General features: G+C 71.9%; 52 protein-coding genes and 1 riboswitch (1 of these 53 only partly in view). Of the genes, 16 read left to right on the top strand and 36 right to left on the bottom strand.

Annotated features, from left to right (window positions below; genetic code table 11):
• Nucleotides 1-118: 118 nt before the first annotated feature.
• The 6 genes from ACFXGI_RS15890 to ACFXGI_RS15915 all read right to left on the bottom strand — a co-directional run bounded on the left by ACFXGI_RS15890 (nt 119) and on the right by ACFXGI_RS15915 (nt 5,051).
• A complete protein-coding gene (locus tag ACFXGI_RS15890) occupies nt 119-880 on the bottom strand; it encodes an endonuclease/exonuclease/phosphatase family protein (RefSeq protein WP_384706340.1) in 762 nt (253 codons plus the stop codon).
• 59 nt (nt 881-939) lie between these two features.
• Complete coding sequence (locus ACFXGI_RS15895) at nt 940-1,881, bottom strand: ROK family glucokinase (RefSeq protein ID WP_384706342.1); 942 nt, start codon at nt 1,879-1,881, stop codon at nt 940-942.
• 61 nt (nt 1,882-1,942) lie between these two features.
• Entirely contained in the window at nt 1,943-2,425 is a 483-nt protein-coding gene (locus ACFXGI_RS15900; RefSeq protein WP_384706344.1) for a DUF5304 domain-containing protein, read from the bottom strand.
• 75 nt (nt 2,426-2,500) lie between these two features.
• Entirely contained in the window at nt 2,501-3,724 is a 1,224-nt protein-coding gene (locus tag ACFXGI_RS15905; RefSeq protein WP_384706346.1) for an ArsA family ATPase, read from the bottom strand.
• Between the two features lie 3 nt (nt 3,725-3,727).
• Nucleotides 3,728-4,168, bottom strand: a complete 441-nt coding sequence (locus ACFXGI_RS15910) for an SRPBCC family protein (protein WP_030863550.1) — start codon at nt 4,166-4,168, stop codon at nt 3,728-3,730.
• 100 nt (nt 4,169-4,268) lie between these two features.
• Complete coding sequence (locus tag ACFXGI_RS15915; RefSeq protein WP_384706348.1) at nt 4,269-5,051, bottom strand: metallophosphoesterase; 783 nt, start codon at nt 5,049-5,051, stop codon at nt 4,269-4,271.
• Nucleotides 5,052-5,281: 230 nt separating this feature from the next.
• Here ACFXGI_RS15915 and ACFXGI_RS15920 point away from each other — a divergent pair, with 230 nt between their 5' ends.
• Nucleotides 5,282-7,078 carry an AMP-dependent synthetase/ligase gene (locus tag ACFXGI_RS15920; protein WP_384706350.1) on the top strand — a complete coding sequence of 599 codons (1,797 nt, stop codon included), beginning with the start codon at nt 5,282-5,284 and terminating at the stop codon, nt 7,076-7,078.
• A 10-nt stretch (nt 7,079-7,088) separates the two neighbouring features.
• Here the strand turns inward: ACFXGI_RS15920 and ACFXGI_RS15925 are convergent, their stop codons facing one another.
• The 7 genes from ACFXGI_RS15925 to ACFXGI_RS15955 form a co-directional block, all read right to left on the bottom strand.
• Nucleotides 7,089-8,705 carry a GMC oxidoreductase gene (locus tag ACFXGI_RS15925; protein WP_384706352.1) on the bottom strand — a complete coding sequence of 539 codons (1,617 nt, stop codon included), beginning with the start codon at nt 8,703-8,705 and terminating at the stop codon, nt 7,089-7,091.
• A gap of 112 nt (nt 8,706-8,817) precedes the next feature.
• Nucleotides 8,818-9,960 (bottom strand): glycosyltransferase family 4 protein, encoded by a 1,143-nt coding sequence (locus ACFXGI_RS15930; RefSeq protein WP_229340368.1) that lies wholly within the window; start codon nt 9,958-9,960, stop codon nt 8,818-8,820.
• Nucleotides 9,961-10,019: 59 nt separating this feature from the next.
• Nucleotides 10,020-11,153: a hypothetical protein gene (locus tag ACFXGI_RS15935; RefSeq protein WP_384706354.1), complete on the bottom strand. Its 1,134-nt coding sequence runs from the start codon at nt 11,151-11,153 to the stop codon at nt 10,020-10,022.
• 36 nt (nt 11,154-11,189) lie between these two features.
• Nucleotides 11,190-12,248 (bottom strand): NlpC/P60 family protein, encoded by a 1,059-nt coding sequence (locus ACFXGI_RS15940; protein WP_384706356.1) that lies wholly within the window; start codon nt 12,246-12,248, stop codon nt 11,190-11,192.
• Nucleotides 12,249-12,499: 251 nt separating this feature from the next.
• Nucleotides 12,500-13,534 carry an NlpC/P60 family protein gene (locus tag ACFXGI_RS15945; RefSeq protein WP_384706358.1) on the bottom strand — a complete coding sequence of 345 codons (1,035 nt, stop codon included), beginning with the start codon at nt 13,532-13,534 and terminating at the stop codon, nt 12,500-12,502.
• A 259-nt stretch (nt 13,535-13,793) separates the two neighbouring features.
• The gene (locus ACFXGI_RS15950; protein ID WP_384706513.1) at nt 13,794-15,158 is read right to left on the bottom strand and encodes an NYN domain-containing protein; all 1,365 of its coding nucleotides are present in this window, start codon (nt 15,156-15,158) and stop codon (nt 13,794-13,796) included.
• A 40-nt stretch (nt 15,159-15,198) separates the two neighbouring features.
• Nucleotides 15,199-15,438 (bottom strand): hypothetical protein, encoded by a 240-nt coding sequence (locus ACFXGI_RS15955; RefSeq protein WP_008738811.1) that lies wholly within the window; start codon nt 15,436-15,438, stop codon nt 15,199-15,201.
• 127 nt (nt 15,439-15,565) lie between these two features.
• On the opposite strand from ACFXGI_RS15955, the gene ACFXGI_RS15960 reads away from it, so the two are divergent.
• A complete protein-coding gene (locus ACFXGI_RS15960) occupies nt 15,566-16,288 on the top strand; it encodes a rhomboid family intramembrane serine protease (protein ID WP_384706361.1) in 723 nt (240 codons plus the stop codon).
• On the top strand, nt 16,285-16,566 hold the full coding sequence (locus ACFXGI_RS15965) for an Lrp/AsnC family transcriptional regulator (RefSeq protein ID WP_030013053.1): 282 nt from the start codon (nt 16,285-16,287) through the stop codon (nt 16,564-16,566). The genes ACFXGI_RS15960 and ACFXGI_RS15965 overlap by 4 nt, the downstream gene beginning before the upstream one ends.
• A gap of 7 nt (nt 16,567-16,573) precedes the next feature.
• On the opposite strand, the gene ACFXGI_RS15970 is transcribed toward ACFXGI_RS15965, so the two are convergent.
• From ACFXGI_RS15970 to ACFXGI_RS16000, 7 genes are all read right to left on the bottom strand, one after another.
• A complete protein-coding gene (locus ACFXGI_RS15970) occupies nt 16,574-17,155 on the bottom strand; it encodes a ferredoxin (protein WP_384706363.1) in 582 nt (193 codons plus the stop codon).
• A 13-nt stretch (nt 17,156-17,168) separates the two neighbouring features.
• Complete coding sequence (locus ACFXGI_RS15975; protein ID WP_384706365.1) at nt 17,169-18,560, bottom strand: aminotransferase class V-fold PLP-dependent enzyme; 1,392 nt, start codon at nt 18,558-18,560, stop codon at nt 17,169-17,171.
• Between the two features lie 238 nt (nt 18,561-18,798).
• A riboswitch (SAM riboswitch) is annotated at nt 18,799-18,915 on the bottom strand.
• Between the two features lie 88 nt (nt 18,916-19,003).
• Nucleotides 19,004-20,068, bottom strand: a complete 1,065-nt coding sequence (gene trpD / locus ACFXGI_RS15980) for an anthranilate phosphoribosyltransferase (protein ID WP_384706367.1) — start codon at nt 20,066-20,068, stop codon at nt 19,004-19,006.
• A 166-nt stretch (nt 20,069-20,234) separates the two neighbouring features.
• The gene (locus ACFXGI_RS15985; protein ID WP_351778867.1) at nt 20,235-21,863 is read right to left on the bottom strand and encodes a cytochrome bc complex cytochrome b subunit; all 1,629 of its coding nucleotides are present in this window, start codon (nt 21,861-21,863) and stop codon (nt 20,235-20,237) included.
• Nucleotides 21,860-22,918, bottom strand: a complete 1,059-nt coding sequence (locus tag ACFXGI_RS15990; protein ID WP_384706369.1) for a Rieske 2Fe-2S domain-containing protein — start codon at nt 22,916-22,918, stop codon at nt 21,860-21,862. The genes ACFXGI_RS15985 and ACFXGI_RS15990 overlap by 4 nt, the downstream gene beginning before the upstream one ends.
• Entirely contained in the window at nt 22,915-23,724 is an 810-nt protein-coding gene (locus tag ACFXGI_RS15995; protein ID WP_384706371.1) for a c-type cytochrome, read from the bottom strand. The genes ACFXGI_RS15990 and ACFXGI_RS15995 overlap by 4 nt, the downstream gene beginning before the upstream one ends.
• Nucleotides 23,725-23,800: 76 nt before the next feature.
• Nucleotides 23,801-24,421 (bottom strand): heme-copper oxidase subunit III, encoded by a 621-nt coding sequence (locus tag ACFXGI_RS16000; RefSeq protein ID WP_048476286.1) that lies wholly within the window; start codon nt 24,419-24,421, stop codon nt 23,801-23,803.
• Between the two features lie 199 nt (nt 24,422-24,620).
• On the opposite strand from ACFXGI_RS16000, the gene ACFXGI_RS16005 reads away from it, so the two are divergent.
• The gene (locus tag ACFXGI_RS16005; RefSeq protein ID WP_030863504.1) at nt 24,621-25,022 is read left to right on the top strand and encodes a hypothetical protein; all 402 of its coding nucleotides are present in this window, start codon (nt 24,621-24,623) and stop codon (nt 25,020-25,022) included.
• Nucleotides 25,023-25,130: 108 nt separating this feature from the next.
• Here ACFXGI_RS16005 and ACFXGI_RS16010 read toward each other — a convergent pair whose 3' ends face one another.
• From ACFXGI_RS16010 to coxB, 4 genes are all read right to left on the bottom strand, one after another.
• Nucleotides 25,131-26,378 carry an Ig-like domain-containing protein gene (locus ACFXGI_RS16010; RefSeq protein WP_384706374.1) on the bottom strand — a complete coding sequence of 416 codons (1,248 nt, stop codon included), beginning with the start codon at nt 26,376-26,378 and terminating at the stop codon, nt 25,131-25,133.
• A gap of 116 nt (nt 26,379-26,494) precedes the next feature.
• The gene (locus tag ACFXGI_RS16015) at nt 26,495-26,893 is read right to left on the bottom strand and encodes a cytochrome c oxidase subunit 4 (RefSeq protein ID WP_030863499.1); all 399 of its coding nucleotides are present in this window, start codon (nt 26,891-26,893) and stop codon (nt 26,495-26,497) included.
• Nucleotides 26,890-28,620 (bottom strand): cytochrome c oxidase subunit I, encoded by a 1,731-nt coding sequence (gene ctaD, locus ACFXGI_RS16020; protein ID WP_384706376.1) that lies wholly within the window; start codon nt 28,618-28,620, stop codon nt 26,890-26,892. Before ctaD ends, ACFXGI_RS16015 begins: the two co-directional genes overlap by 4 nt.
• Nucleotides 28,617-29,591: a cytochrome c oxidase subunit II gene (gene coxB / locus ACFXGI_RS16025; protein ID WP_229340342.1), complete on the bottom strand. Its 975-nt coding sequence runs from the start codon at nt 29,589-29,591 to the stop codon at nt 28,617-28,619. Before coxB ends, ctaD begins: the two co-directional genes overlap by 4 nt.
• 283 nt (nt 29,592-29,874) lie before the next feature.
• Between coxB and ACFXGI_RS16030 the strand changes: the two genes are divergently transcribed.
• The gene (locus tag ACFXGI_RS16030; RefSeq protein WP_384706378.1) at nt 29,875-31,254 is read left to right on the top strand and encodes a cysteine desulfurase/sulfurtransferase TusA family protein; all 1,380 of its coding nucleotides are present in this window, start codon (nt 29,875-29,877) and stop codon (nt 31,252-31,254) included.
• Nucleotides 31,255-31,291: 37 nt separating this feature from the next.
• Here ACFXGI_RS16030 and ACFXGI_RS16035 read toward each other — a convergent pair whose 3' ends face one another.
• The gene (locus ACFXGI_RS16035; protein ID WP_384706380.1) at nt 31,292-32,269 is read right to left on the bottom strand and encodes a carbohydrate kinase family protein; all 978 of its coding nucleotides are present in this window, start codon (nt 32,267-32,269) and stop codon (nt 31,292-31,294) included.
• Nucleotides 32,270-32,402: 133 nt separating this feature from the next.
• Here ACFXGI_RS16035 and ACFXGI_RS16040 point away from each other — a divergent pair, with 133 nt between their 5' ends.
• Together ACFXGI_RS16040 and ACFXGI_RS16045 are read left to right on the top strand one after the other, a co-directional pair.
• Nucleotides 32,403-32,642 carry a hypothetical protein gene (locus ACFXGI_RS16040; protein ID WP_384706382.1) on the top strand — a complete coding sequence of 80 codons (240 nt, stop codon included), beginning with the start codon at nt 32,403-32,405 and terminating at the stop codon, nt 32,640-32,642.
• Between the two features lie 76 nt (nt 32,643-32,718).
• Complete coding sequence (locus ACFXGI_RS16045) at nt 32,719-34,188, top strand: hypothetical protein (protein ID WP_384706384.1); 1,470 nt, start codon at nt 32,719-32,721, stop codon at nt 34,186-34,188.
• Between the two features lie 74 nt (nt 34,189-34,262).
• Here ACFXGI_RS16045 and erpA read toward each other — a convergent pair whose 3' ends face one another.
• Entirely contained in the window at nt 34,263-34,619 is a 357-nt protein-coding gene (gene erpA / locus ACFXGI_RS16050) for an iron-sulfur cluster insertion protein ErpA (RefSeq protein ID WP_030010511.1), read from the bottom strand.
• Nucleotides 34,620-34,936: 317 nt separating this feature from the next.
• Between erpA and nadA the strand changes: the two genes are divergently transcribed.
• The gene (nadA, locus tag ACFXGI_RS16055; protein ID WP_132755832.1) at nt 34,937-36,124 is read left to right on the top strand and encodes a quinolinate synthase NadA; all 1,188 of its coding nucleotides are present in this window, start codon (nt 34,937-34,939) and stop codon (nt 36,122-36,124) included.
• Nucleotides 36,125-36,201: 77 nt separating this feature from the next.
• On the opposite strand, the gene ACFXGI_RS16060 is transcribed toward nadA, so the two are convergent.
• From ACFXGI_RS16060 to ACFXGI_RS16070, 3 genes are all read right to left on the bottom strand, one after another.
• Entirely contained in the window at nt 36,202-39,345 is a 3,144-nt protein-coding gene (locus ACFXGI_RS16060; protein ID WP_384706386.1) for an efflux RND transporter permease subunit, read from the bottom strand.
• Between the two features lie 177 nt (nt 39,346-39,522).
• Nucleotides 39,523-40,221 (bottom strand): response regulator transcription factor, encoded by a 699-nt coding sequence (locus tag ACFXGI_RS16065; RefSeq protein ID WP_030863474.1) that lies wholly within the window; start codon nt 40,219-40,221, stop codon nt 39,523-39,525.
• 39 nt (nt 40,222-40,260) lie between these two features.
• Nucleotides 40,261-41,094, bottom strand: a complete 834-nt coding sequence (locus ACFXGI_RS16070; RefSeq protein ID WP_384706389.1) for an adenosylcobinamide-GDP ribazoletransferase — start codon at nt 41,092-41,094, stop codon at nt 40,261-40,263.
• 88 nt (nt 41,095-41,182) lie between these two features.
• On the opposite strand from ACFXGI_RS16070, the gene ACFXGI_RS16075 reads away from it, so the two are divergent.
• Nucleotides 41,183-41,953, top strand: coding sequence for a hypothetical protein (locus ACFXGI_RS16075; protein WP_384706391.1), 771 nt, complete (start codon nt 41,183-41,185; stop codon nt 41,951-41,953).
• A 58-nt stretch (nt 41,954-42,011) separates the two neighbouring features.
• Here ACFXGI_RS16075 and ACFXGI_RS16080 read toward each other — a convergent pair whose 3' ends face one another.
• Together ACFXGI_RS16080 and ACFXGI_RS16085 are read right to left on the bottom strand one after the other, a co-directional pair.
• Nucleotides 42,012-42,290, bottom strand: coding sequence for a hypothetical protein (locus ACFXGI_RS16080; RefSeq protein ID WP_384706393.1), 279 nt, complete (start codon nt 42,288-42,290; stop codon nt 42,012-42,014).
• A 13-nt stretch (nt 42,291-42,303) separates the two neighbouring features.
• Nucleotides 42,304-43,101 (bottom strand): PspA/IM30 family protein, encoded by a 798-nt coding sequence (locus ACFXGI_RS16085; RefSeq protein WP_229340323.1) that lies wholly within the window; start codon nt 43,099-43,101, stop codon nt 42,304-42,306.
• Nucleotides 43,102-43,361: 260 nt separating this feature from the next.
• Between ACFXGI_RS16085 and ACFXGI_RS16090 the strand changes: the two genes are divergently transcribed.
• Together ACFXGI_RS16090 and ACFXGI_RS16095 are read left to right on the top strand one after the other, a co-directional pair.
• Complete coding sequence (locus ACFXGI_RS16090; protein WP_384706395.1) at nt 43,362-43,970, top strand: DUF3043 domain-containing protein; 609 nt, start codon at nt 43,362-43,364, stop codon at nt 43,968-43,970.
• 50 nt (nt 43,971-44,020) lie between these two features.
• A complete protein-coding gene (locus ACFXGI_RS16095; protein ID WP_384706515.1) occupies nt 44,021-44,779 on the top strand; it encodes a class I SAM-dependent methyltransferase in 759 nt (252 codons plus the stop codon).
• Between the two features lie 77 nt (nt 44,780-44,856).
• Here the strand turns inward: ACFXGI_RS16095 and ACFXGI_RS16100 are convergent, their stop codons facing one another.
• On the bottom strand, nt 44,857-45,069 hold the full coding sequence (locus ACFXGI_RS16100) for a hypothetical protein (protein WP_030863459.1): 213 nt from the start codon (nt 45,067-45,069) through the stop codon (nt 44,857-44,859).
• Between the two features lie 115 nt (nt 45,070-45,184).
• Here ACFXGI_RS16100 and ACFXGI_RS16105 point away from each other — a divergent pair, with 115 nt between their 5' ends.
• The 5 genes from ACFXGI_RS16105 (at nt 45,185) to ACFXGI_RS16125 (ending at nt 51,468) form a co-directional block, all read left to right on the top strand.
• Complete coding sequence (locus ACFXGI_RS16105; RefSeq protein WP_384706397.1) at nt 45,185-46,390, top strand: bifunctional adenosylcobinamide kinase/adenosylcobinamide-phosphate guanylyltransferase; 1,206 nt, start codon at nt 45,185-45,187, stop codon at nt 46,388-46,390.
• Between the two features lie 71 nt (nt 46,391-46,461).
• Nucleotides 46,462-47,544 (top strand): nicotinate-nucleotide--dimethylbenzimidazole phosphoribosyltransferase, encoded by a 1,083-nt coding sequence (gene cobT / locus ACFXGI_RS16110; protein WP_384706399.1) that lies wholly within the window; start codon nt 46,462-46,464, stop codon nt 47,542-47,544.
• Nucleotides 47,545-47,580: 36 nt separating this feature from the next.
• Nucleotides 47,581-49,482 carry a phosphatidylglycerol lysyltransferase domain-containing protein gene (locus ACFXGI_RS16115; RefSeq protein WP_384706401.1) on the top strand — a complete coding sequence of 634 codons (1,902 nt, stop codon included), beginning with the start codon at nt 47,581-47,583 and terminating at the stop codon, nt 49,480-49,482.
• Nucleotides 49,479-50,213, top strand: a complete 735-nt coding sequence (locus ACFXGI_RS16120; RefSeq protein WP_384706403.1) for a hypothetical protein — start codon at nt 49,479-49,481, stop codon at nt 50,211-50,213. The genes ACFXGI_RS16115 and ACFXGI_RS16120 overlap by 4 nt, the downstream gene beginning before the upstream one ends.
• Nucleotides 50,214-50,256: 43 nt before the next feature.
• Nucleotides 50,257-51,468, top strand: a complete 1,212-nt coding sequence (locus tag ACFXGI_RS16125; RefSeq protein WP_384706405.1) for a sensor histidine kinase — start codon at nt 50,257-50,259, stop codon at nt 51,466-51,468.
• Nucleotides 51,469-51,514: 46 nt separating this feature from the next.
• On the opposite strand, the gene ACFXGI_RS16130 is transcribed toward ACFXGI_RS16125, so the two are convergent.
• The 4 genes in view from ACFXGI_RS16130 to pelF are tightly spaced (at most 51 nt apart) and all read right to left on the bottom strand, a layout consistent with a single transcriptional unit that may run on beyond the window.
• Complete coding sequence (locus ACFXGI_RS16130; RefSeq protein WP_384706407.1) at nt 51,515-52,357, bottom strand: endo alpha-1,4 polygalactosaminidase; 843 nt, start codon at nt 52,355-52,357, stop codon at nt 51,515-51,517.
• A complete protein-coding gene (locus tag ACFXGI_RS16135; RefSeq protein ID WP_030863437.1) occupies nt 52,354-53,001 on the bottom strand; it encodes a spherulation-specific family 4 protein in 648 nt (215 codons plus the stop codon). The genes ACFXGI_RS16130 and ACFXGI_RS16135 overlap by 4 nt, the downstream gene beginning before the upstream one ends.
• Nucleotides 53,002-53,052: 51 nt before the next feature.
• The gene (locus tag ACFXGI_RS16140) at nt 53,053-54,591 is read right to left on the bottom strand and encodes a hypothetical protein (protein ID WP_384706409.1); all 1,539 of its coding nucleotides are present in this window, start codon (nt 54,589-54,591) and stop codon (nt 53,053-53,055) included.
• On the bottom strand, nt 54,588-55,593 hold the 3' portion of the coding sequence (gene pelF / locus ACFXGI_RS16145) for a GT4 family glycosyltransferase PelF (RefSeq protein ID WP_384706411.1). The gene runs 509 nt beyond the window's last position; 1,006 of the gene's 1,515 nt are visible here — the last part of the coding sequence; its start codon lies off the right edge, out of view — the gene reads right to left on this strand; the stop codon is at nt 54,588-54,590. The genes ACFXGI_RS16140 and pelF overlap by 4 nt, the downstream gene beginning before the upstream one ends.

Consider the following 55,593-nt stretch of genomic DNA (forward strand, 5'->3'; position numbering starts at 1 on the left):
GCGGGTTGGCCCCGGGGTCCCGCCTCGGCCGCCGAGCCGGGGGGCGGCGGGGTGGTGTGGGCGGGGGCCCGCGGGGGGGCGGGGGGGGCGGGGGGGGCCCCCCCCCGGACCCCGCGTCTCACGCGCCGGCGCCGGCCGGGAGGCGGAAGGTGGCCAGGACCGGGAGGTGGTCGGTCGCCTTGTCCAGGTCTGATTCCGTGATGCCCGGCAGGGAAGTCGGGACGCCGCAGGTGAGGACCTCCACTCCCCGCGTTGCGAAGATCGCGTCGATGCGGCGGGGCGGGGTCGAGCGGACGAAGGTGTGCTCGCCGCCCCAGGGGGCGACCGTCCAGCAGTCCTGGAGCTCCGCGGACAGCCGGCGGAACGCCGGGCCCGACGGGGGCTCGTTGATGTCGCCCGCCGCGATGGCGTACGGGGCGTCCGCGGACCCCAGGCGGTCCAGCAAGAGGTCTGCCTGGGCCCGGCGTTCCGCCCCGTCCAGCGACAGGTGCGCGCTCAGCAACGCCACCCGCGCCGCCCCGAAGCGGACCACCGCCGTGGCGAAGCCCCGCCGGTGCAGCCCGGGCGTGAGGGGAAGCAGGACGTCTTCCGTCCGTTCCACGAAGGCCCTCAGGGAGCAGAGCAGGAGCGGGCCCGCGGCCGTGGCGCCTCCGCCCAGCACCACCAGGTCCGTCTTCGAGGCCAGCCGCGCCGCGTGCTTGCGCCAGCGGAAGAACCGCGGGGCCTCCTGGATGAACACCAGGTCGGGAGCGCATGCGCGGATCACCCGGGCCAGTGCCTCCTCGTCGTCCCGCATCGAGCGGATGTTGTAGCTGAGGGCTCGGATCACCGCGGAACCGTCGGGTTCCGTCACAGAGTTCGGGAGCATGGACGGCAACATAGCCAGACTGCCCGCCGTCCCACAGAGGGCGCGGCGGGCAGTTCGGACAACAGCCGGTGTCAGCCCTGGCGGGCCAGGTCCGCCGCGCCCACGAGCCCGGCCCTGCCGCCGAGCTGCGCGGCCAGCACCTGGGCGTGCGGGCGCCACGCGCCGCCGACCAGCCAGCGCTTGAAGGACTTGCGGATCGGGTCGAGGACGAGGTCGCCCTCGTCGGAGACTCCGCCGCCGACGATGAACGCCGACGGGTCGAAGAGCGAGGCCAGGTCGGCCAGGCCCGCGCCCGCCCAGCGGGCCAGCTCGCGGAAGGCGTCGACGGCCACCAGGTCACCGGCGCGCGCGGCCTCGCTGATGTGCTTGCCCTCGATGCCGTCGGGGGTGCCGTCGCCGAGCGCGAGCAGGGCCACCGCGTTCTCGGGGGTGGCGTTGGCGCGCTGCTTCGCGTACCGGACGAGCGCGCGGCCGGAGGCGTACTGCTCCCAGCAGCCCTGGCTCCCGCACCCGCACAGCAGGCCGTCCGGGACCACCCGGATGTGCCCGAACTCGGCGGCCACGCCGAAGCGTCCGCGGCGCAGCTTGTTGCCGATGATGATGCCGCCGCCCAGGCCCGTGCCGAGCGTGATGCAGATGACGTCCTCGTGGCCCTGCCCGGCGCCGAAGCGGTACTCGCCCCAGGCCGCGCAGTTCGCGTCGTTCTCGACGACGACCGGCAGGCCGATGCGCTGCTCGACCTTGTCCTTGAGCGGCTCGTGGCGCCAGTTGATGTTCGGCGCGAAGAGCACGGTCGCGCGCTTGTCGTCCACGTATCCGGCGGCGCCGATGCCGACGGCCTCGATGGTGTGGTTGCTGCTGACTTCGGACACTGCGGCGCAGATCGCGTCCGTCACTCCGTCCGCGGTCGGCGGGGTGGGCACCTTGTACGTCTCAAGGATGGTGCCCTCTTCGTCGACCACGCCGGCCGCGATCTTCGTGCCGCCGATGTCGACGCCGATGGTGAGTCCCATTAGTCCCTCGGTTTCCGGTCAAACCCCGCCACGGCCAACCGTACCCGAGGGCGGCGCCGTCTCAGTCGAGATCGATCCGCTGCGTCGGACCGCTCCCACCCTCGTCACGCGGGTCGGAGCGGTCACCGGAGGGACGGTCCGCGGGAGCGCCGGGGGCGGGCTCGTCGCGGGTCCAGCGGCGCTCGTGGCCCTCGACGGCCGAGCGGTACGCGGCGAGCAGCTCGGAGCCGGCGGCCGCGAGGTGGTCGAAGACCTCGGGGTTGCGCTCGACGACGGGCTTGGCGGCGGCCTTCGCCTGGTTGACGAACTGGCGTACGGCGCCCTGGGCGGCGGCGCCGAGCAGCGGGTTGTTGAGTCCGGACACCTTGTCGGCGACGGCCTCGAACAGCTTGAACAGCTCCTCGGCGGCAGTCCCGGTGCCGCCCGCGCCGCCCGCGCCGGCGCCCTCGCGGGACCGGCGGCGCTCCTGCTCGGCGGCGAGGTCCTCGGCGCAGGCCTTGGCCCAGGCGTCGTCGTCGGTGGGACGGTCGGTGGCCTCGCTCATGGCGGACTCTCCTGCGGCAGCTGCTGGGCGTGCGGACGTACTACCTCCGACGGTACCCGAACGGGGGTACGCGGTTCAGGGCCTGCGGGGCCAGAGCCCCGGGTCCGGCGTGAAGCGGATGCGGAGCACCCCGTCGGCGAGGGCGGCGCCGGACACCGTGCAGCGGCGCAGCGCGGAGGGCAGCGGAACGATCCTGCGGTACGGGCCCGCGGCGAGCAGCAGCTCGTCGCCGCGCCGGACCAGGTCGAGGTCCCGCTTGTGCGCGCCGGGCAGCGGCACCACCCAGACGAGTACCCCGTCGTCGGCGAGCCGGTCCTCGACCGCCCAGGCCCGGCGGGCGCGGGAGTCCCCCGAAGCCTGCGGAACGAGCCCCTGCGCCCCGGTGAGCCGGAGCAGGTCGTCCGGCCCCTGCGGGTCCCGCCCGAGGTGGCCGAGCGGCAGTACGGGCACGTCCTCGGCCGACCCGGCCCCGGCCCACTGGGCGGCGTACTTCTCCTGCTGGGCGGCGAGCCCGGCCAGCCAGGGGTCGGGCGAGCCCTGCGGCACCATCCGGTTGGCGACGATCCCGGCGACCGGGAGCTGTTCGAGGGCGAGGCCGAGCAGCCCGGTGCGCAGCGCGGCGTCGGCGCCCGGTCCCGGCTCGGCGACCACGCGCAGCGAGGTGGTGCCGGCCTCCACGACGGCCTGGACGGCGGCCAGCTCCTCGTCCCAGCGCGCGGCGGCCTCGTACAGCCACTGCGCGGGCATGGGTACGCCGGCCAGCTGGGCCAGTACGGGCCGCAGGGCGCGGGCCGCCTGCCGCTCGGCCGGGAGCAGCCGGGCCAGGTAGCGGCGCAGCTGGGCGGGGAGGGCGAGGGCGGCCACGGCCTGGTGCAGCGGCGGCAGGTCGACCACGACGAGGTCGGTCTCCGGGGCGGCGGCGGCCCGGCGCAGGGCGCGCAGCAGGGCGAACTGCTCGGCGCCGGGCAGCTCGGTGAGCTCCTCGGCCCCGAGCGGCCGGGCCCCGACCATGCCGAGGAGGGCCGATCCGCGTTCCTGGAGGGCGACGAGCTCCTCGCGGAACTCCTCGCCGGAGTCCACGCGGGCCACGAGCACCCCGCCGGCCGGTACGGCGGCCAGCCCGGGCGCGGCTTCGACGGGCTCCCCCGTCGGCTCCCCGACCAGTGCGGCCAGGGGATCCCCGGCGTCCCCGGAGAGCAGCAGCACCCGCGCACCGTTCCCGGCGGCGGCGAGGGCAGTGGCGGCGGCCACGGTGGTCCGCCCGGCCCCGCCGGGACCGGTGATCAGCAGGATGCGCATGGATCAGGCCGACTCGACGCGCTTCTTCAGGCCCGCCAGGGCGCGGTCGATGATGACCTTCTCGGCCTTGCGCTTGATCATCCCGAGCATCGGGATCTTGACGTCGACGGTCAGCTGGTAGGTGACCTCGGTGCGCTTGCCGCCGTCCAGCGGGGCGAGCCGGTACGAGCCGTCGAGCTGGCGCAGCATCTGCGACTTGTCCAGGGTCCAGCTGACCTCGTCCGCGCCCTTCCAGGAGTAGGCGAGGGTGTGGTCGTCCTTGATCGCGCCCGCGTCGAGCAGCAGCCGGACCTTCTCGGCGCGGCCCTCGGCGTCGGTGGCCAGCACCTCGGCCTCCTTCACCTCGCCGGTCCACTCGGGGTAGCGGGCGAAGTCGGCGATCACGGCCATCACGTCGGCCGGCGCCGCCTCGATCGTGATGCTCGAGCTGGTGTGTTCGGCCATGGCGGTCGCCCCTCCAGGGATTGTTCGAGGAAGTGTGCGGCCTACGGCCGCCGCGTGCAGGCTACCGTGCGTGCGGAGGTCGCCACTCCAGGGCCCGGGCTCACCACTCCAGGGCCCACGGCCTGCCGGTGGCGGCGAAGTGGCCGACGTTCACGCATTCCGTGCCGCCGATCCGCATCCGCCGGGCCAGCGGCTGGTGCACGTGTCCGAACAGCGCGTACCGCGGCCTGGTCCGCCGGATCGCCGCGAGCAGTGCCTCGCTGCCCCGTTCGAACCGGCGCGCGACCGTGTCGTAGCAGAGCTCCGGCACCTCCGGCGGGATGTGCGAGCACAGCACGTCCACCTCGCCGAGCGCCTCGACCTTGGCGGCGTACTCCTCCTCGTCCACCTCGTACGGGGTGCGCATCGGGGAGGGCAGTCCGCCTCCGACGAACCCGAAGACGCGGCCGCCGATCTCCACCCGCTGCCCGTCGAGGACGGTGGTGCCGGGGCCGGCGTACTCGGACCACAGACCCGGGACGTCGACATTGCCGTAGGTGGCGTACGTGGGCTGTGGGAACGCGGCGAACATCTCGGCGTACTGGCGGCGCACCGCGCCCTCGATCAGCAGTTCCCGGTCCAGCCCGGCCCACAGCCGGCGCCCGAGGTCGCGGGCCTCGTCGAAGCGGCGCTCGGTGCGCAGCTCCACGATCCGGTCGGCGTTCTCGACCCCGAACAGGTCGGGGAAGATGCCGCGCGAGTGGTCGGCGTAGTCGAGGAAGAGCACGAGGTCACCGAGGCAGATCAGCGCGTCGGCGCCGTCGCCGGCCCGGGCGAGCGCCTCGGCGTTGCCGTGGACGTCGCTGACGACGTGAACGCGCGTGCTGCTTTTCCTGCCACCCATGCGCCCCACCCTAGGGGCGCCCGGGAGCCGCGGGTAGATGGGGCCCGCACAGGCGGCCTACCTGCGGTTACTTCCGAGTCGCAAACGGGGTCGACTACTGTCGGCATGGCAGAGCCGTGCCATGTGACGCACGGAACATCTGGCCGGTTCCCTCTATCCGGAACCCACTACCGGTGGGTAACGTCCGGTCGGTCCACATGGTGGCGATGGCGCCCAGAGGAGCAGCAGTCTTGCGCGAGTTCAGCCTTCCGGCCCTGTACGAGGTCCCGTCGGACGGGAACCTGACGGATCTCATCCGCCGCAACGCCGCTCAGCATCCCGACACCGCAGTCATGGGCCGCAAGGTCGACGGCGGCTGGCAGGACGTGACGGCGACCGAGTTCCTCGCCGAGGTGCGGGCCGCAGCGAAGGGCCTGATCGCGGCCGGCATCCGGCCGGGCGACCGCGTCGCGCTCATCTCGCGCACCCGCTACGAGTGGGTGCTGCTCGACTTCGCGATCTGGAGCGCGGGCGGCGTCACCGTCCCCGTGTACGAGACCAGCTCGCCCGAGCAGATCCAGTGGATCCTCGGCGACTCCGGCGCCGTCGCCGTGATCGTCGAGAGCCCGGACCACAGCGCGGCCGTGGCCTCGCTGCGCGACCGGCTGCCGGAGCTGCGCGAGGTCTGGGAGATCGAGCAGGGCGCGCTCGCGGCGCTGAACGCCGCGGGCGGCGAGGTCACCGACGCCGAGGTCGACGAGCGCAGCTCGCTCGCGAACGCCGACGACCCGGCCACCATCGTCTACACCTCGGGCACCACCGGCCGCCCCAAGGGCTGCGTGCTGACCCACCGCAACTTCTTCGCCGAGTGCGGCAACGTGGTGGAGCGCCTGAGCCCGCTGTTCCGCACCGGCGAGTGCTCCGTGCTGCTCTTCCTGCCCGCCGCGCACGTCTTCGGACGCCTGGTGGAGGTGGCCGCCGTACTGGCGCCGATCCGCCTGGGCTGCGTACCGGACATCAAGAACCTCACCGACGAGCTGCAGTCCTTCCGCCCCACGCTGATCCTCGGCGTGCCGCGCGTCTTCGAGAAGGTCTACAACTCGGCCCGCGCCAAGGCCCAGGCCGACGGCAAGGGCAAGATCTTCGACGCGGCGGCCGAGACGGCCATCGCGTACAGCCGGGCGCTGGACGCCCCGGGCGGCCCGTCCTTCGGCCTGAAGCTGAAGCACAAGCTGTTCTCGAAGCTCGTCTACAGCAAGCTGCACACGGTCCTCGGCGGGCGCGGCGAGTACGCGATCTCCGGCGGCGCCCCGCTGGGCGAGCGGCTCGGCCACTTCTTCCGCGGCATCGGCTTCACGGTTCTGGAGGGCTACGGCCTGACGGAGTCCTGCGCGGCCACCGCCTTCAACCCGTGGGACCGTACGAAGATCGGTACGGTCGGCCAGCCGCTGCCGGGCTCCGTGGTGCGCATCGCCGACGACGGCGAGGTGCTGCTGCACGGCGAGCAGATCTTCAAGGAGTACTGGAAGAACGAGACGGCGACCGCCGAGGCGCTGACCGACGGCTGGTTCCACACCGGCGACGTCGGCACCCTCGACGAGGACGGCTACCTCTCGATCACCGGGCGCAAGAAGGAGCTCATCGTCACGGCGGGCGGCAAGAACGTGGCCCCCGCGGTGATCGAGGACCGGATCCGGGCGCACGCGCTGGTCGCGGAGTGCATGGTGGTCGGCGACGCGAGGCCGTTCGTGGCCGCGCTGGTCACGATCGACGAGGAGTTCCTGGGCCGCTGGGCCGCGGAGCACGGCAAGCCGGCCGGGGTCACGGCCGCGGAGCTGCGCGAGGACGCGGACCTCATCGCCGCCGTCCAGCAGGCCGTGGACGACGGCAACGCGGCGGTTTCCAAGGCGGAATCGGTGCGGAAATTCCGCATTCTGCCCTCCCAGTTCACGGAGGAGTCGGGTCACATCACGCCTTCGCTGAAGCTGAAGCGGAATGTGGTGGCGAAGGACTTCGCGGACGAGATCGACGCCCTGTACCGGGGCTGAGGCCCGACGGCTAGCGCGGGTCCTCCGCGAGGATCCGCGCGATGTTCCGTTCCGCGAGCGCGGTGATGGTGACGAACGGGTTCACCCCGAGCGAGCCCGGGATCAGGGAGCCGTCGACGACGTACAGCCCCTGGTGGCCCTTGGCGCGGCCGTAGTTGTCGGTCGCGTCGCCGAGGACGCAGCCGCCGAGCGGGTGGTACGTGAAGTTGTCGGCGAAGTTCCTGTTGTCGCCGAACAGGTCGTACCGGTAGATCGTGAAATTGGCCCGGTTGATCCGGTCGAAGAGGTTCTTGGCCGCCTGGACCGACGGGGTGTTCTGGTCGCGGCGCCAGTTGAGCCGCGCCGAGTCGGTGGCCGCGTCGTACGTGAAGTGGCCGCGCTCCGGGTTCTTGGTGATGGCCAGGTACATCGAGATCCAGTGCTCGAAGCCCATCGGCAGCGGGGCGATCTCGGCGAACACCGGGTTGGCGGCGTTGTCCCAGTCGTCGATGCCCAGGGCGGGCATGGTGGCCTGGTTGCAGCCGACGGTGTCCCACAGGTGGTTGGCCCGGGCGGTCATGATGTTGCCGTTGTGGCCCCAGCCGAGCCCGACCTTCTCGCTGAGCCCGGGCAGGGTGCCCCGCTCACGGGCGCGCAGCAGGATCTCGGTGGTGCCGAGGCTGCCGGCGCCGAGGAAGAGCTGTTTGCAGCCGAGTTCCCTGACCTGGGTGACCCGTCCCGTCAGATCGCTGGTCTGCACGGTGAGCACGTAGCCGCCGGCCGGGTCCTGGCGGACGCCGACGACGCGCTGCATGGTCTCGATGGTGACGTTGCCCGTGCCGATCGCGGACGCGAGGTAGGTCTTGTCGACGCTCTTCTTGCCGAAGTTGTTGCCGTAGATGACCTCTCCGGCGAGTGCCGAGCGGGTGGCGGTGCCGGCGGCCTCGCGCTTCATGTAGTCGAAGTCGTAGACGTTCGGCACGAAGGTGGTCTTCAGGCCGGTGTTCTGGGCGTGTTTGCGGGAGATCCGGGCGAACCGGTACCACTCCGTGGACTCGAACCAGCCCGGGTCGATGTCGTTGACGCCCAGCATGGCGCGGGCGCGCGGGTAGTACGTGCCGTACATCTCGTCGGCGTCGACCTGGGGCAGCACCTCGGAGAAGTACGAGCGCCGGGGCGTCGGGGCCATGCCGCCGTTGACGAGGGATCCGCCGCCGACACCGCGGCCGACGTAGACGGACATGTCGCCGTAGTTCACGCGGTCGAGGACGCCGGGGTAGGGGCTGATGTTCCGGTTGACGACGTCGAGCCAGAGGAACTGGGCGAGCGGGGCCTCGGTGCGGGTGCGGAACCACATGGAGCGCTGGTCGGGCGCGGAGGTGGAGGGGAAGACCTTGCCGTCCGGGCCGGGGGTGTTCCAGAGCCTGCCCATCTCCAGGACGACGGTCCGTACTCCGGCCTGCCCGAGCCGGAGGGCGGCCACGGCCGAGCCGTAGCCGGAGCCCACGACGATGGCGGGGGCGTACTGCGCGGCGGGGGGTTCGGCGGCGGCGGCCGATGGGAGCCCGATGCGGGTGAAGCCGAGGGCTGCGGCGGTCTGGAGGGCGCCGATACCCAGGAAGTGACGGCGCGTCAGCTGAGGTGTCATGGCCGCATCATGGGCGGAATCAGGCCGTCCACCCAGAGGCGGTGTTGACAGACATCTGAGGAACAGTCAGGTGTGGCGGAGGATCACGGTCCGGGGTCCCCGCCCGGGACGGTCAGAGCAGTTCACGCAGCCGGTCGGCCAGCAGGTCCCAGCGCCACTTCTCCTCGACCCAGGCGCGGCCCCGCTCGCCCATGCGCCGGCGCAGCTCCGGGTCGCGGAGCAGGGCGATCACGCGCTCCGCCGCGTCCTCGGGGACCCCGCCCCGCACCACCCAGCCCGTCTCGCCCTCCAGCACCGCGTCCGGCGCTCCGCCGGAGTCGCCCGCGACCACCGGCAGTCCGGTCGCCGAGGCCTCCAGGTAGACGATGCCCAGGCCCTCCACGTCCAGCCCGCCCCGCCGGGTCCGGCAGGGCATCGCGAAGACGTCCCCGGCGCCGTAGTGGGCGGGCAGTTCGGCCCACGGGACGGCGCCCGTGAAGACCACCGAGTCCGCGACCCCGGTGGAGACGGCCAGCGCCCGCAGGTCCGCCTCGTACGGGCCCCCGCCGACCACCAGCAGTACGGCGTCCGGCACCGCGGCCAGGATCCGCGGCATCGCCTCGATCAGGGTGTCCTGCCCCTTGCGCGGGACCAGCCGCGAGACGCAGACCACCACCGGCCGGTCCGACAGCCCCAGCCGGGCCCGGATCTCCGCGCCGCCCGACCCGGGGTGGAAGGTCTTCTCGTCCACCCCCGGCGGGAGTTGCACCATCCGCGCGGCCGCCCGGTCCGTCAGCGCCGAGGCGATCCGCGAGCGCGTGTACTCGCCCAGGTACGTCAGCGTGTCCGTGCCCTCGCCGATCCGGCGCAGCAGCTGCCGCGCGGCCGGCAGCTGCGCCCAGCCCGCCTCGTGCCCGTGGGTGGTGGCCACGATCCGCTTCGCCCCGGCCCTGCGCAGCGCCGGGCCCATCAGGCCCAGCGGGGCTGCCGCCCCGAACCACACCGACTCGCAGCCGTGCTCGCGCAGCAGCCCGACGGCCCGCCGGGTCACCCGCGGGGTCGGCAGCAGCATCGTCGTACGGTCGCGCACGACCTGGAACGGCTGCTCCGCGTCGAAGGCGGCGGTGGCCTCGCGGCCCTCCGCGCCGTGCTTCCAGGTGGAGGCGTAGACGACGATCCGGTCGGGATCCAGCCGCAGTGCCATGTTGTGCAGGAAGGCCTGGATGCCGCCCGGTCGCGGCGGGAAGTCGTTGGTCACGATCAGCGTCTTGTGCATCGCCTGCCGACAGTACCGGACGCCCCGGCGCGGCCCCTCCCCCAGCCACCGGCCCGGCCCTACGGCGCGCCCAGCTCCTGGCGGAGGCTCGCCTGCCAGGCCAGGGTGAGGCCGGGCAGATCGCCGCCGACGGTCTCCTCCAGGGCCGTGGCCAGGGGCTCGCGGCCCGCCCGTTCGTAGAGGCGGACCAGCGTGGCTTCGCCCCACTTGGCCGCGATCAGCCGGCAGGCCAGCCAGGCGCCCTCGTACGCGCGGGCCAGCGCCTCGGGGTCGCCGCCGAAGGCGAACGCCCCGTCGGCGGGGAGCGCGGCCGGCAGCTCCCCGGCGCGGACCGCCCGGCCCAGCGCGGGCGCGCCCTGCTGCGCGGTGGTGGCCCCGCCGCGGTACGCCGCCCAGTCGGCGAAGCCCTCGGACAGCCACAGCGGGGTCCGGGCGGTGGTGGCGGCCCGGGTGGCCACGTGCGTGACCTCGTGGGTCAGGACCACGCCCCGGCCCGCAGCGCTGAGCTCCGCCCAGCCCTCCGGGTTGACGACGACGCGGTCGGCGGGGGCCGCAGCCGCGCCCACCCGGCCCGTCGTGACGGCCCCCATGCCCCGGTACTCGGCGGCCGGCCGGCCCAGCAGCTGCGCCATCCGCTCCAGCGAGCCCGGCACCAGCACCACCACCCGGCCCGCCCACGCCTTCGGCCAGGCGGCGCTCGCCGCGGGCACCGCCCGCTCGGCCTCCGCCGCGACCTCGGACAGGGTCTGCGGGGTCCGGCCGACGCCGAGCACCAGCGCGTGGGCACCCTTGACCACCTGCACCGGGCCCTGGTCCCACAGCTGCGGCGGCGCGCCCGGCGCGGCCCGGTCCCCGGTGACCCGCCACGCCCCGCCGTCCGCGCCGTCCCGGCTCAGCAGCACCTCGCGGGCCGACCCGGCCGGGGCCGTGTCGTAGCCGGTGAGCCGGTAGTGCAGCTCCGCCCGGGCGGTGGCCCGCTCGCCGTCGCGCCGGACCGCGGAGACCTCGTACGCCCACCCCTCCAGCGGGATCCCGGCGAGCTGCGCGGGCGGCGTCCGCGACCAGGCGGCGACGGCCTCCCGGATGTCCCCCTCGGCGGCGTCGCGCGGTGCGGGCGCCCCGCATCCGGCGAGCAGCACGCCCAGCAGGAGCGGCAGTACGCGTACGAGGAGGGGCCGACGGACCGGGGACATCCGACGATCGTACGCACGCCCCGGGCCGGGGGCGGCTCAGGGACGGGTCACGGAGGACACCGGCATCATCCCGACCGGGTCGTACCGCACCCGCGCACCCGGGTACGGGGCGTGCACCACCTGGCCGTTGCCGACGTACATGCCGACGTGGCTGGCGTCGGAGCGGTAGGTGACCAGGTCGCCCGGCTGCGCCTGCGAGAGCGGGACCCGGCGGCCCGCGTACCGCTGCGCCTGCGAGGTGCGCGGCAGGGAGACCCCCGCCTGCCGGTACGACCACACCATCAGCCCGGAGCAGTCGAACCCGGAGGGCCCGGTGGAGCCCCAGACGTACGGGCGGCCGACGGCGGCCCGGGCGGCCATCACGGCGGTCGCGGCGCGGCCCGAGGAGGGGCCGAGGGAGTTCAGCTCGGGCAGGCCCTCGGGGCGCCCGTCCGAGCGCGAGGCCCGCTCGAACTCGGCCCGCTCCTGGGTGGGCATGGCGTTGAGGAGCCGGCGGGCCGCGGCCAGCTTGGCGGTGACGGCGCGCTTCTGGCGGGCCACGTCGGCCCGTACCGTGTCGAGTTCGGCCAGCTTCTGCGAGGCCTCGTGGCGCTGCTGGGCCAGCCGGCGCTGCTCCTTGCGCAGTTCGTAGAGCTGCCGGGCCTGGCGGTCCGTCAGCCGGTTCAGCTGGGAGGCCTTGTCGAGGTACTCGTCGGGGTTCTCGGAGAGCATCAGCTCGACGACGGGGTCGATGCCGCCGGAGCGGTACTGGGCTCCGGCGAAGGCGCCGAGGAGGCCGCGCATGGTGTTGATGCGGTCCTGGCCGCGGGCCAGTGCGTCCTGGGCCCGGTCGATCTCGGTGCGGAGCCGGCCGGCCCGCTCGCCCGCCTGGTTGTAGCGCTCGGTGGCCTGTTCGGCCTCCTCGAAGAGCCGGTCGACCTGGGCGCGGGCGCCGGCCGCGGGCTCCCGCGGGAGGGCCGGGGCCGCGCTCGCCGTCGCGCCCGCCATGGCTGCCACGGCGGTGGCCGCGGCAGCGGTGGCCGCGGCGGCGGTCAGGAAGGTGACCTTGGTGTTCCTGTCGAGGCTGCCGAGCCCGGGCCGACGATGGGACGCCACTGGAGCCGCTCCCTTCCGCTTTGCGGGACCGGGTCCGCCCCCCGTGGGCGGCCGTGTGCCGGGTTCCGCGCTGGCAGACAGTAACCGCGCCGTCACACCCCGGCCAACGACCTCCGCAGGACGCATACGCCGACGCCCCGCCGGAGACGCAGGTCACCGGCGGGGCGTGTGGTCACAGCAGGGGCGCGGAATTCGCCCGGATGGGCGGTGCACGGCGCGTCCCGGGGCGGGCGCGTGGCCCTCGGGGCGTGTCAGCCGACGCGGACGCCGAACTGGAACGGCATGTTCTTCATGGCCTCGTAACGGACGCCGCCGGTCGGGTTGGAGGCGTGGAAGACCTGGCCGTTGCCCGCGTAGAGGCCCACGTGGTGCAGGTCGTCGTAGAAGAGGACCAGGTCTCCGGGCTGGAGGTCGCTCTGGTTGTAGATGCGCGTGCCGTCGTTGGCCTGCGTGGTGGTGACGCGGCTGATCTTGACGCCTGCCTGGGCGTAGGCCCACTGGGTCAGGCCCGAGCAGTCCCACGAGTCGGGGCCGGTGTCGCCCATGTGGTAGCGGTCGCCCTTCTGGGTGATCGCGGCGGCGAGGGCCGCCCCGGCCCGGCCCGAGCCCTTCACCGCACCCTTGGAGCCGGCGACGTCCGCGGCCGCCTGGCCGTCCTTGGCCGCATCGCTCTTCAACTGGCCCCGCTCCTCGGTGGTCAGCGTGTTGAGGAGGGCCTGGGCGTCGGCGAGCTTGCTCTGGGCGGCCGCCTTCTTCTCGGCGAGTTCCTTGCGGACGGCTTCGAGGTCGGCGAGCTTGCCGGTGGCTTCCTGACGCTGCTGCGCGAGGCTGCGCTGCTTGGCCTGGATCTTCGTTATCGCCTCGACCTGCTTGCCGCTCACCTGCTGGAGCGTGGAGGCCTTGTCGAGGAAGGCATCCGGGTCGGAGGACAGCAGGAGCAGCATGGACGGGTCGAGACCGCCACCGCGGTACTGGGCCGTCGCCATCGAACCGAGCGTGTTGCGCAGGCCGTTGAGCTCGTCCTGGCCGCGCGCGACCTGGTCCTGGAGCTGCGAGATCTCCTTCTCCAGCTTCTCCTGGCGCTCTTTGGCCCCGTTGAACTTCTCGGTGGCCTGCTCGGACTCCTCGTAGAGGGCGTCAACCTTGCTCTTGACCTCGTCCTTGCTCGGCTTGGCCGGGGCGGCCATGGCCGACTGGGAGGAGAGGGCGACGGCCGCGGTGGCGAGGGCGGTGAGCACGCTCACGCGGGTGCGGGTCGGCGGCTTGGGTCGACGGTGGGACGCCACGAACGCGAGCTCCTTATTCCTGGAGCCGCCGAATACGGTCGCAAGGCTCGGCAGCGCACCTCCGCCGTCACTCCGAATGAGTGAACTACCGCACGAAGGTTTGAGCCGACCCTAGTGACCTCGCTGTGATCAGTTCAAATCCTGTCGGCAAAAAACTTGGCTGCCGACCAGGTTCTTTACCTACAGCCCACGCTCTGTGCAGGGCACTTGACGGTACGTTCCCTGCCCACCCCACTAAATCGGGCATTACAGCTAGGAGTTACGAAACGCGCGAAAGCCGCTTCAGCAACAAAGCGGACGTCACGGGCCGGGCTCCGGCCTTCGCCACGCCGTCGGCCACCTCGCGGTCGGTGGAGACCACGACCACCGGCCGGCCGGGCGGTTCCGCACGCACCAGCTGGCGGATCAGCTCGTCCGCCGTCACACCGGGCTTGGAGAACAGCACCCGCACCCCGCGCGGCGGTGCGAGCAGCACCGGGGCCGCCAGTTCCGCGCCGTCGAAGACGCAGGTCATCTCCGCGCCCGTCTGTGCGGCCAGCATCGACAGCCCGCCCAGCAGCCGCAGCCGCTGCTTCTCCAGCGGCATCGTCGGATAGCCGGTCTTCGTCACGTTGTACCCGTCGACCACCAGATGGGCCTGGGGCAGTGCCAACAGCTGGTCCAGCAGCGCCGGATCGGTCTCCGACAGGGCGCGTGCCGCGATGTCCTTCGGGGTCATCCGGCCCGGCTCCACCGCGTCCACGGTGTCGGCCGGCCGCGTCGAGACCGGCGGCAGCGCCAGCTCGCGGCGCAGCCCCTGAGCCGCGTCCAGCACGGTGTCCAGCAGCAGCCGCAGCCGCATGTCCTCGACGCTGCGGCCCTCGCGGGTGGCCCGGCGGGAGGTCTCCAGCGCCGTCTCGACCTCCGCGAGGCGGGACTTGAGCCGCCGGGTCTCGCTCTCGGCGGCGGTCACCTGCGCGGCGGCCTCGCCCCGGATCCCGTCGATCACGGCGGTGACCTTGCGCAGGGCCGCCTCGCCGCGCTTCACGTCGCTCTGGGCGCTGCGCAGTTTGCGCTGAAGCGATTCCACTTCCCTGCGCGCCGCGTCCAGGTCGGCCCGCACCTGCTCGCCGCCCAGACGCTGCGCGTCCCGTGCGTGGGCCAGTTCCTCGCGCAGCCGGTCCAGTTCGCGCCGGGTCTCCTCGCCGACCCGCTCGGCGTCGGCGCGCTGCGCTTCCTCGCCCGCGGCGGCGACCAGCTTCACCCAGCCGGCCGGGCGCAGCACGTACGCGGCGGCCGCCACGTCCAGCGGGTCCGCGGCGGCCGGCGGGGCGCCGGACTCCAGGGCGCCGGCCAGCTCGGCCTGTGCCTCGCGCAGCTTCTCGGCGACGCGGCCCCGGAAGACGGCGTCCGCCTCCACCGCCGCGGCCATCGCGTTGCCGGCGAACTTGGCGCGCCGGGTCGGGGTGAACCGGGCGTACTGGCGCAGCTGCGCCGGGAGGTCCGCGACCGTCAGTCCGCCGAAGGCGTCCGAGACGAGCGCGACGACCCGGCGCCGCACGCCTTCCGGCAGCGGGCGGTCGAGCACCTCGGCGGCGTCGCCGGCCGCGTCGGCCGGCTCAGCGCCGCTTGCTGGCTCCACAATCCGTCACCCCTACCGTCATTCACCTGTGGGCGGGGCTCCGTCAGGAGTCCGCGCCCGGCCTGTCCACGAGCTCGATCTGGTCCACCGCGTTGCACCAGCGGCAGCGGACCGACTCGATGGTCTCATTGACCACCTCGCGCTCCTCGACCTTGGGCTCCCCGGCAAGATCCAGGTGGACGTACTCCACGACCTTCGACGAACGAGTGACGTCGAAACGCGTGAGGTTGCCGCACAGCGTGCAGCGCCACCGGGTGGTGTCGGTCGGCAGGGGAACCGTCATCAGGCCGCTCTCTCCTTCGTAGCTGATTCAATTAAAGCCGCCGTCCGCGTCAATCGGCGGACCGCAGCTCGTAACCCTACGGCCTGCCGGTGCTCCGGGCGGGTCCGCTTGGGTCATGCTCGATCGCATGATCGTAAAGTGGCAGGCCCTCCGGGAGGCCGCCCGGGGCCCGGTGGTCGTCCACGCGCTGATCGCCGGCTGCTGCGCGGTGTTCCTGTTCGGCCCGTCCTCGGGGCTGAATCCCGCGTACGGGACGGGCGAGCGGTTACTGGAGACGGGGACCGCGTACTTCCGGCGCTGGGGCGTGGTCCCGGACGAGCTCTTCACCGGCTCGGCGCGGGCCCTGCTGACGCCGCTCACCGCCCTGTTCGTGCACGGCAGCTGGCTGCACCTGCTCGGCAACATGCTGTTCCTGTACGTCTTCGGCGTGATGACGCAGGAGCGGATGGGGCGACCGGAGTTCCTGTCGTTCTACATCTGCACGGGATACCTGGCGCTGGCGGCGTACGCGGCGGCCAACGCCTCGTCGGACCAGACCCTGGTCGGCGCCTCGGGCGCGATCTCCGCGGTGCTCGGCGCCTTCCTCTGCCTGTTCCCTCGCGCCCGTGTGACGAGCCTGTTCCCCTTCCTCCTGTTCCTTCCGCTGCGCTTCCCGGCGTGGCTGGTCCTGCTGTTCTGGTTCGCCCTCCAGTGGGTGGCGGCGCACCGTGCGGGCAGCGGCCCCGGGGTGGCGTACCTCGCCCACCTGGTGGGCTTCTCGCTCGGCTTCGTCTACGCATGGGTGCGCTATCGGCGTACGACTAGAGTGAGGCGACCAGCGACGGCCACCGAGGGAGACAGCCAGCCGTGATCACCGCGATCGTGCTCATCAAGACCAGCGTGGACCGCATCCCCGAGATCGCCGAGTCCATCGCCGCGCTGGAAAATGTCAGCGAGGTCTACTCCGTCACGGGGACGTACGACCTGATCGCCCTGGTCCGCGTGGCCCGCCACGAGAACCTGGCGGACATCATCCCGGGCCGCATCAGCAAGATCCCGGGCGTCGAGGCGACGGACACGCACGTGGCGTTCCGCACGTACTCGCAGCACGACCTGGAAGCGGCCTTCGCCATCGGCCTCGACGCGTAGCGAGCCCTCACAGCCCGGGCAGACCCTCCCCCGGCCGGGCCGGGCGGGCCTCCTGGAGCCAGAACAGGTACCCGCGCAGGCGGTCACCGAGGTCGCCGTCGATGTGGGCCACGTAGGCGCGGGCTCCCCCGGCGGCCTCGCGCTCCTCCGCCCGCTCCGACACCGACCACTCGCGGTCCAGGCCCACGGCCCACTCCCGCACCCGGCCCCGGTCGCGCCACCACTCGCGCACCAGCTCCGGGGTCCAGTGCTCATCCCCGTCGCGCTGGAATCCGGCCATCAGGTCCTGCCAGGCGGCGGCCATGACCCGGTACGTCTCCTCGGGCGTGCGCGGCTGGCGGTATACGAACTCCTGGCCGTACTCGTCGTCGTACAGGACGTGGCCCGGCGCGACGCCCCGCCCCACCCGGCAGGTGTCGGTCGCCGCCCCGTAGAACGGCCCCGGCACATTGCGCCAGTTGCGCTCCCCCCACACGTCGTGCGAGGTGTCCCACGACACGTCGTAGGCGCGCACCCACTCCGCGAGGCCGGGGAGCGGTTCGCCCTCCACGCAAGCGTTGACGGTCGGTATCGGGTCCCAGTAGGCCATGGTCGTCGGCGTGTCACACGGCCGGGACGCAGCGGCCTTCCTCGGTGCGGTACTGCCACTTCGCCCCGTCGGCCACGAGTTCCCTGACCGCGCCGACGAAGCGGTCGACGTGCTCGTCCGGGGTGCCGGCGCCGAAGCTGACGCGGATCGCGTTCAGCGAGCGCTCGCCGGGGGCCGCCTCGGGGGCTCCGCATTCGCCCTGGGCCTGCGGCTCGCTGCCCAGCAGGGTGCGGACCAGCGGGTGGGCGCAGAAGAGGCCGTCGCGGACGCCGATCCCGTACTCCGCCGACAGCGCCGCCGCGAAGTGCGAGCTGTTCCAGCCGTCGACCACGAAGGAGATGACCCCGACCCGCGGGGCGTCGTCGCCGAAGAGGGACAGGATCCGGACGGCCGGGACCTCCGCCAGGCCCTCGCGGACCTTGGCGATCAGGTGCCGCTCGCGGGCGACGAGGTCCTCGAAGCCCGCCTCGGTCAGGGCCTTGCAGGCGGAGGCGATCGAGTACACGCCGATCACGTTCGGGGAGCCGGCCTCGTGGCGGGCCGCCGTCGTGTGCCACTCGACGTCGACGCCGCCGTCCGCGCGGCGGGCGACCTTCCGGGAGGCGCCGCCGCCGGCCAGGTACGGCTCCGCCTGCTGCAGCCAGTCCGCCCGGCCGGCCAGCACGCCCGAGCCGAACGGCGCGTACAGCTTGTGCCCGGAGAAGGCCACCCAGTCCACGTCCAGCTCCTGCACGGAGACGGGGTGGTGCGGGGCCAGCTGGGCGGCGTCCAGGACGATCCGCGCGCCGTGGGCGTGCGCCGCGGCGGCGAGCTCCTTAACCGGCCACAGCTCACCGGTGACGTTGGACGCGCCGGTGACGCAGACCAGCGCCGGACCCCAGGGCTCGCGCTCGGCGAGCGCCCGCTCCAGGGTCTCCACGGCCTGGGCCGGGGTCCGCGGCGCGTTGAGGTACGTGACCTGCGCGTCCCCCCACGGCAGCAGCGAGGCGTGGTGCTCGGTCTCGAAGACGAACACCTGGCAGTCGGCCGGCAGCACGGCGGCGAGCAGGTTCAGCGAGTCGGTGGTGGACCGGGTGAAGATCACTTGATCGGACGGACGGCAGTCGAGGAACCCGGCGACCGTCGCCCGGCTCTGCTCGAAGAGGTCCGTGGACAGCTGGGAGAGGTAGCCGGCGCCGCGGTGCACGCTGCCGTAGTACGGGGCGTACGCGGCGACGTCGTCCCAGACCCGCTGGAGCGCGGGGGCGCTGGCCGCGTAGTCGAGGGCCGCGTAGGTGACCTCGCCGCCGGTGACGAGCGGGACGGTGACGTCCCGGCCGAGCACCGGCAGCGGCTCGGCACAGGCGGGGTCGGCGGCGGCGGCGGTCACGATGTCGGTGGCGGCGGTGTTCGGGTACGTGGACATGGCGGTATCTCCCGGCGGGACAGGCTGAATGGCTTCGGACGGCCCGTACGCGGGTGCACGCGGGTGCACGCATCCCGGAAACGGGTGCGCGGATGCACAGGTGCAGTGGTACGGGAGTTGCCTCGACGCGCGGACGGCTCAGGACCGCACGGAGGGTGAAGAAGGGGCGGAGTCGCCCTATCGCATTCGCTTGCTCACGGAAAAGCTCCTCGAGAGACCAGGACCCCTGGTGTCGAGGGATCCGCGCTTGCCGCAGGCCTTTCTGCCTGCGGCCTGGTCATCACCCGGGGCACCCCGCCACGGAAGGAGGGTTGCCGGACAGCGAGCCGGGGCCAAAACGCTGTCACTCGTGACCTGGTCAGCATCCTGCCACAAGATCCCCCACGCACAAGACCCCGGTCCGCATGGTGATACGCGCGAACCGGGGTCCTGGCCGGAAACGGTCAGGCGTTGCTGGCCGCCACCCAGCGGTCCAGGGCCGCCCGGGCCGCGCCCGAGTCGACGGACTCCGCCGCGCGGGCGATCGCGGCGCGGATCTGGTCCTCCAGGGTCCCCGTGCCCGGGTCCAGGGCCACCAGCGCCGCCGCGGAGTTCAGCAGGACCGCGTCGCGCACCGGGCCCGTCTCGCCGGCCAGCAGCCGGCGGGCGACGTCCGCGTTGTACGAGGCGTCCGCGCCCCGCAGCGCCGAGACGTCGACCAGCGCGATGCCGACGTCACGCGGGTCGAACGACTGCTCGTCCACCCGGCCGTCGCGCACCCACCACACCCGGGAGGTCGCCGTCGTCGTCAGCTCGTCCAGGCCGTCGTCCCCGCGGAACACCAGCGCCGAGGAACCCCGCTCCGCCAGCACGCCCGCCACGATGGGGGCGACCCGCGCGTCCGCCACGCCCGTGGCCTGCGCCCGTACCCGCGCCGGGTTGGTCAGCGGGCCCAGGAAGTTGAACGTGGTGCGGATGCCCAGCTCCTTGCGGGCCGCCGCCACGTGCCGCAGCGCCGGGTGGAACTTCACCGCGAAGCAGAAGGTGATGCCGGCCTCCTGCGCGACCTCGACCACCCGCGCCGGGGTGAGGTCCAGGTTGACCCCGAGCTTCTCCAGCACGTCCGAGGAGCCGCTCGCGGAGGACGCGGCACGGTTGCCGTGCTTGACCACCTTCGCGCCCGTACCGGCCACCACGATCGAGGACATCGTCGAGATGTTCACCGTCTTGGCGCCGTCGCCGCCCGTGCCGACGATGTCCACCGTCCGGCCCGGCACCTCGATCAGGTTGGCGTGCCCGTACATGGACCGCACGAGGCCGTTGATCTCCGCGACCGTCTCCCCCTTGGCCCGCAGCGCCACCACGAAGCCGGCGATCTGGGCGTCCGTGGCCTCTCCGCGCATGATCCGGTCCATGGCCCAGGCGGTCTCGTCCGCGCGCAGGTCCTGGCCGGACAGCAGGGCATCGAGGACGCCCGGCCAGCCGCGGGCCGCCACGCTGTCGCCGCCTGCCGGGGTCGCAACGTTCATGGTCCGCTCCTGCTGTTGATCGGCCACCCGATGTCGGGGCCCACTCGAATGGGAAGGGGTTCAGCCTATCCAGCCCCGGGGACGGCAAAGAGCCCCGTCCGGACACTGGACGGGGCTCTTGCCGTGGCGACACCAGGACTGACCTGAATCAGTCCCTCAAGCGGGATCAGTGGTGGCCGTGGCCGCTCTGGATCTCCTTGTACTCCTCCACCGTGGGCTTCGGAATCTGGCTGTCCTCCGCGTAGTAGCCCTTGCTGAGCTTCGCGCGGAGCTTCTCCATGCGGCCGACCTTGCGCTCGACACCGTTCTCGTCGACCGTCGGGCCGATCTCGACCGGCTTGTACTGCTCGTGCGCGGTCAGCGTGTGCAGCTTGCCCTGGGTCAGCGGCTCGTGGATCTCGACGAACTCACCGTGCGGCAGGCGCTTGATGATGCCGGTCTCGCGACCGTGCAGCACCTTGTCCCGGTCCCGGCGCTGGAGGCCGAGGCAGATCCGCTTGGTGATGACGAAGGCGATGACCGGGCCGACGAAGAAGCCGATACGGGCGAACCAGGTGATGTTGTTGATCGACAGGTGGAAGTACTGCGCGAACATGTCGTTTCCACCGGCGATCAGCAGGATGACGTACCACGTCAGCCAGGCCACACCGAAGGCCGTACGGGTCGGGACGTTGCGCGGGCGGTCCAGGATGTGGTGCTCGCGCTTGTCCCCGGTGACCCAGGACTCGATGAACGGGTAGACCGCGATCGTGGCCAGTACCAGCGGGAAGACCACCAGCGGGATGAACACGCCCAGGACGAGCGTGTGGCCCCAGAGGTTGATCTCCCAGCCGGGCATCGCACGGATGAGGCCCTCGGAGAAGCCCATGTACCAGTCCGGCTGCGCGCCGGTGGACACGTGGTCCGGCCGGTACGGGCCGAGCGCCCAGATCGGGTTGATCGAGGCGATCGCCGCGATGGCCGCGATGACACCGAAGACCAGGAAGAAGAAGCCTCCGGCCTTGGCCATGTAGACCGGCAGCAGCGGCATGCCGACGACGTTGTTGTTCGTCTTGCCGGGACCCGCGAACTGGGTGTGCTTGTGGTAGAAGACCAGGATCAGGTGGGCCACCAGCAGGCCCATCATGATGCCGGGCAGCAGCAGGATGTGGATCGAGTAGAACCGCGCGACGAAGTCGCCGCCGGGGAACTCGCCGCCGAAGAGGAAGAACGACAGGTACGTGCCGACGATCGGCACGGACAGGATCGCGCCCTCCATGAAGCGGACACCGGTGCCCGAGAGCAGGTCGTCCGGCAGGGAGTAACCGGTGAAACCGGTGAACATGCCGAGGACCAGCAGCAGGAAGCCGAAGATCCAGTTGACCTCGCGCGGCTTGCGGAACGCGCCGGTGAAGAACACGCGCATCATGTGCACGAGCATCGCCGCGACGAAGATCAGCGCCGCCCAGTGGTGGATCTGCCGGATGAGCAGACCGCCGCGGACCTCGAAGCTGATGTTCAGGGTCGAGGCGAAGGCCTCGGACATCTGGACACCCTGCATCGGCACGTACGAGCCGTGGTACACGACCTCGTTCATGCTCGGGTGGAAGAACAGCGTCAGGTACACACCCGTGAGGATGATGATGATGAAGCTGTAGAGGCAGATCTCACCCAGCATGAAGGACCAGTGGTCCGGGAAGATCTTGCGCATGTTGGACTTGGCCAGGCTGTAGATGCCCAGGCGTCCGTCCGCCCAGTCCGCTACCCGCTCGCCCTTGGAGGGCGCCGGCCGCTTTGTGTCAGTGGCAGTGCTCATCCGCGCTCCCAGAATGCAGGACCGACGGGCTCTTCGAAGTCGCCGAGCGCTTCGAGGAAGCCTTCACCGTTCACGCCGATCCGCAGCTGCGGAAGCGCGTGGCCGGCCGGACCGAAGATGACTCGGGCGCCGTCGGAGAGGTCGAAGGTGGACTGGTGGCACGGGCAGAGCACGTGGTGGGTCTGCTGCTCGTACAGGCTGATCGGGCAGCCGACGTGGGTGCAGATCTTCGAGTAGGCCACGATGCCCTCGTGGGACCACTCGAGTTCCTGCTTGTCCTTGATGTCATCCGGCTTGATGCGGACGATCATCAGGGCGGCCTTGGCGATCTGCGTCTGGAAGTCGTGCTGCTCCTCCTCCAGGCCCTCGGGCCTGGCGAAGGTCAGCGAACCGACCAGCACGTCCTCGGGACGCAGCGGCTCGTTCGTGTTGTCGTTGATGAGCAGCTTGCCCTTGGCCCACACGGTCTTGCGCAGCTTCTCCTCGGGCAGCGGGCCCAGGTCGCGCATGATCATGAGAGCGGACAGCGGCAGCATCGACAGCGCGCCCAGCATGGTGTTGCGGATCAGCGGGCGGCGGGCGATGCCCGACTCCTGCGCGCCGTCGGCGAAGTCCTGCATGACCTTCGCCTTGAGCTCCGGCGGCGCCGCGATCTCGTGGCGCTCGTCGGCGACCTCCACGTCGGACATCAGGGTGCGGGCCCAGTGGACCGCGCCCGCGCCGATGCAGAAGAGGGCCGTGCCCAGGGTCAGACCGAGCGCGAAGTTCAGCGCGCTCACCTTCCCGATCGGGAAGATGTAGACGATCTTGTCGACCGGGAGGATCACGTACGAGGCGATGAAGCCGATCGTGGCCAGCATCGACAGCGTGAACAGCATCGCCACGGTGCGCTCGGAGCGCTTCGCGGCCTGCTCGTCGATGTCCTGGATACGGGGCTTGTGGACCGGAAGGCCCGGGTCGGCGAACGGATCGTCCGCGACTGCTACGCCACCGTGGTGCGCGTCGCCCTGCTCGCTCGGCAGGTGCTTCTCTTCGGGAATGTCTTGGCTACTCATGACTTCTTGGCCTTAGCGGTGTGGGCCGCGACCCAGACGGCGACAGCGATCAGCGCACCCAGACCGAAGATCCAGCCGAACAGACCCTCGGAGACGGGGCCGAGGCCGCCGAGCTTGAGACCACCGGGGCTGGTCGACTTGTCGCCGTTCACGTGCTCGAGGTACGCGATGATGTCCTTCTTCTCCTTCGTCGGCATGGTGCTGTCCGGGAAGGAGGGCATGTTCTGCGGGCCGGTGAGCATGGCCTCGTAGATGTGCTTCGGCGAGACGCCCTCGAGGTTCGGGGCGTACTTGCCGTTCGTCAGCGCGCCACCCTCGCCGGTGAAGTTGTGGCACTGCGCGCAGTTGTTGCGGAAGAGCTCACCACCCCTGGCGATGTTGGCGCCCGCCGGGTCGTACTGCTTCTCGGTCGGCACGCTGGGGCCGGCGCCGAGGGAGGCGATGTAGGCGGCGAGCTGGTCGATCTGCGCCTGGTCGTAGATGACCGGCTTCTTCGGCACCTGCACGCCGGGCTGCTGGGCGGGCATGCGGCCCGTGCTCACCTGGAAGTCGACGGCCGCGGAGCCGACGCCGACCAGGCTGGGGCCGTCAGTGGAACCCTGACCGCCGGTTCCGTGGCAGCTTGCGCAACCCACGGCGTAGAGCTTCTGGCCCTCCTCGATGGCGAGGGACTGGGCGGTTTCATCGGCCTGCGCCTTGCCCGCGGGGGCGAAGGCGGCGTACAGCCCCCCAGTGGCCGCCAGCGCGAGGAGTAGAACGACGACCGCCGCCAGCGGATGGCGTCGTCGTGCGGAGAGCTTTTTCACGGATTACCCCGGTGTCAGGATCTTCTGCGTCGGTGTTTCTGGATGGAGTGCCGGGTCTCGCCCGGTGACGTGTTCGCTACTTGATCAGGTAGATCGTCGCGAAGAGGCCGATCCAGACGACATCGACGAAGTGCCAGTAGTAGGACACGACGATGGCCGACGTGGCCTGTTCGTGGGTGAACCTCTTGGCCGCGTACGTCCGGCCGAGGACCAGCAGGAAGGCGATGAGACCGCCCGTCACGTGCAGACCGTGGAAGCCGGTGGTCAGGTAGAACACCGAGCCGTACGGACCTGACTTGAGAGACATGCCCTCGTGCTTGACCAGCTCGGTGTACTCGAACACCTGGCCGCCAATGAAGATCGCACCCATGACGAATGTGATCATGAACCACGACCGGAGCTTCTTCACGTCACCGCGCTCGGCGGCGAATACGCCGAGCTGGCAGGTGAGGGAGGAAAGCACCAGGATCGTCGTGTTCGTCGCCGAGAAGGGCAGATTCAAGGCCGAAGCCTGCTCTGTCCAGTACTCGGCACCTGTCACGGATCGCAGGGTGAAGTACATCGCGAAGAGGGCCGCGAAGAACATCAGCTCGGAACTCAACCAGATGATGGTTCCGACGCTGACGAGGTTCGGCCGGTTGACCGTCGGGTGCGCGTGCCCGGTATCTACTGTCGTTGCTGTCGCCACGACCGACATTATGTCGGTCGCTTATCCCGCCCTCACCCCGGGGGGTGCCGTTCGGAGTGTCAGGGGCGTGTGCAAGGCCCGAACGGCCCATCAGATCGGCCCGGGGGCCTTCATCGGCGAGGCTGTCCGAACCGATGTTGACACCGGGTCGGACGGAGTAGCATCCCGCGCAACATCAACGTGATTCACGGCACCGTGGAGGAACGAAATGCGGTCGACTGCACGGGTTCTGGTCTACAGCGACGACGCGAGCACCCGCGAGCAGGTGCGGCTGGCGGCCGGGCGCAGGCCGGCCGCGGACCTGCCACCGGTCGAGTTCGTGGAATGCGCCACTCTCCCGGCCGTCCTGAGCGAGCTGGACGCGGGCGGGATCGACGTGTGCGTGCTGGACGGCGAGGCGGTCCCGGCCGGCGGCATGGGCGTGTGCCGGCAGATCAAGGACGAGATCTTCCGATGCCCGCCGGTACTGCTGCTGATGGGGCGTCCGCAGGACGCCTGGCTGGCCACCTGGAGCCGCGCGGACGCGGCGGTGACCCTTCCGGTCGACCCGGTGGAGTTCGCCGACGCCCTGGCGGGCCTGGTGCGTTCCCGGCTGTCGTCGGCCGCGTGACGCACGGCCGACGCCGGCGCGCCGTCATCCGTACGTACGGACTTCGGCACGCCGGCGTCGGTCGTACGGGCCGGCCGGGTCCGCGCCCGGAGCGCGGGCCCGCCGCGCTCAGACCTGCGGGCGCAGCCGGGCCTGGTCGATCGGACTGCGGCCTTCCTGGGTGCCCTTGAGGAGGGCGCTGCCGTCGCGCCACTCCTTCCAGTCCAGGTTCCAGTCGCCGAAGCCGTTGCCGAAGGGCTCCATGTCCTCGCCGATACTGTTGACCACCCGGACGATGTCGCCCTCGGTGATGTTCTCGTAGAACCAGGCGGCGTTGCTCGTGCTCATGCCGGTGCAGCCGTGGCTGACGTTCTCGGAGCCCTGCGAGTCCAGGGACCACGGCGCGGCGTGCACGTATTCACCACTCCAGGTGACGCGGGTCGCGTAGTAGACGGGCAGGTTGTAGTACTCGCTGCCGCCGATGCCCACGGTGTCGCCGCGCATCTGGACGAAGTACTGCTTGCCGAGCACCACCTTGACCCCGTTGCGGGTGGAGAAGCCGGGCTTTCCGGTGGTCACCGGAATGGTATTGATCACTTCTCCGTTGCGCTCGAACGTCAGGTAGTGCGCGGAGGCGTCCGTGGTGACCTCGACGCGGTCCCCGATCTCCAGCGTCAACGGCGTGGCGGCGGCCCCGTGGAGCTCGTCGTTGATCTTGATGCCCTCCAGATTGCTCCGTACGGAGACGGTGGAGTGCGCGGGCCAGTAGTCCTTGGGGCGGAAGTGCAGGTTCTTGTCGTCCACCCAGTGCCAGGCGCCCTCGACGCCCGCCGGCGTGCTGACGACCAGGCCCCGCTCCACGATCGCCCGGGCGGCCTTGTCCGTGATGGGCTCGTTGAGTACGGCCGTGAGGGGCTGTCCGACGCCGTACTTGCCCTCGTCCGGCCCGAATTCGACCTTGAGGACCTTCTCGGCCGGAGTCGTCTCGAACGTCAGCCTGCGCTGCCCCGGAGCGCCTCGCTCGTCCTCGGTGTTCACCAGGACCGTGTAATGGACGCCGGCGGCCATCGGGGCGGTGCTGTGCCAGCGGTCGCCCTTGGCGCTCAGCTCGCCCGCGAGGCGGCGTCCCTGGGCGTCCACGGCGGACACGTCGGTGATCCGGCTGCCGCCGGTGCCCTTGGCGGTGATCTCCAGGGGCTTCTCGGGGTCGACGGGCCGCTTGCCGGGCGGCTGGTTGAAGACGACCTGGTCGCCCGCGTCGTACGGGCGGGCTGACAGCGGGTTGCCCCCGGGCCCGCAAGCGGTGGCGCCGGCCCCGAGCGACGCCACCAGCACAGAGCAGCTGACTACCGTCCAAAGACGCGGTGAGTGGTTCATGGAGCCCACGCTATGAAGGTATGACCATTGCTGCGCGCGGGGTGACTGCAAACGAGGGGCCCGGACTCCTCCATTGGAGGTGTCCGGGCCCCTGGTCCTGTCTCGGTGCTGCGGTCCTACTGGTTCTGGTTCTCACCGCGGTAGTACTCGTACACCCAGCCCCACAGACCGATCAGGATCAGCGGAGCGGAGAAGTACATGAGCCACCAGCCGAAGATGACGCCCATGAAGGCGAAGGCGCCACCGATCGCCAGCGAGAGCGGCTGCCAGCTGTGCGGGGAGAAGAACCCCAGCTCGCCCGCCTCGTCGGCGACGTCGGCCTCCAGGTTGTCCTGGGCCATCTCGTCGACACGCTTGGCCGTGAAAGCCAGGTAGTAGCCGATCATGACGCTCAGGCCGAAGGCCAGGAAGAGCGCGGTGGTACCGACGGGCTCCTTCGACCACACGCCGTACACGACGGCCATGATCAGGATGAAGAAGGAGAGCCAGAGGAACATCTTGCCCTGGATCTTCACTTGCCGGCCTCCTTGCCACCGGTGACGGCCTTGGCGGCGACGCTGTGGTCCTCGAGGTGGTCGAGGGCTGCGATCTCAGGGTGGTGCAGGTCGAACGCCGGCGACTCGGAACGGATTCGCGGCAGGGTGAGGAAGTTGTGCCGCGGCGGCGGGCAGGACGTCGCCCACTCGAGCGAACGGCCGTAACCCCACGGGTCGTCGACCTCGACCTTCTTGCCGTACTTCGCCGTCTTCCAGACGTTGTACATGAACGGCAGCATCGACATGCCCAGCAGGAAGGAGCTGATCGTCGAGATCGTGTTCAGGGCGGTGAAGCCGTCGGCCGCGAGGTAGTCCGCGTAACGGCGCGGCATGCCCTCGGCGCCCAGCCAGTGCTGCACCAGGAACGTGCCGTGGAAGCCGATGAACAGCGTCCAGAAGGTGATCTTGCCGAGGCGCTCGTCCAGCATCTTGCCCGTGAACTTCGGCCACCAGAAGTGGAAGCCGGCGAACATCGCGAACACCACGGTGCCGAAGACGACGTAGTGGAAGTGCGCGACGACGAAGTACGAGTCGGAGACGTGGAAGTCCATCGGGGGCGAGGCCAGGATGACGCCGGTCAGACCACCGAAGGTGAAGGTGATCAGGAAGCCGATCGTCCAGAGCATCGGGGTCTCGAAGGACAGCGAGCCCTTCCACATGGTGCCGATCCAGTTGAAGAACTTCACACCGGTCGGTACCGCGATCAGGAAGGTCATGAAGGAGAAGAACGGAAGCAGCACGCCGCCGGTGACGTACATGTGGTGGGCCCACACGGTCACGGAGAGGCCGGCGATCGAGATCGTCGCGGCGATCAGGCCGATGTAACCGAACATCGGCTTGCGGGCGAAGACCGGGATGATCTCGGAGATGATTCCGAAGAATGGCAGCGCGATGATGTACACCTCTGGGTGTCCGAAGAACCAGAAGAGGTGTTGCCACAGCAATGCGCCGCCGTTGGAGGCGTCGAATACGTGGGCGCCGAACTTGCGGTCGGCCTCCAGCGCGAAGAGCGCGGCGGCCAGCACCGGGAAGGCGAGCAGGACCAGGACACCGGTCAGCAGCACGTTCCAGGTGAAGATCGGCATGCGGAACATCGTCATGCCGGGGGCGCGCATGCAGATGATCGTGGTGATGAAGTTGACCGAGCCGAGGATCGTACCGAAGCCGGAGAAGGCCAGACCCATGATCCACATGTCGGCGCCGATGCCCGGCGAGCGGACCGCGTCCGACAGCGGGGAGTAGGCGAACCAGCCGAAGTCGGCGGCGCCGTTCGGCGTCACGAAGCCGGCCACCGCGATGGTCGAGCCGAAGAGGTACAGCCAGTACGCGAACATGTTCAGCCGCGGGAACGCCACGTCGGGCGCGCCGATCTGCAGCGGCATGATCCAGTTCGCGAAGCCCGCGAAGAGCGGGGTGGCGAACATCAGCAGCATGATCGTGCCATGCATGGTGAACGCCTGGTTGAACTGCTCGTTCGACATGATCTGCGTGCCCGGACGGGCCAGCTCTGCACGCATGAAGAGCGCCAGCAGACCGCCGATGAGGAAGAACACGAACGACGTGACCAGGTACATCGTGCCGATGGTCTTGTGGTCGGTAGTGGTCAGCCACTTCACGACGACATTGCCCGGCTGCTTGCGCCGTACCGGCAGCTCGTTTTCATACGAGTCGGCGGCGGCACCCTGAGATTCGTTGAGGATGCTCACAGTTTGTTCGTCTCCGCATTCCGGGCCGGGTCAGTCTGCTTGATGCCGGCCGGGAGGAAGCCGGTCTGCCCCTTCTCGGCCAGTTCCTTGAGGTGCGCCCGGTAGGCCTCGGGCGAGACGACCCTGACGTTGAAGAGCATCCGGGAGTGGTCGACGCCGCAGAGCTCGGCGCACTTGCCCATGAAGACGCCCTCTTCGGAGGGGGTGACCTCGAAAACGTTGGTGTGGCCCGGGATCACGTCCTGCTTGAACAGGAAGGGGACCACCCAGAAGGAGTGGATGACGTCGTTCGACGACAGGATGAAGCGGACCTTCTCGCCCTTGGGGAGCCAGAGGGTCGGCCCCGGGTTGCCCGTCTCCAGGTTCCGGTCGCCGGGAACGCCCTTCTCGTAGACGCCTTCGGCGCCCGCGGGGAATTCCTTGGTGAAGCGGTCCGGGATGTTGGCGAGCTCCTTGGGGACCTCGCCGGCCTTCGGGGTCGCCGCGTCTCCGTCGACGTTCTCGACGTAGTTGAAGCCCCAGCTCCACTGGAAACCGATCACGTTGATCGTGTGAGCCGGCTTCGGGGTGAGGGCGAGCAGCTTCGACTCGTCACGCGCGGTGAAGTAGAAGAGCACCGAGACGATGATGAGCGGGACCACGGTGTACAGCGCCTCGATGGGCATGTTGTACCGGGTCTGCGGGGGGACCTCCACCTTCGTCCGGCTGCGCCGGTGGAAGATGATGCTCCAGATGATCAGGCCCCAGACCAGGATGCCCGTGATGAGGGCAGCTGCCCACGACCCCTGCCACAGGGACAGGATGCGAGGCGCCTCCTCCGTGACCGGATAGGGCATTCCGAGCCGGGGGAAGTCTTGCCAGTTGTACGAGCAACCAGTGGCGGTCGCCAGGACCGCGCCCGCAGTCAGCGCCTGCAGCAGCTTCCGCCGCATCGGGCGCCGCGGCGAGCGGTCGGAGCCGTAGGGACTCACGTAGCGCCTTCCCGAGAGTCTCGGCCCGCGCGGCCGGCCGCGGCCGTATTCGGGTCGGTCGCCGGCCCTGACGCAGGCAGGGGTTTGGATGTTTATGCGGACCAAACCCTACTGGACGCTATTTGGGGTCGCGCGGGGAGGGTGCCCAACGCGCCGCTACTGCCCCCGAAGGGATGGATCCGCCGTACGGGGGACGGACCAACACCCCCTGAACGGCGGCCTCCGGAGGGCATCTGACGGCCCCTGACCTCGAACGCCCCCGGGCGCCGGTTAGCGTGGCCCGATGCCGTACTTCGACACCGCGTCCGCCGCTCCCCTGCACCCCGTGGCCCGGCAGGCGTTGCAAGCCTCCCTGGACGAGGGCTGGGCGGACCCCGCCCGGCTCTACCGGGAGGGCCGGCGCGCCCGGCTGCTGCTGGACGCGGCGCGCGAGGCGGCGGCGGAGGCCGTGGGCTGTCGCCCCGACGAGCTCGTGTTCACTCCTTCGGGGACGCACGCGGTTCACACGGGGGTCGCGGGAGCGCTCGCCGGGCGCCGGCGCGTCGGCGGTCATCTGGTCGTATCGGCGGTCGAACACAGTTCTGTACTCCACGCGGCGGACGCGCACGAGGCCGCCGGCGGGACGGTGACCCACGTCCCGGTGGACCGCGCGGGCGCGGTGTCCGCGACCGGGTACGCCCGCGCACTGGACGCGTCGACGGCCCTGGCCTGCCTCCAGTCGGCCAATCACGAGGTCGGCACCGTCCAGCCGGTGGCGGAGGTGGCCGAGGTCTGCGCGGCGGCCGGGGTGCCGCTGCTCGTGGACGCGGCGCAGACCCTGGGCTGGGGCCCGGTGGAGGACGGCTGGTCGGTGCTCACCGCGAGTGCGCACAAATGGGGCGGACCGGCGGGGGTCGGGCTGCTGGCGGTCCGCAAGGGCGTCCGCTTCTCCCCCCAATTCCCTGCGGACGAAAGGGAGTCGAGGCGCTCACCCGGTTTCGTGAACCTCCCGGCCGTCGTGGCGGCGGCGGCCTCGCTGCGCGCCGTACGGGCCGAGGCCGAGGCGGAGGCGGCCCGGCTGCGGATCCTGGTGGACCGCATCCGGCGGCGCGTGGCCCGGCTGGTGCCCGACGTGGAGGTGGTCGGGGACCCGGAGCGGCGACTGCCGCACCTGGTCACGTTCTCCTGCCTGTACGTCGACGGCGAGACGCTGCTGCACGAGTTGGACCGGGCGGGCTACTCCGTCTCCTCCGGCTCCTCCTGCACCAGCTCCACGCTGACCCCGAGTCATGTGCTCCGGGCGATGGGCGTGCTGTCGGAGGGGAACGTACGGGTCTCCCTGCCGCTGGGGACCACGGCTCAGGAGGTGAACGGCTTCCTGGAGGTCCTGCCGGGGGTGGTGGCGGGGGTCCGCGCCACACTCGGCGTCGGCGAACCGGCGGCGGTGGCGCCGGTGTCGGACGCGCTGGAGATCGACGCCCTGGGCCTGCGCTGCCCCCAGCCGGTGATCGAGCTGGCCCGCGCGATCGGCACGGTCCCGGTCGGCGGCACCGTCACCGTCCTGTCGGACGACGAGGTGGCCCGCCTGGACATCCCGGCCTGGTGCGCGATGCGCGGCCACACCTACGAGGGCGAGGCCCCGCGCCCGGCGGGGGTCGCGTACACGGTCCGCCGGCGGGTCTGACCTCCAGTCCCGCCGGCGTCCGAGGAGCGGGGGGGGGTTACGCCGCGAGGTGGGCGCGGACCTCGGAGGCGGCGTCCTCGCCGTACGCCTTCGTGAAGCGCTCCATGAAGTGGGCACGGGCCAGGGTGTACTCCTGCGTGCCCAGCGTCTCGATCACGAGGGTGGCCAGCATGCAGCCGATCTGCGCCGCCCGCTCCAGGCCCACGCCCCACCCGAGACCGGTCAGGAACCCGGCGCGGAACGCGTCGCCGACGCCCGTCGGGTCCACCTTCGCCGTCTCGTCCGCGCAGCCGACCACGATCGGCTCCTCGCCGACCCGCTCGATCCGCACGCCCCGCGAGCCCAGCGTGGTCACGCGCGTGCCGACCTTGCCCAGGATCTCCGCGTCCGTCCAGCCGGACTTCGACTCGATCAGGCCCTTCTCGTACTCGTTCGAGAAGAGGTACGTCGCGCCCTCCATCAGCGTGCGGATGTTCTCGCCGTCCATCCGGGCGATCTGCTGAGAGAAGTCGGCGGCGAACGGGATCCCCCGCGTCCGGCACTCCTCCGTGTGGCGCAGCATCGCCTCGGGGTCGTCGGCGCCGATGAGGACGAGGTCGAGTCCGCCCACCCGGTCGGCGACGGCCTTCAGCTCGATCAGGCGGGCCTCGCTCATCGCGCCCGTGTAGAAGGAGCCGATCTGGTTGTGGTCGGCGTCCGTGGTGCACACGAAGCGCGCGGTGTGCAGCACCTCGGAGATCCGCACGGACTCGGTGTCGACGCCGTGCCGGTCCAGCCACGCGCGGTACTCGTCGAAGTCGTACCCCGCCGCGCCGACGAGGATCGGGCGGGTGCCGAGCTGGCCCATGCCGAAGCAGATGTTCGGGCCGACGCCGCCCCGGCGTACGTCGAGGTTGTCGACGAGGAAGGAGAGGGAGACCGTGTGCAGCTGGTCCGCGACGAGCTGGTCGGCGAAGCGGCCGGGGAAGGTCATGAGGTGGTCGGTGGCGATGGAGCCGGTGACTGCGATACGCACGGCGTGGACGCTCCTGCGGAGGACGGCGAGGGTGACAGTCAAAACTACCCGGTCGCTGCCCGGTCGCCGACCGCACGAAACTACCCCGTAGTAGGTCTTTCTTCGCCCGCCGAGCCGTGCCTACCGTGCCCCCATGACCTACACCGATGGTTTCGGGTACATGGGTATGCCCAAGGACGGCGCCGAAAAGGGCGCCTGCGACACGCGGCCCGGCTTCGCGCGGCTGCTGGGTGACTGCGCCAGGATGGCCCCGCACTGGGCGGTCCCGGCGGACCCCCGGCCGGACCGGGTGGCGCCCTCGCAGATCCACGGGATCAGCGTCCCGCCGGCCTCGGCCCGCCTGATCGCCTCGACGGCCGAGTACGGGGACTAGGGGACCGGGGAACCGGTTCGCCGTCTGTTCCGTCACAGCCGCATCAGCCACTGCGGCGAGGGCGAAGGAGCAAGCGGTGACCACCGAACAACCCGACACATCACGCGGCACACGGCGGCGGCCGGCCTGGGCCATCGGCTCGATCGCGGCCGCCGTCCTGCTCGCGGGCGGCGGTACGGCGTACTGGGCGTCGGCCGCCTCCGGAGACGGCAAGGCGGGCGCCCGTACGGGAGACAGCGCGGCCTCGGCGCCCCGCGTCGCGCCGAGCCCCTCCGGACCGGGCATCGCCCCCGGAGAGCCGGACCCGCACGGCAGCGGGGTGACGTACCGGGCCGACGTGAAGCTCCCCGACGCCCCGGCGACCGCGCCGTCCTTCGCCGTGACCGGCGAGGTCACCTCGGAGGAGGCGGCGCGGCTCGCCACGGCCCTCGGCCTGCCGGGCACCCCGCGGCTCAGCGGCGAGACCTGGCTCGCCGGGGAGGGCGCCGACGGATCCGGACCCCGGCTCACGGTGAACCACAAGGCCCCGGGGACCTGGAACTTCTCGCAGTTTCGAGGAACGGGGGGCCAGGGGACCGGCGGCGCCGGTGACGACTGCAAGCGCGGCAAGGACACCTGCGGCCCGGCCACCCTCCCCCAGGCGGACGGCGCCGACGGCAACGGCGGTGCGGCCGCCACGGGCGGCACCCCGGTGGGCGAGGAGGCCGCCAAGGCCGCGGCCGCCCCGGTGCTCGCGGCGCTCGGCCAGAGCGGGGCCAAGGTGGACGCCCGGCTCACGCAGGGCTCCGTACGCGTGGTGACGGCCGACCCGGTGATCGACGGGCTGGCCACCCAGGGCTGGTCCACGAAGATCAGCGTGGGCGCGGACTCCCGGGTGGTGGCGGGCAGCGGCGAGCTGAAGGCGCCCGTGCGCGCGGCGGAGCAGCCGGTGGTCGGGGCCGTGGAGGCGCTGGCCCGGCTGAACCGGTCCTCGGCCGGATCCGGCGGTACGGACCCGGGGCCCAGCGGCTGCGCGACCTCGGTCCCGCTGACCGCGGACACCCCGGTCGGCCCCGGGGAGACGCCGCCCTGCAACCCGGAGCCGCGGCCGATGAAGCCGCCGCGGACCGAGACGGTGAAGGGGGCTGCGCTCGGGCTGGCTCCGGGGACCGTGGACGGGGCGCGCGGCCTGGTCCCGGCCTGGCTGTTCGAGGTGGCGGGCAGCAACGGCGGGCCCGGCCGTACGGTGGCCCAGCCGGCCGGCGAGGACGCCGCGGCCGTGCCGTCGGCCCCCAAGGGCGGGCGGACCGTGCCGGGGGTCTCGTACCAGGAGGCCGACCGGAAGCTGACCGTGAACTTCTGGGGCGGGGTGTGCAGCACCTACGCCCTGGAGGCGCGGGAGGAGGCCGGATCGGTGACGGTGCGGATCACCGACACCCCGAACGAGCCGGGCCGGGCCTGCATCATGCTCGCCCAGGACATGACCGTGTCGGCGACCCTCCAGCAGCCGCTGGGCGAGCGCAAGGTGATCGACGCGACCTCGGGCAAGCCGCTCCCCCGGCAGTAGCCCGCCGCGCACGACGGAGGCCCCCGGCGCTCATGGCGCCGGGGGCCTCCCGTGTGTCCGTGCTCGCTACAGCCTTAGCTGAAGGAGTCGCCGCAGGCGCAGGAGCCGGTGGCGTTGGGGTTGTCGATCGTGAAGCCCTGCTTCTCGATGGTGTCGACGAAGTCGATCGAGGCACCGTGCAGGTACGGGGAGCTCATCCGGTCCGTGACGACCTTCACGCCGTCGAAGTCCTTGACGACGTCGCCGTCGAGGGAGCGCTCGTCGAAGAAGAGCTGGTACCGCAGGCCGGAGCAGCCGCCGGGCTGGACGGCGACGCGGAGCGCCAGGTCATCGCGGCCTTCCTGCTCCAGCAGGGTCCTGACCTTCTCGGCGGCGGCGTCGGACAGGAGGATGCCGTCGCTCACAGTGGTCTTGTCGTCCTGTACGGACATCTGCATTCACTCCCGAAGTGGGCGGCTCCCCACCCAAGGCGGGGAAACGTCGGACTCTTGCCGTCGATGGCAACCAGCGGGGCCGCGGATTCATTCCGGACCCGACGCATGTTTCAGATTTCCATGCTCGCACACCGTCGCGGGGAGGTGGACCTGACGGACCCGGAGCTTCGCCCCGGGCGAATTCGTCACATCGACACTATCGGCATCGTCAAAGTGACGTGAAGCGGCTATCATAGATAACGTCAAATAGACGAGAAGTCGAATCCGGCTTCAGAAGCCCTGCTTCGGAAGTCCCTTGTCGCGGAACAGAAAGGGTGCGTGTCGTGACCACCGCCCAGCCTTTGGACGTCCAGCCGACGCCCCTTGCCCTGCTGCTGCTCGGCCGTGAGGCCGACCCCAAGAGCGAGCGCGGGGTGGAGTGCCCCGGCGACCTGCCGTCGCCGTCGGACCCGGACCTGGTCGCGCGCGCCCGCGCGGCCAAGGAGAAGCTCGGGGACAAGGTCTTCATCCTCGGCCACCACTACCAGCGTGACGAGGTGATCGAGTTCGCCGACGTCACCGGCGACTCCTTCAAGCTGGCCAAGGACGCGGCCGCCAAGCCGGAGGCCGAGTACATCGTCTTCTGCGGCGTCCACTTCATGGCGGAGTCCGCGGACATCCTGACCTCCGACGACCAGAAGGTCGTCCTGCCGGACCTGGCCGCCGGCTGCTCGATGGCCGACATGGCCACCGCCGAGCAGGTCGCCGAGTGCTGGGACGTGCTCACCGAGGCCGGCATAGCCGGTGCGACGGTCCCCGTCTCGTACATGAACTCCTCCGCCGACATCAAGGCGTTCACCGGCAAGCACGGCGGCACCATCTGCACCTCCTCCAACGCGAAGAAGGCCCTGGAGTGGGCCTTCGAGCAGGGCGAGAAGGTGCTCTTCCTGCCGGACCAGCACCTGGGCCGCAACACCGCCGTCCGCGACATGGGCATGTCCCTGGACGACTGCGTCCTGTACAACCCGCACAAGCCGAACGGCGGCCTGACCGTCCAGCAGCTGCGGGACGCCAAGATGATCCTGTGGCGCGGCCACTGCTCCGTGCACGGCCGGTTCTCGGTCGACTCGGTCAACGACGTGCGCGCCCGCATCCCCGGCGTGAACGTCCTCGTCCACCCCGAGTGCAAGCACGAGGTCGTCGCGGCCGCGGACTACGTCGGCTCGACGGAGTACATCATCAAGGCGCTGGAGGCGGCCCCGGCCGGCTCCAAGTGGGCCATCGGCACCGAGCTGAACCTCGTCCGCCGCCTGGCGAATCGATTCGCCGCGCAGGACAAGGAGGTCGTCTTCCTCGACAAGACGGTCTGCTTCTGCTCGACGATGAACCGCATCGACCTCCCCCACCTGGTGTGGACGCTGGAGTCCCTGGCAGAGGGCACCCTCGTCAACCAGATCCAGGTCGACAAGGAGACGGAGAGCTTCGCGAAGCTCGCCCTGGAGCGCATGCTCGCCCTCCCGTAGCGGTCCCCCGCCGTACGCCCGAAGGGCCGCCCCCTCGTTCGAGGGAGCGGCCCTTCGGGCGTTCGCCGGACCGTACGTCAGACCCTGACCGGGGATTCCTCGTCCGAGGACCCGTCCGGGACCCGGACCACTGTCAGGCGGGCCGTGCGCCTGGCCTCGCGCTTCGCGCGGCGGCGCTCCTTGCGGAGCTCGATCATCGTGTAGAGGGTCGGCACCAGGAGCAGCGTCAGCAGGGTCGAGCTGACCAGGCCGCCGATCACGACCACCGCGAGCGGCTGCGAGATGAACCCGCCCTCGCCGGTCACGCCGAGCGCCATCGGGAGCAGCGCGAAGATCGTCGCGAGGGCCGTCATCAGGATCGGGCGCAGGCGGTGCCGGCCGCCCTCGATGACGGCCTCGACCACGCCCAGCCCCTGGGCCCGGTACTGGTTGACCAGGTCGATCAGGACGATCGCGTTGGTGACGACGATGCCGATGAGCATCAGCATGCCGATCATCGCCGGGACGCCCAGCGGGGTGCCGGTCACCAGCAGCAGGCCGAGCGCGCCGGTCGCCGCGAACGGGATCGACACCAGCAGGATCAGCGGCTGGATCAGCGACCGGAACGTGGCCACGAGCAGCATGAACACGATCGCGATGGCCGCGAGCATGGCCAGGCCCAGGGAGGCGAACGCGTCGTCCTGGTCGGAGGAGACGCCGCCGATGACGGCCGTGGCACCCTCGGGCAGGTCCAGCGCCTTGATCTTCGTCTGGAGCTCGGCGCCGATGGCGCCGGTGTTGTCGCCGACCGGCTTCGCCGTGATCGTGGCGGCGCGGGCGCCGTCGATCCGGGTCATCGAGACCGGGCCGGGCACCTCCGTGACCTCGGCGACGTCGCCGAGCTTGACCGGGCCGACGGGGAGCGCCTGCAGTTCGGCCAGGGTGGCGGCCGGGTGCGCGGACTTGATGACGATGTCCCGCTCGGTGTTGTCCAGTACGGCCTTGCCCGCCGGGGTGCCCCGTACGGCCTGGGCGACGATCGCGCCGAGGGCGGCCTGGTTCAGGCCCGCCTCGGCGGCCTTCGGGGTGGCGGTCACCGAGATGCGCGGAACGGACTGGGAGAGGTCGCTCTGTACGTCGGTGACGTCGTCGAGGGTGGCCACCTCGGCCCGGACCTGCTCGGCGGCCTTGGCGAGGACGTCCGCCTGGCCGGCCTTGACGACCACGCTCAGGTTCTGGCTGCCGAAGCCGCCGCCCGCCGAGATGCTGGTGTCGCCGATGCCGTCGAGCTTGCCGAGGGCGTCCTCGATGCGCTTCTTGACGCCCTCGGAGTCGCCGGAGTCCTCCAGGGTGACCTGGTACGAGGCCTGGTTGGAGCCCGTACCGCCGCCGAAGGCGGCCAGGAAGCCGGAGGAGCCGACGGTGACCTGGTAGTCCTTGACGCCCTTGACCTCGGTCAGGGTCTTCTCGACCCGCCGGGCGGCGGCGTCGGAGGCGGTCAGCGAGGTGCCCGGGGGCAGCTGCTGCTTGACCGTCAGGACGCTCTGCTCGCCCTGGTCGAAGAAGTTGGTCTTCAGCAGGGGCGCCATCCCGAAGGTGGCGACGAGGACGACGACCGCGACGGCCAGGGTGGCGATCCGGCGGCGCGTGACCAGGCCCAGGGTGCGTACGTAGAAGCCCTGGAGGCGGCTCCTGGCCTCCTTCTCCTCGGCCTCGCGCCGCGCCTTCGCCACGCTCTCGGCGTTCGCCGGGTCGATGCCCTTCGGGGCGCGCAGGAACCAGTACGAGAGCACCGGGACGACCGTCAGGGAGACGATCAGCGAGGCCAGCAGGGCCGCGGCGACGGTGAGGGAGAACGGGCCGAAGAACTCGCCGACCATGCCGCCGACGAAGCCGATCGGCAGGAAGACGGCCACGGTGGTGAGCGTGGAGGAGGTGACCGCGCCGGCGACCTCCTTGACGGCGGCGACGATCGCGGCCTCGCGCTCCTCGCCGTAGCCGAGGTGGCGCTTGATGTTCTCCAGCACCACGATCGAGTCGTCGACGACGCGGCCGATGGCGATGGTGAGGGCGCCCAGGGTCAGCATGTTGAGCGACAGGTCGCGGGTCCACAGCACGATGAGCGCGAGGACCACGGACAGCGGGATCGAGACCGCGGTGACCAGCGTCGAGCGCAGCGAGGCCAGGAAGACCAGGATCACGATCACCGCGAAGAGCAGGCCGAGCAGGCCCTCGGTGGTGAGGCCGGAGATGGACTTGGCGACGGGCGGCCCCTGGTCGCTGACGACGGTCAGCTCGGCGCCGGCACCGAGGGCGGAGCGCAGCTCGGGCAGCTTGTCCTGGACGGCGTCGGAGATCGCGACGGCGCTGCCGTCCTTGTCCATGGTGAGGACGAGGGCGAGGCTGGGCTTGCCGTTGGTGCGGGTCAGGGAGACGGCCTTGGCGGGCTCCTGCGTGACGGTGGCGACGTCGGCCAGGCGCACGGCCGGCTTGCCGGGGCCGGCGCTCAGGCGCAGGTCCTGGAGCTGCGCGACGGAGGTGTAGCCGCCGCCGACGCGGACGGTCCGGTTCTTGCCCGCCTCGTCGAAGGAGCCGGCGGGGACGGTGGCGCCGCCCGCCTGGAGGGCCTGGGCGAGGGCGGCGCCGTCGAGGCCGGCCGCCGCGAGCTTGGCGTTGTCGGGGGTGACGGCGACCTGGAGGTCCTGGACCCCGTCGACGCTGACCTGGCCGACGCCCTCGATATCCTCGAGGACGGGGACGACGGAGCGGCTGAGCTGGTCGGCGAGCGCCTGCTGGTCCCTGTCCGAGGTGACGGCGAGGACGACGGTCGGGATGTCGTCGGTGGAGCCGGCCACGACCTGCGGGTCCACCTCGGCGGGCAGCCGTACGCGGGCCCGGTTCACGGCCTGCTGGACGTCGGCGACGAGCTGCTTGGTGCCCTCGTCGCCGTAGTCGAACTTGGCCATGATGAGGGCGTTGCCCTCGCTGGCGGTGGAGGTGATGCCGGTGATGCCGTCGACGCCCTTGAGGGTGGCCTCGATCGGTTCGATGACCTGCTTCTCCACCACGTCGGGCGAGGCGCCCTGGTACGGCGCGAGCACGGACACCATCGGCAGTTCGATGGACGGCAGCAGCTGCTGCTTGAGCTGCGGGATGGCTATGGCGCCGAAGAGCAGTGCGGTGATCGACACGAGGCCGATCAGCGCTCTTTGGGCCAGGCTGAAGCGGGACAGCCAGGACATGGGTGGGATCTCTCTGCAGTGGCGTGCGCGGGGCTGGGCCTGAAGGCCGCGGGCCTTCAGCCTTCCGTACGCCGGGGCGGCGCTGCGTCGCCCCCAGGTGCCGCGTCCTTATCTGCCGCATACCGCGTCCGCAGTACACGCCCGTACTCCGCTGCTGTATCTCTCGCCGGACACTCCCTAGTCGGCCCGGGGCCGGACCAGCCCCGATTCGTAGGCGACGACCACCAGTTGGGCCCGGTCGCGGGCGCCCAGCTTGGCCATGGCCCGGTTCACGTGGGTCTTGACGGTGAGCGGGCTGACTTCGAGCCGTCCGGCGATCTCGTCGTTGGACAGGCCCGCGGCGACGTGGACGAGCACCTCGCGCTCGCGGACGGTCAGCGCGGCGAGCCGCTCGGCGTGCGCGGCGGGGGCTGCGGGGTCGGCGCCGCCGCCCTGGGCGAGGAAGGTGGCGATGAGCCCTTTGGTGGCGGCCGGGGAGAGCAGCGCCTCCCCGGCGGCGGCGACGCGGATGGCGTTGAGGAGCTCGTCGGGCTCGGCTCCCTTGCCGAGGAAGCCGGAGGCGCCGGCCCGCAGGGACTGGACGACGTACTCGTCCACCTCGAAGGTCGTCAGCATGACGACGCGGACGGCGGCGAGTTCCGGATCCGCGCTGATCATGCGGGTGGCGGCGAGCCCGTCGGTGCCGGGCATCCGGATGTCCATGAGGACGACGTCGGGCCGTGTCTCGCGGGCGAGCGCGCAGGCCTGGGCCCCGTCGGAGGCCTCTGCGACGACCTCCATGTCGGGCTCGGAGTCGACCAGCACCTTGAACGCGCTGCGGAGCAGGGCCTGGTCGTCGGCGAGCAGCACCCTGATGGTCGTCGGCGTCTCTTCCACGCCCCGCACCCTACGTGGTCCCCTCGCGCGGAAGGACCGTCAGCCCAGGGCCAGGACCACGAGGGCCGTGGTCCCCGCGATCTCGGCGAGGGCGCCGAACACGTCGCCCGTGACTCCGTCGAAGCGGCGTACGCACCGCCGGAGCAGGAGCTCCGCCGCGCCCAGGGCGATCAGGACCGCGCCCGCGCACTGGACGGCGGCGCCCGGCCCCACCGGCAGGGCGGCCGCCCCGGCCGAGGCGGCCACCAGTGCGGCGATCCCGGCGGCCGAGCTCTTGGGGAGCACCCCGGCGACCGCCGCCCCCAGCCCCTCCAGGCGGGCCGGCGGCACGCCGTCACGGGAGGCCACCGTCATGGCCAGCCGGGCGGTGACGGCCGCGATGACCGTCGCCAGGGCCCCGTGGACCCAGCTCTCGGCATAGAGGTCCGCCAGCGCCCCGGCCTGGACCAGCAGCACCAGCAGCAGCGCCACCACCCCGAAGGGGCCGATGTCGGACTGCTTCATGATCCGCAGCGCCGCCTCGGCGGGCTTCGCGCTGCCCAGCCCGTCGGCGGTGTCGGCGAGCCCGTCGAGGTGCAGCCCCCGCGTCAGTGCGGCCGGTACGGCGACGGTGACGGCCGCCGCGAGCAGCGGGCCGCCGCCCAGGACCAGCAGCAGGACCCCGGGCACGGCCGCGAGGACGCCCACGACGAGCCCGGCGAGCGGCGCGCAGGCCATGCCGGTGCGGGCCGCGGGCCGGTCCCAGCGGGTGATGCGGGCGGGCAGCACGGTGAGCGTTCCGAACGCGAAGCGCACGCCGTCGCGCAGCGAGGCGCGCTCGTCGGGCGGCGTCAGCGGCGGCTCGGGGGGCTGGTTGTCGTACGAATCTTTCATCGGCGCGAACGCTACCCGCTCACCGCGGACGGTAAATTGCCCGATACGGGAAAAATGGGAAAGCTGCCACAACAGGGGAGCCGACGGTATGGGTCACTGGTGGTACCGGAACATCGTCGAGCCGGGCAAACTCCCGCTCCTCCTCGCCCTGCTCTCGTTCGTCCTGTCGTTCCTGATCACCCGTGTGATCACGCGGATGATCCGGGCGGGGCGGGGGCCCTTCAAGAACATCGCCCCGGGCGGCGTGCACATCCACCACGTGGTGCCCGGCGTCATCCTCGTGATCATCGGCGGCTTCGGGGCCGTCGGCAGCGGCCGGCACGGTTTCGGCGCCATGCTCTCCGCCGTGATCTTCGGGCTGGGCGCGGGCCTCGTACTGGACGAGTTCGCGCTGATCCTGCACCTCGACGACGTCTACTGGAGCGAGCAGGGCCGCAAGAGCGTCGAGATCGTGGTCCTGACGGCCGCGCTGGTGGCGCTGGTGCTGGGCGGGTTCCTGCCGTTCGGCGTCGACGACCTGACCTCCGAGGAGCGGCAGAGCCGCGGGCTGATCATCATGAACACCGCCACCAACTTCTTCCTGGCCCTGATCGCCCTGTGGAAGGGCAAGGCCCGCACCGCCCTCTTCGGTACGGTCATCCCCTTCCTGGCGCTGATCGGGGCGATCCGGCTGGCCCGGCCCGGCTCCCCGTACGCGAAGAGGTTCTACGCGAAACGTCCGCGGGCCCGCGCCAAGGCCAATCTGCGCGCCTTCCACCACGACCGGCGCTGGGCGATCCCGCGCCGCAAGTTCGAGAACTTCATCGGCGGGACCCCCGATCCGGAGCGGGCACAGATCTCGAAACCGACGAAGCACTGAAGACGACGGCGCCCGGCCCGCCCCCGAAGGGGCCGGGCCGGGCGCCGTCACGTCAGGATCAGCCCGGGATCAGGCCGTCGTCGCTGAGCATCTCCCTGACCTCGTCGAGCGAGGCGTCCGGCGCGGGGAGGATCAGCTCGGACGGCTCCAGGGCGTCGTCCGGCAGCGGCGCGCCGAGCTGCCGTACGGCGTCGAGCAGCGCGCCCAGCGTGCGCCGGAAGCCCTCCTCGTCACCGCTCTCCATCTCCGAGAGCAGCTCGTCGTCCAGCTTGTTGAGCTCGGCGAAGTGGCCGTCGGCCACCTTCACCTGTCCTTCCCCCATGATGCGGACAATCATGACGGACCCCGTCCTACTGCTTGTCGAAGCGGTGCTGGGTCTGGGAAGGCTGCTGGGCGTTGCCCTGGGCACCGCCCTCGATGGCCTGCTGCTGCGCCGAGGGCCCGCCGGCCAGCTCGGCCTTCATCCGCTGGAGCTCCAGCTCCACGTCCGTTCCGCCCGAGAGGCGGTCCAGCTCGGCCTGGATGTCGTCCTTGGAACCGAGGCCGCTCTGGTCGTCGAGCGCGCCGGAGGCCAGCAGCTCGTCGATCGCGCCGGCGCGGGCCTGGAGCTGGGCGGTCTTGTCCTCGGCCCGCTGGATGGCCAGGCCGACGTCGCTCATCTCCTCGGAGATGCCGGAGAAGGACTCCGCGATGCGGGTCTGCGCCTGCGCCGCCGTGTACGTCGCCTTGATGGTCTCCTTCTTCGTGCGGAAGGCGTCCACCTTGGCCTGCAGGCGCTGCGCGGCCAGCGTCAGCTTCTCCTCCTCGCCCTGGAGGGTCTGGTGCTGCACCTCCAGGTCGCTGACCTGCTGCTGCAGCGAGGCGCGCCGGGACAGGGCCTCGCGGGCCAGGTCCTCGCGGCCCAGGGCGAGGGCCTTGCGGCCCTGGTCCTCCAGCTTGGCGGACTGGCCCTGGAGCTGGTTGAGCTGCAGCTCCAGGCGCTTGCGGGAGGTCGCCACGTCGGCGACGCCGCGGCGCACCTTCTGCAGCAGCTCCAACTGCTTCTGGTACGAGTAGTCGAGGGTCTCGCGCGGGTCCTCGGCCCGGTCCAGGGCCTTGTTCGCCTTCGCGCGGAAGATCATCCCCATACGCTTCATGACACCGCTCATGGGCTTCGCGCGCCCCCTTCTAGACGGACTGTGCTCCAGGTCACCGACAGGACCCACAGTACGGGCCCTGTCTCCATTACCGCACTGTTCGTGGACGGATGCGCTCCTCCTCCAGGACGACTCCACTCCGCCCATGTCAGGCGTAGGGAGTAGGTGCTCCCCCGAGCACGACCGCGTCACGAACCCTGCACAGGGAAGACGCCCGCCGTTGCCGGATCGTTCCCCGGCAGAGTGGGGTACCCGGCCGCGACCACGTAGGCTTGGGTTTTGTGTTTGGTAGCCGTTCCTCCAAGGAAGAGAAGGCCGCCGCCACCGACAAGGTGAGCGCCGACCTCTCGCAGCCCCGTGACCCGCAGGCCCCGAAGGGCCGCCCGACGCCGAAGCGTGCTGTGGCCCAGTCGCAGCGCAAGGCCGTCGTGGCATCGACCGGCAATCGCAAGGAGGATGCAAAGCGCGCCCGCGAGCGCCGTCGCGAAGAGATGGCCAAGCAGCGCGAGGCCCTCGCCAACGGCGACCAGCGTTATCTGCCGGCCCGCGACAAGGGCCCCGTGCGCAAGTTCGTCCGCGACTACGTGGACTCCCGCTTCTCCGTCGCCGAGATGTTCCTGCCGCTGGCAGTGGTCATCCTGGTGCTGAGCATGGTGCGGGTGCCGTCCATCCAGAACATCGCCCTGCTGCTGTGGCTCGCCGTGATCGCCCTGATCCTCGTCGACTCCGTGGCCCTCGGCTTCCGCCTGAGCAAGGCCCTCGCCCAGCGCTTCCCCGACGAGCCGCGCCGCGGCGCGGTGGCGTACGGCCTGATGCGCACCCTCCAGATGCGCCGGCTGCGCCTGCCGAAGCCGCAGGTCAAGCGCGGGGAACGGCCCTGAGCGGAGGCAAGCCCGGAGGGTCGGGGGACGGCTTCGCGCCGGGAGCCAGGCTGTGGCTCGAGGGACTGGGCGGACTGCGCAACGCCGTCCGCCAGGAACTCGTGGGCCGGCAGGTCGACGAGCAGATCGCGCACCGCTTCCCTGTCGGGCAGCGGCTGCGCGTCCTCGACGTCGGCATGGGCCAGGGCACCCAGGCGCTGCGTCTCGCCCGCGCCGGGCACAAGGTCACCGGCCTCGAGCAGGATCCCGCGATGCTCGCCGTCGCCCAGGAGGCGCTGGCGGCCGAGCCCGCCGGGATCCGGGACCGGGTCGAGCTCCTGGAGGGTGACGGCCGCGAGACCGGCGCGCACTTCCTGCCGGGCAGCTTCGACGTGGTGCTCTGCCACGGCGTGCTGATGTACGTGCCCGAGCCGGACGCGATGCTGGCCGGGCTGGCCCGGATGCTGGCGCCCGGCGGCCTGCTGTCCCTGCTGGTGCGCAACGGCGACGCCCTCGCCATGCGGCCCGGTCTGGGCGCCGACTGGTCGGCCGCGCTGGCCGCCTTCGACACCGTCGACTACACGAACCGGCTGGGTCTGGACGTTCGGGCCGACCGGCTGGCGGGGCTCACGGCCACGCTGTCCGGGATCGGCGCCCCGCTGTCGGCCTGGTACGGCGTGCGCGTCTTCACCGACGGCACCGAGGCCGGCGAGACGCTGCCCCCGGACGCGGAGCTGGAGCGGCTGCTGGCCGCCGAGGACCGCGCCGGGCGGACCGATCCGTACCGCGGGGTCGCCGCGCTGCTGCACCTGTGCGGCGTACGGGGCTGACCCGCCCGCCCCGGCACGGCACGCACGGAAGCCCGGACCCCGCAGGGGTCCGGGCTTCTCGCGTCAGAGGCTGCCGCTCAGGCGTCCAGCGCCGCGCGCAGGCTCATCGTGTACAGCTCGGTGCCGTTGTCGTCGGACAGCTTCACCGTCTCGGCGCCGCCGTCCAGCAGCTCCTTCCACACCTCGCCGATCCACGACTCCGCGTCGCCCTGCGTGGTGAACTCCTCAGGCTCGACCGCCGGGCTGGTCTCGGTGCCGTCGGCCGTCTCGAACCGCCACGTCCACGCCATGTCCGCCTCCGTTGCTCGTCCGCTGCTCGCACGCATTCCGCACGCATCTCTGCTTGAGTCTGCCCGCAGAGTAGCCGGGCGCGCAGCAGTCTCGCGGACGCGGGAGGATCTTCCTGTGGAACTCACTCTGCTCGGCACCGGCACACCCGAAGGACTGCCCCGTCCCGGCTGTCCCTGCGCGGCCTGCGCGCTCTCCGTGGGCGCCCGGGCGCGCGCCGCGACCTCCCTGCTCGTCGACGGTGCGCTGCTGCTCGACCTGACCCCCGGGGCGGTGCTGGCCGGCGCCCGCGCGGGGCACTCGCTGGCCGGCGTACGGCAGGTCCTGCTCACCCATCCGCACGACGGACCGCCGGTGGAGCTGCCCCCGGGGCTGCCGGCCGCCGGGCGGGTGCCGGACGGGCGGGAGCTCGCGGTGATCAGCGGGCACCGGGTGCGGGCGGTGCCGATGGACGCGCCGGGCACCGGGTACGAGGTGACCGGCCCGGACGGGAGCCGGCTGCTGTACCTCCCGCCCGGCGGGGCACCTGCGGGGACGAACGGCTCCGTCGGGCAGCGCCCGTACGACCTGGTGCTCGCGGACGTGCTGGGCCGGCCGGAGGCGCTGGCCCGGCTGCGGGCGAGCGGCGCCGCCGGGCCGACCACGGACGTCATCGCGGTGCACCTGGACCACGACGTCCCGCCGGGCCGGGAGCTGGAGCGCCGGTGCGCGGCGGGCGGTGCGCGGGCGGTGCCGGACGGGACGACGGTGACGGTCGGCGAGTACCACGCGGTGCCGGACCTGCCGCGCCGGACGCTGGTGCTCGGCGGGGCCCGCTCCGGGAAGTCCGTCGAGGCCGAGCGGCGCCTGGCCGGCTTCCCCGAGGTGGAGTACGTGGCCACCGGCGGCTCCCGGGACGGCGACGCGGAGTGGGCGGCGCGGGTCGGCCTGCACCGCGAGCGGCGGCCGGCGAGCTGGCGGACGCTGGAGACCTGCGAGCTGGCGCCGCTGCTGGTGGAGGGGGGGCCGCCGCTGCTGATCGACTGTCTGGCGCTGTGGCTGACGGACGCGATGGACCGGGCCGGCGCCTGGGACGACGCGGTCTGGGCGGCGCGGGGCCAGAAGGAGCTGCGGGAGCGGATCTCGGAGCTGGTGGCGGCGGTGCGGGCGACCCGCCGGACGGTGGTGGCGGTCAGCAACGAGGTGGGCTCGGGGATCGTTCCCGCGACCGCTTCCGGGCGGCGCTTCCGCGACGAACTGGGGCGCCTGAACAGCCTGGTGGCGGGCGAGTGCGAGCACGTCCTGCTGGTGGTGGCCGGGCAGGCGGTGGCCCTGAAGGAGTGACCGGGCACCCCGTCCCACGACGTCGCGGGACGGGGCTTGGGGAGGGCCTCACCCGCTGTACGCTCTGGCAGATGACCACGCTGAATCTCGACGACTTCTCCGATCTGATCGAGCGCCCCGACGGGGGCGTCCGGCGTGACGCCGAGGAACGCCGTGAACGGCTGGCCGTGCCGGCCGGAGCGCTGGGGCGGCTCGACGAGCTCGCCGAGTGGCTCGCCGCCGCCCAGGGTCGGGTGCCCGTCCGGCCGATCGAGCGGCCCCGCGTCGTGCTGTTCGCCGCCGACCACGGGATCGCCGCCGCGGGGGTGTCCGCCCGGACCGCCGGCGGCGCACACGAGCTGGTGCGCTCGGTGCTCGACGGGAACAGCCCGGTGTCGATCCTCGCCGGGCGTCTGGGCGCCGGCGTACGGATCGTCGACGCCGGTCTGGACTGCGAGCCCGGGCTGCTGCCCGAGGACGTGGTCCGCCACCGGGTGCGCCGCGGCAGCGGGCGCATCGACGTCGAGGACGCGCTCACGCTCGAAGAGGCCGACGCGGCCCTGCGGCTCGGCATGCGGATCGCCGACGAGGAGGCGGACTCCGGTACCGACCTGGTGATCCTGGGCGACTTGAGCGTCGGTGGAACCACGGTCGCGGCGACGCTCGTCGCGGCCCTGTGCGGAACCGACGCCTCCGTGGTCACCGGCCGCGGCGGGCGGCCCATCGACGACCTGACCTGGATGCGCAAGTGCGCGGCGATCCGCGACGCGCTGCGCCGGGCCCGCCCGGTCCTCGGCGACCAGGTGGCCCTGCTCTCGGCGGTCGGCGGCGTGGACGTGGCCGCGATCACCGGCTTCCTGCTCCAGTGCGCGGTACGCCGCACTCCGGTGATCCTCGACGGGGTCGTTTCCGCAGCCTGCGGGCTCGTCGCCCAGCGCGCGGCGTTCCGCGCCCCCGACTGGTGGCTGGCCGGGCAGGCCAGCGGCGAGCCGGGCCAGACGAAGGCCCTGGACCGGATGGCACTCAACCCCGTGCTCGACCACGGCGTCACTGTGGGAGAAGGAACCGGGGCATTGCTGGCTCTCCCCCTGGTCCAGGCGGCGGCCGCACTCGCGGCGCAGCTTCCGGAGCAGGCTGCGCAGGAGCCGGACGAGCCGGAGCAGCCGAAGGACTGAGCGCCCGGTCGGCGGCGCCCCATATGATCGCGTTTCATGGGAGAGGCCCGCTTGACCAGCGCAGACATCGACCGGACCACCGCACCGGCCGCCAAGGCGGCACAGGGGTCCGGCAAGGACACGAACAACAGGAAAGACGACAGGAAGGACGAAGGAGGCGGCCGGGAGACCGGCCGGGGATCCGCCCGCTCGCGGCGCAGCGCCGCGTTCGCGGTCTGGTACCTGCGCGCCGTCACCTTCGTCAACTTCCTCAGCGCGGTGTGGCTTTCGCTCGGCCAGGACCTGCGCCGGCACAACACCGCAGACTTCTACACCCCGTACCTGCTCACCGCGGGCTTCGCGTCCGGCATGTTCTCGCTGCTGCTCGCGGTCACCATGGGCCGCCGCAAGCGGGCCGCCTGGATCCTGAACCTGGTGCTCAGCGGCATGCTGCTGCTGGCCTTCGCCACCGCGGCCTTCGCCCCGTGCACCAGCGGTGACTTCAACCTCTGCTACCCGGAGTTCCGCGACCACACCCAGAACTGGGTCTCGCTCGCCCTGACCGCGGCCTTCGTCGGCGCCCTGGTGCTCGGCCGCCGCGAGTTCTACGCCAAGGGCGACCGCTCCAACCCCAAGCTCGCCACCGCGGTCGGCGCCGTCGGCCTGCTGTGCACCTCGCTGCTCGCCGCGCTGATCGTCGGCGCCGCCAACACCGACCCGGACGCCGCCGAGGCCACGTTCCTGGCCCGTTGGCGGTACGGCGTGATGCGGCTGATCACCCTGGAGCCCAACGCCCGCGACTACGCCGCGATCACCACGCCCGGCTGGGTGGACATCGTGATCAACGTCATGTCGACGCTGCTCCTGATCGCCGTGCTGCTCGCCGCCTTCCGTTCGCGCCGCGCCGTCGACCCGCTCACCGCGCAGGACGAGGAGAAGCTGCGGGCGCTGCTCGCCAAGCAGGGCGACCGCGACTCGCTCGGCTACTTCGCGCTGCGCCGCGAGAAGTCCGTCATCTGGTCCCCCACCGGCAAGGCCGCCGTCACGTACCGCGTCGTCGGCGGCGTCTCGCTGGCCTCCGGCGACCCGATCGGCGACCCCGAGGCCTGGCCCGGTGCCATCGAGCCCTGGCTGGCCGAGGCCCGTGAGCACGGCTGGGTGCCGGCCGTCATGGGCGCGAGCGAGGAAGCCGGGCAGATCTACGCGCGCCACGGACTCGACGCGCTGGAGCTGGGCGACGAGGCCATCGTCGAGACCGACGAGTTCACCCTGGAGGGCCGCGCCATGCGGACCGTCCGGCAGGCCTACAACCGCGTCAAGCGCGCCGGCTACACCGTCCGCATCCGCCGCCACGCCGAGATCCCGGCCGACGAGATGGACGTACTCCTCACCCGCGCCGACGACTGGCGCGACGGCGCGACCGAGCGCGGCTTCTCGATGGCGCTGGGCCGACTGGGCGATCCCGGCGACGGCCAGTGCGTGATGCTGGAGTGCACCGACGGCAACGGCGATCTGCGCGCCGTCCTGTCCTTCGTGCCGTGGGGCCCCAAGGGCCTGTCCCTGGACCTGATGCGCCGCGACCGCGATTCCGAGAACGGGCTGATGGAGTTCATGGTCATCGAACTCCTCGAACGCTCCAAGGAGATCGGCGTCACACAGGTCTCGCTCAACTTCGCGATGTTCCGTTCCGTCTTCGAGCGGGGGTCCAAGCTCGGCGCGGGTCCGGTGCTGCGCATGTGGCGTTCGCTGCTGAGCTTCTTCTCCCGCTGGTGGCAGATCGAGTCCCTCTACCGGGCCAACGCCAAATACCGGCCGATCTGGGAGCCGCGGTTCATGCTCTTCGAGAAGAGCTCCGACCTGCTGCGGATCGGTATCGCGGCGGGCCGGGCCGAGGGCTTCCTGGAAGCTCCCGGGCTGCCGAAGTGGCTGAACCGCAAACATCTGGAGACCAATCGTTGACGGCTTGGACGACCACCCCCCTGCGGCGGTTCGCCCGCCGCGAGTGGGGGCCCCTGTTCTGGACCGTCCGGGACGCCCTGGTCCGCGACAAGTGGCGGGCGGCCCCGATGACCCTGGGGGCCGTCTGCCTGACCTCGGTCTTCCAGATCGTCCAGAACACGTCCTGGGGGTTCCAGCCGGTCCAGAACCTCGGATCGGTGAAAGCCGTCGACCCGCTGTGGCTGGCCGTGCTGCGCACCCCGCTGTCCCTGTTCGTCCCCGCCCTCGACCTGCCCGTGTGGGGGGCGCTCGCCCAGATCCTGCTGGTCTTCGGGATCTCGGAGATCTGCATCGGCTGGTGGCGCACGCTGGCCATCGGCTACGTCGCCACCCTCGCCGGGACCACGTACTCGCGGATCGGGCTCTCGCTGGGCGCCGACCACCCCTTCGGCCTGCCGGTGTCCGACCGCGTCGTCAACGACACCGGGCCCTCGGCGGCAGTGGTCGGCCTCGCGATCTACGTGTGCTGGCGGTACAGGGCGTACCTGACCGGTGCGATCGTGATCGCGGTGATGATCGGCGAGGTGCTGGTCAAGGACAACCTGGCCGGCAAGGAGCACCTCGCGGCCATCGCCGCCGTCATGGCGGTGTGCGTGGTCCGCGCCAAATGGGGCCCGGAGCGCTCCCGCGTCCCCCTCGGCCGGCGCCCGCCCCCGGCGGCCCCGCTGCCCCCGCAGCGGCCCGGCACCTGACGGGCCCGCCCGCCCCGCCGCGGGCAAGCCGTACCGTATCGGGGTGACGACAGACCTCGGGGCGTTCGCCCCCACCCGGCACTGGATGCGGTCCCATCCGCTGGCCACCGATGCCGTGCTCGCGCTCGGGGCGCTCGTCTCCATGGTCGTCGGCTCCTTCGCCGATCCCCACGGCCCGCACGGGCCCACCTTCGGGACCCAGACCCCCGAGCCGCTCTCCCTGCTCCTGATGGTGCTGGGCGCGGCCGCGCTGGTGTTCCGCCGCCGGCACACACGCACCGTGCTCGCCGTGACCATCGGGCTGTGCCTGCTGGAACTGTCCACCGGCGAGCCCCGGGCGCCCGTCGCCATGTCCACGGTGATCGCGCTGTACACGCTGGCCTCCCTTACCGACCGGCCCACCACCTGGCGCATCGCCCTGCTCACGATGGCGGGGCTGACGGGCGTGGCCATGCTGGCCGGCCCGCTGCCCTGGTACGCCCAGGAGAACATCGGCATCTTCGCCTGGACCGGGATGGCCGCGGCCGCCGGCGACGCCGTGCGCAGCCGGCGGGCGTTCATCGACGCCATACGGGAGCGGGCGGAACGGGCCGAGCGGACCCGCGAGGAGGAGGCCCGGCGCCGGGTCGCCGAGGAGCGGCTGCGGATCGCGCGGGACCTGCACGACGTGGTGGCCCACCACATCGCCCTGGTCAACGTGCAGGCGGGGGTGGCGGCGCACGTCATGGACAAGCGTCCCGACCAGGCCAAGGAGGCTCTGGCCCACGTACGGGACGCGAGCCGCTCGGCGCTGAACGAACTGCGGGCCACCGTCGGGCTGCTGCGGCAGTCCGGCGACCCGGAGGCACCGACCGAACCGGCGCCGGGGCTGGCCGTCCTGGACGAGCTGGTGGGCACCTTCCGGCATGCCGGGCTGCCGGTGAAGGTGATGGTCGAGCTGGGCCGGGACGGCGATCCGCTGCCGGCGGCCGTGGACCTGGCGGCGTACCGGGTGATCCAGGAGGCCCTGACCAATGTGCGCAAGCACGCCGGGCCTGAGGTCCAGGCCGAAGTCAGTGTGGTCCGGGTCGGTGCCTCGGTGGAGGTGACCGTGCTGGACGACGGGGGCGCCGCCGCGGCCGAGGACCGGGGCGCGGGCGGCGGCCACGGGCTGCTCGGCATGCGCGAGCGGGCCACGGCGCTGGGCGGCTCCTGCTTCGCCGGGCCCCGGTTCGGCGGGGGCTACCGGGTGCACGCCGTTCTCCCCGTGGCCTAGGGAGTGTCGATCAGACCGGGCTCACGGGGGCTGGTCCTCCGGGACTTCAGCCCTGCGGCGCGCAGTACTGCCGCCAGGCGTCCAGTTCGTACTTCTTCTGCATCGAGCTGAGCTTCAGCTGCCGCGACTGCGCGCACCACTGGCCGATCCGGCCCTCGTACTCCACGTGGAAGACGGCCTTGCCCGCCGCGATGAACGGGGTGAGCCGCTCGCACTCCTCGTACTCGGCGCACTGCTCGTTGACGGCGAAGTCGAAGTCCCCCACCAGCTGCGGGATCTGGTCGAGGTCGTTCTTCAGCCCGACCGCCAGCCCCCGGTCGTGGACCAGCTTCGCGATCAGCCGGTTGTACGCCAGCTGGTCCTGCGCGGTGAGCGGGAACCCGGACGTGTTGCGGTAGCCGTCCATGTTGTCCGGCTCCACCGCGTCGAAGCCCTTCTCCCGGCACATGTCGAACCGTTTCGCCATCAGCGGCTCCAGCTCGGACAGCCGCCGGATGTCCAGCCAGCGCTCGCCCTCCCAGCCGTTGCCCTTGCCGAGCAGTGCCTTCGGGAAGGCGTCGGCGTCGGGGCGGAACTCCTCCCAGGCGCCGGTGGACACGTAGCAGATGGTCCGCCGGCCCGCCTTCTTCAGGGCGGCGACCTGCGCCTTGGTGGTGGTGAACCCGTCGACGTCGTACACCGCCGCCTTCACCGAGGTGTCCAGCTTCCCGGTGAGCTGCCACTGCCAGCTGACCGCCGGTACGGGCTGCCAGCGCCGCCCCGGCGCCGGGGCGGGCGCCACGTCCTGCGGCTCCGGCGGCGCCTCGGTGGTGCATGCGGCCAGCAGGAGCAGCAGGAGCAGCGGCAGGACCCGGCCGCCGCGGACCGCGCCGCGCGGCGACCGGGTCATCCGGCGGCCTCCAGGGCGTACGGGAGGGTCCCCCACGGGTGCGCGCCGGTGCCGGGGACCGCGCAGTGCACCCCGGCCCCCCGCTGCCGGGCGAGCTCGGCGGCGGGCGCGCCCGGCGGGACCGCGTACACGAGGTGGCAGAACCTCTGGGCGGGGTGGTCGGCCGTCCACGGCGGCACCGAGGCGTCCCGGTAGGCGTCCCAGGGGCCCTCGAAGGTGACCAGCAGATCGGCGAGTCCGGCGTAGTCGGGGTGCGGGTGGACCCCGTGGTTGAGGACGAGGGTGCGGGCGCCGGCGGCCCGGGCGGCGACGCCGAGCCGCCCGTAGTGCGAGAGCAGCGCCGGGTCGGCGGAGGCCTGGTCGAGGAAGGCCCCGTCGGCGCCGTACCAGTCGCGGTGGCGCAGCAGGTCCTGCACCACGGCGGAGTGCGGGCGCCGCCCGTAGTCGGTGTCGGTGTACCCGAGGACGGGCACCCCGGCGTCGCGCAGCCGCTGCGCGACGGCGGCGAACCGCTCGTCGGGGGCCTCGCCCGGCCCGCTGGCCGGATTGAGGACCACGGAGTGCAGCCGGCCTGCGGAGCGGATCAGCAGCTCCCAGTCCTCGGGCCGGTCGGCGGGATGCTCGTAGAGGGGCACCAGCAGCATGAGCGCCTTCTTCCTGTACGGGGGTCACGTGGTACGGGTGAGGTGATCAACTCAGCGGTGGGCCGTCGCGCGCCCCAGCAGCAGGCAGACGAGCGCGCCCAGCACGACCGCCGCCGCGCCCGCCACCACGAGCTGGACCAGCCGCGGCTGCCCCACCCCCAGCAGCAGCGCCAGACTCTGGGCGAGCGCCGCCGAGGCACAGACGGCGGCCGCCGGCCGGACGGCCCCGAAGGACTGGAGCAGCAGCCCGGTCCACATCACGGCGCCCAGCAGCAGCAGGGTAGAGGTCCTGATTCCGGTCAGTCCGGGGGCGCCCGGCCAGAGCAGGGTGCCGGCCAGCCCGAGGGCCAGCAGCACCGCCAGGTACGCGGCGAGGCAGCGGCCCAGCGTGCCGAGCATCCGCAGCCAGAACTGCCGGGGCGAGCGGGCCGCCCGCAGACCGGCCAGGCTCCCGCTGCGGAACCGGTGCAGCAGCCATTCGGCGGGACCCATGCTGAGGGTGAGCGCCACCGCCGAGGGGGCGGCGACGGCCTCGGCGGGACCCCCGGCGAGCACCTCGCCCAGGGCGGCGTACAGCACCAGCAGACCGGTGCCGAGGCCGAACATCCCGTACGGCACCGAGTCCCCGATCCGGGGTCCGCGCGGGCCGTGGTCCTCCTCGGCGCCCCGCAGCATCCGCCAGCGCACGGGACCCTCGCCGGGCCGGTGGCCGGCCCGGCTCCGGATCCGGCGCAGGCCGGCCCGTACGCCCCGGGCCACCGGCAGCTCCCGTACGGCGAGGGTGCAGGCGGCCAGCAGGGACGCCACCAGCAGCCCCACCCGTACGGGCACGGGCAGGTCGGTGAAGAGCGCGAGCAGCGCCCCCGCGGCCATCGGCCCGAGCGCGGCGAGCAGCACCCGCTCCCGGCCGAGGACCAGCAGCACGGTGGCCGCGCCGACGTACAGGGCCTGGCCGGCGGCGAACGCATAACTGAACGGCGGCCCGCCGGGCACGGTCAGCGCGGCGGCGATGCCGAGCAGGGCCCCGACGGGGGCCCCGACGAGCAGGGTCCGCCCGGCGGCGGCCCGGTCGCCGAGGCCCAGCCAGGTGTAGGCGCGGTGGGACAGGGTCTGGTCCCACACCCAGCCGATGAGCGCCCCTGCGAGCAGGGTCAGCGTCCCGGCGGGGAGCCCGAGCCGGTCCTTGGGGCCCTCCAGCAGGGGAGCGCCCAGGACGTAGGCGAGGCCGGGCAGCGCGAAGACGACCCCGCGCAGCAGGCAGGCGGTGAGGGAGACCTTCCAGGGGTCGGGGACGTGCTCCGGTTCCGGGAAGGCCCGGGGCACCCGGGCGTAGAGCTCCTCGGCCAGGCCGAAGGAATCGTGGCGGCCGTAGGTGAGCCGGATGTGCTCGTCGGTCATCCCGTCGGATTCGAGGACGGCGGCGATCTCGTCCGGGTGTACGGCCGCCGCGATCAACCCGTCCAGGCGCTCGGCGAGTTGGTCCATCGGGTCGCCGGCCGGGCCGGGGTCCCCCGGCTCGCCGCGGCGGGGCCGGGGGATGGCAGGGAGGGTGTCCCCGCCGGGTACGCGCAGCCAGAGCGATCCGCTCACCACAGGCTCCCGTCGGCGGCGAGTTCGCGGTACCAGGGGTCGGCGAGCCGCTGCGTCCAGTCGTCGCCCGCGTGGACGGGCAGGACGGGCTGGCCGGCGAGTTCGCGGTAGATGTGCCGGAAGCCGTCCACTGACTGGTGGAGCGTGAACTTCTCGACGACCCGTTTGCGGGAGCGGCGGCCCAGCTCGGCCCGGCGGTCGTCGTCGCGGAGCAGGGCGAGGGTGGCGCGGGCCATGGTCTCCGGTTCGCGCGGCGGGACCACGAGCCCGGTGTCGCCGACGGCCTCGCGCACCCCGCCGACGTCGGTGGAGACGGTGGTGCGGCCGCAGGACATGGCCTCGATGATGCTGAAGGGGAAGCCCTCGCTGATGCTGGAGAGCATGACGACGCTGCCCGCCGCGTAGGCCTGCGCGACCTGCTGGACGCGGCCCTCGTACGAGATCCCGTCGGCCACGCCCAGTTCGGCGCCGAGTGCCTCCAGGCGCAGCTTGTACTCCTCGCAGCCGGCCGGGACCGGGCCGAACAGGCGCAGCCTCAGGGCGGGCAGCTCCTCGCGCATGAACGCGTAGGCCCGGATGAGGGTTTCGAGGTCCTTGATCGGGTCGATGCGCCCGCACCAGCTGAGGGTGGGCACCTCGGGTTCGGGTCCGGCGTCGGGGAAGGCGTACGGGTCGACGCCGTTGTAGACCGTGCGGATGCGGTCGGGGGCGGCGCCGCCGCGCTCCTCCCAGCGGCGGTTGTACCGGTTGCACGGGGTGATGAGGTCGGCCTGCCGGTAGCCCTCGGTGTTGAGCTCCCGGTAGAAGCCGAGCAGCAGGGCCTTGACGGGCCAGCGCTGCTGCGCGGTGCGGTAGCCGAGGTAGCGCTCGCGCAGGTAGATGCCGTGCTCGGTGAGGAGGAAGGGCACCTTGTCGAGGTACTTGGCGGCGAGGGCCGGGAGGGTGGCGAGACCGCTGCTGACCGAGTGCGCGACGCTGTCGGGCGGGATCCGTAAGGACAGC

It is taken from the genome of Streptomyces sp. NPDC059355, assembly GCF_042752335.1.
Lineage (GTDB): Bacteria > Actinomycetota > Actinomycetes > Streptomycetales > Streptomycetaceae > Streptomyces.

What these genes read in the sequence shown, in the direction of transcription:
- ACFXGI_RS15930 (WP_229340368.1), bottom strand. Translation starts at nt 9,960, where the DNA reads ATGCACAAGACGCTGATCGTGACCAACGACTTCCCGCCGCGACCGGGC.
- ACFXGI_RS16010 (WP_384706374.1), bottom strand. Translation starts at nt 26,378, where the DNA reads ATGAACCACTCACCGCGTCTTTGGACGGTAGTCAGCTGCTCTGTGCTG.
- ACFXGI_RS16085 (WP_229340323.1), bottom strand. Translation starts at nt 43,101, where the DNA reads ATGAGCGGTGTCATGAAGCGTATGGGGATGATCTTCCGCGCGAAGGCG.
- ACFXGI_RS15955 (WP_008738811.1), bottom strand. Translation starts at nt 15,438, where the DNA reads ATGACGGTTCCCCTGCCGACCGACACCACCCGGTGGCGCTGCACGCTG.
- ACFXGI_RS15975 (WP_384706365.1), bottom strand. Translation starts at nt 18,560, where the DNA reads ATGTCCACGTACCCGAACACCGCCGCCACCGACATCGTGACCGCCGCC.
- ACFXGI_RS15895 (WP_384706342.1), bottom strand. Translation starts at nt 1,881, where the DNA reads ATGGGACTCACCATCGGCGTCGACATCGGCGGCACGAAGATCGCGGCC.
- ACFXGI_RS16005 (WP_030863504.1), top strand. Translation starts at nt 24,621, where the DNA reads ATGCGGTCGACTGCACGGGTTCTGGTCTACAGCGACGACGCGAGCACC.
- ACFXGI_RS15935 (WP_384706354.1), bottom strand. Translation starts at nt 11,153, where the DNA reads ATGTCCCCGGTCCGTCGGCCCCTCCTCGTACGCGTACTGCCGCTCCTG.
- ACFXGI_RS15915 (WP_384706348.1), bottom strand. Translation starts at nt 5,051, where the DNA reads ATGGGTGGCAGGAAAAGCAGCACGCGCGTTCACGTCGTCAGCGACGTC.
- ACFXGI_RS15985 (WP_351778867.1), bottom strand. Translation starts at nt 21,863, where the DNA reads ATGAGCACTGCCACTGACACAAAGCGGCCGGCGCCCTCCAAGGGCGAG.
- ACFXGI_RS15990 (WP_384706369.1), bottom strand. Translation starts at nt 22,918, where the DNA reads ATGAGTAGCCAAGACATTCCCGAAGAGAAGCACCTGCCGAGCGAGCAG.
- ACFXGI_RS15900 (WP_384706344.1), bottom strand. Translation starts at nt 2,425, where the DNA reads ATGAGCGAGGCCACCGACCGTCCCACCGACGACGACGCCTGGGCCAAG.
- ACFXGI_RS16115 (WP_384706401.1), top strand. Translation starts at nt 47,581, where the DNA reads ATGGGAGAGGCCCGCTTGACCAGCGCAGACATCGACCGGACCACCGCA.
- ACFXGI_RS16100 (WP_030863459.1), bottom strand. Translation starts at nt 45,069, where the DNA reads ATGGCGTGGACGTGGCGGTTCGAGACGGCCGACGGCACCGAGACCAGC.
- ACFXGI_RS16135 (WP_030863437.1), bottom strand. Translation starts at nt 53,001, where the DNA reads ATGCTGCTGGTGCCCCTCTACGAGCATCCCGCCGACCGGCCCGAGGAC.
- ACFXGI_RS15960 (WP_384706361.1), top strand. Translation starts at nt 15,566, where the DNA reads ATGATCGTAAAGTGGCAGGCCCTCCGGGAGGCCGCCCGGGGCCCGGTG.
- trpD (WP_384706367.1), bottom strand. Translation starts at nt 20,068, where the DNA reads ATGAACGTTGCGACCCCGGCAGGCGGCGACAGCGTGGCGGCCCGCGGC.
- ACFXGI_RS15905 (WP_384706346.1), bottom strand. Translation starts at nt 3,724, where the DNA reads ATGCGCATCCTGCTGATCACCGGTCCCGGCGGGGCCGGGCGGACCACC.
- ACFXGI_RS16060 (WP_384706386.1), bottom strand. Translation starts at nt 39,345, where the DNA reads ATGTCCTGGCTGTCCCGCTTCAGCCTGGCCCAAAGAGCGCTGATCGGC.
- ACFXGI_RS16075 (WP_384706391.1), top strand. Translation starts at nt 41,183, where the DNA reads ATGGGTCACTGGTGGTACCGGAACATCGTCGAGCCGGGCAAACTCCCG.
- ACFXGI_RS15970 (WP_384706363.1), bottom strand. Translation starts at nt 17,155, where the DNA reads ATGGCCTACTGGGACCCGATACCGACCGTCAACGCTTGCGTGGAGGGC.
- ACFXGI_RS16070 (WP_384706389.1), bottom strand. Translation starts at nt 41,094, where the DNA reads ATGAAAGATTCGTACGACAACCAGCCCCCCGAGCCGCCGCTGACGCCG.
- ACFXGI_RS16030 (WP_384706378.1), top strand. Translation starts at nt 29,875, where the DNA reads ATGCCGTACTTCGACACCGCGTCCGCCGCTCCCCTGCACCCCGTGGCC.
- ACFXGI_RS16000 (WP_048476286.1), bottom strand. Translation starts at nt 24,421, where the DNA reads ATGTCGGTCGTGGCGACAGCAACGACAGTAGATACCGGGCACGCGCAC.
- erpA (WP_030010511.1), bottom strand. Translation starts at nt 34,619, where the DNA reads ATGTCCGTACAGGACGACAAGACCACTGTGAGCGACGGCATCCTCCTG.
- ACFXGI_RS15910 (WP_030863550.1), bottom strand. Translation starts at nt 4,168, where the DNA reads ATGGCCGAACACACCAGCTCGAGCATCACGATCGAGGCGGCGCCGGCC.
- ACFXGI_RS16040 (WP_384706382.1), top strand. Translation starts at nt 32,403, where the DNA reads ATGACCTACACCGATGGTTTCGGGTACATGGGTATGCCCAAGGACGGC.
- ACFXGI_RS15890 (WP_384706340.1), bottom strand. Translation starts at nt 880, where the DNA reads ATGTTGCCGTCCATGCTCCCGAACTCTGTGACGGAACCCGACGGTTCC.
- ACFXGI_RS15925 (WP_384706352.1), bottom strand. Translation starts at nt 8,705, where the DNA reads ATGACACCTCAGCTGACGCGCCGTCACTTCCTGGGTATCGGCGCCCTC.
- cobT (WP_384706399.1), top strand. Translation starts at nt 46,462, where the DNA reads ATGACCACGCTGAATCTCGACGACTTCTCCGATCTGATCGAGCGCCCC.
- ACFXGI_RS16130 (WP_384706407.1), bottom strand. Translation starts at nt 52,357, where the DNA reads ATGACCCGGTCGCCGCGCGGCGCGGTCCGCGGCGGCCGGGTCCTGCCG.
- ACFXGI_RS16080 (WP_384706393.1), bottom strand. Translation starts at nt 42,290, where the DNA reads ATGATTGTCCGCATCATGGGGGAAGGACAGGTGAAGGTGGCCGACGGC.